This is a genomic window from uncultured Lacinutrix sp., assembly GCF_947500605.1.
Taxonomy (GTDB): domain Bacteria; phylum Bacteroidota; class Bacteroidia; order Flavobacteriales; family Flavobacteriaceae; genus Lacinutrix.
On the sequence record NZ_CANMSJ010000002.1, the window covers coordinates 1 to 57671 of the forward strand.

Annotated in this window: 42 protein-coding genes and 1 tRNA gene (1 of these 43 running past the window's edge); 5 read left to right on the forward strand and 38 right to left on the reverse strand. The window is 33.1% G+C overall.

The genetic code is table 11. The annotated features are described in order from the left end of the window. A partial coding sequence (locus Q0935_RS03265; protein ID WP_299382390.1) for a choice-of-anchor L domain-containing protein occupies positions 1-3929 on the reverse strand: 3929 nt, incomplete at its 3' end. A gap of 307 nt (positions 3930-4236) precedes the next feature. On the opposite strand from Q0935_RS03265, the gene Q0935_RS03270 reads away from it, so the two are divergent. Both Q0935_RS03270 and Q0935_RS03275 read left to right on the forward strand, forming a co-directional pair. Next, complete coding sequence (locus Q0935_RS03270) at positions 4237-4611, forward strand: DUF1304 domain-containing protein (RefSeq protein ID WP_299382392.1); 375 nt, start codon at positions 4237-4239, stop codon at positions 4609-4611. 121 nt (positions 4612-4732) lie between these two features. Beyond that, positions 4733-5545: a mechanosensitive ion channel domain-containing protein gene (locus Q0935_RS03275; protein WP_299249744.1), complete on the forward strand. Its 813-nt coding sequence runs from the start codon at positions 4733-4735 to the stop codon at positions 5543-5545. On the opposite strand, the gene tsaB is transcribed toward Q0935_RS03275, so the two are convergent. From tsaB to Q0935_RS03440, 33 genes are all read right to left on the reverse strand, one after another. After that, positions 5546-6223 carry a tRNA (adenosine(37)-N6)-threonylcarbamoyltransferase complex dimerization subunit type 1 TsaB gene (tsaB, locus tag Q0935_RS03280; protein WP_299382394.1) on the reverse strand — a complete coding sequence of 226 codons (678 nt, stop codon included), beginning with the start codon at positions 6221-6223 and terminating at the stop codon, positions 5546-5548. 109 nt (positions 6224-6332) lie between these two features. Beyond that, the gene (locus Q0935_RS03285) at positions 6333-7670 is read right to left on the reverse strand and encodes a TolC family protein (RefSeq protein ID WP_299249738.1); all 1338 of its coding nucleotides are present in this window, start codon (positions 7668-7670) and stop codon (positions 6333-6335) included. Next, a complete protein-coding gene (locus Q0935_RS03290; protein WP_299249735.1) occupies positions 7657-8772 on the reverse strand; it encodes an efflux RND transporter periplasmic adaptor subunit in 1116 nt (371 codons plus the stop codon). Before Q0935_RS03290 ends, Q0935_RS03285 begins: the two co-directional genes overlap by 14 nt. A gap of 69 nt (positions 8773-8841) precedes the next feature. Continuing rightward, on the reverse strand, positions 8842-10083 hold the full coding sequence (locus Q0935_RS03295; RefSeq protein ID WP_299249733.1) for an ABC transporter permease: 1242 nt from the start codon (positions 10081-10083) through the stop codon (positions 8842-8844). Between the two features lie 58 nt (positions 10084-10141). Further along, complete coding sequence (locus tag Q0935_RS03300) at positions 10142-11371, reverse strand: ABC transporter permease (protein WP_299249731.1); 1230 nt, start codon at positions 11369-11371, stop codon at positions 10142-10144. Beyond that, a complete protein-coding gene (locus Q0935_RS03305; protein WP_055435910.1) occupies positions 11364-12065 on the reverse strand; it encodes an ABC transporter ATP-binding protein in 702 nt (233 codons plus the stop codon). Before Q0935_RS03305 ends, Q0935_RS03300 begins: the two co-directional genes overlap by 8 nt. A gap of 145 nt (positions 12066-12210) precedes the next feature. Further along, positions 12211-12435, reverse strand: a complete 225-nt coding sequence (locus Q0935_RS03310) for a hypothetical protein (protein ID WP_299249725.1) — start codon at positions 12433-12435, stop codon at positions 12211-12213. A gap of 54 nt (positions 12436-12489) precedes the next feature. Then, positions 12490-13038: a DUF420 domain-containing protein gene (locus Q0935_RS03315; RefSeq protein WP_299249722.1), complete on the reverse strand. Its 549-nt coding sequence runs from the start codon at positions 13036-13038 to the stop codon at positions 12490-12492. 101 nt (positions 13039-13139) lie between these two features. Next, positions 13140-13883, reverse strand: coding sequence for an SCO family protein (locus tag Q0935_RS03320; protein WP_299382397.1), 744 nt, complete (start codon positions 13881-13883; stop codon positions 13140-13142). A gap of 41 nt (positions 13884-13924) precedes the next feature. Next, entirely contained in the window at positions 13925-14641 is a 717-nt protein-coding gene (locus tag Q0935_RS03325) for a hypothetical protein (RefSeq protein ID WP_299249717.1), read from the reverse strand. Positions 14642-14727: 86 nt separating this feature from the next. After that, positions 14728-15108, reverse strand: coding sequence for a cytochrome C oxidase subunit IV family protein (locus tag Q0935_RS03330; RefSeq protein ID WP_299249714.1), 381 nt, complete (start codon positions 15106-15108; stop codon positions 14728-14730). A 52-nt stretch (positions 15109-15160) separates the two neighbouring features. After that, the gene (locus tag Q0935_RS03335) at positions 15161-16159 is read right to left on the reverse strand and encodes a cytochrome c oxidase subunit 3 (RefSeq protein ID WP_299249711.1); all 999 of its coding nucleotides are present in this window, start codon (positions 16157-16159) and stop codon (positions 15161-15163) included. Positions 16160-16299: 140 nt separating this feature from the next. Continuing rightward, positions 16300-16881: a cytochrome c oxidase subunit 3 gene (locus Q0935_RS03340; protein ID WP_299382399.1), complete on the reverse strand. Its 582-nt coding sequence runs from the start codon at positions 16879-16881 to the stop codon at positions 16300-16302. A gap of 2 nt (positions 16882-16883) precedes the next feature. Next, complete coding sequence (gene cyoE / locus Q0935_RS03345) at positions 16884-17774, reverse strand: heme o synthase (protein WP_299382402.1); 891 nt, start codon at positions 17772-17774, stop codon at positions 16884-16886. A 72-nt stretch (positions 17775-17846) separates the two neighbouring features. Then, positions 17847-19961, reverse strand: a complete 2115-nt coding sequence (locus tag Q0935_RS03350; RefSeq protein WP_299382405.1) for a gliding motility protein RemB — start codon at positions 19959-19961, stop codon at positions 17847-17849. A 175-nt stretch (positions 19962-20136) separates the two neighbouring features. After that, positions 20137-20934, reverse strand: a complete 798-nt coding sequence (locus Q0935_RS03355; RefSeq protein ID WP_299382407.1) for an energy transducer TonB — start codon at positions 20932-20934, stop codon at positions 20137-20139. Positions 20935-21051: 117 nt separating this feature from the next. Further along, positions 21052-21777 (reverse strand): energy transducer TonB, encoded by a 726-nt coding sequence (locus tag Q0935_RS03360; RefSeq protein WP_299249699.1) that lies wholly within the window; start codon positions 21775-21777, stop codon positions 21052-21054. A gap of 42 nt (positions 21778-21819) precedes the next feature. Continuing rightward, positions 21820-22212, reverse strand: a complete 393-nt coding sequence (locus Q0935_RS03365; RefSeq protein WP_299382409.1) for a VanZ family protein — start codon at positions 22210-22212, stop codon at positions 21820-21822. Next, positions 22205-22585, reverse strand: coding sequence for a glycine cleavage system protein GcvH (gene gcvH, locus Q0935_RS03370; protein ID WP_299249693.1), 381 nt, complete (start codon positions 22583-22585; stop codon positions 22205-22207). Before gcvH ends, Q0935_RS03365 begins: the two co-directional genes overlap by 8 nt. Before the next feature lie 73 nt (positions 22586-22658). Continuing rightward, positions 22659-29957 carry a cell surface protein SprA gene (gene sprA / locus Q0935_RS03375; protein ID WP_299382412.1) on the reverse strand — a complete coding sequence of 2433 codons (7299 nt, stop codon included), beginning with the start codon at positions 29955-29957 and terminating at the stop codon, positions 22659-22661. Between the two features lie 6 nt (positions 29958-29963). Beyond that, positions 29964-30545, reverse strand: a complete 582-nt coding sequence (gene ruvA, locus Q0935_RS03380; RefSeq protein WP_299382414.1) for a Holliday junction branch migration protein RuvA — start codon at positions 30543-30545, stop codon at positions 29964-29966. 51 nt (positions 30546-30596) lie between these two features. After that, complete coding sequence (locus tag Q0935_RS03385) at positions 30597-32894, reverse strand: NADP-dependent malic enzyme (protein WP_299382416.1); 2298 nt, start codon at positions 32892-32894, stop codon at positions 30597-30599. A gap of 249 nt (positions 32895-33143) precedes the next feature. Beyond that, positions 33144-34046, reverse strand: coding sequence for a hypothetical protein (locus Q0935_RS03390; protein WP_299382418.1), 903 nt, complete (start codon positions 34044-34046; stop codon positions 33144-33146). Positions 34047-34116: 70 nt separating this feature from the next. Further along, positions 34117-35043, reverse strand: coding sequence for a tRNA epoxyqueuosine(34) reductase QueG (gene queG / locus Q0935_RS03395; protein WP_299382420.1), 927 nt, complete (start codon positions 35041-35043; stop codon positions 34117-34119). A 39-nt stretch (positions 35044-35082) separates the two neighbouring features. Next, positions 35083-36105 (reverse strand): Holliday junction branch migration DNA helicase RuvB, encoded by a 1023-nt coding sequence (gene ruvB, locus Q0935_RS03400; RefSeq protein WP_055435928.1) that lies wholly within the window; start codon positions 36103-36105, stop codon positions 35083-35085. A gap of 195 nt (positions 36106-36300) precedes the next feature. Further along, on the reverse strand, positions 36301-38088 hold the full coding sequence (locus Q0935_RS03405) for a cbb3-type cytochrome c oxidase subunit I (RefSeq protein ID WP_299382425.1): 1788 nt from the start codon (positions 38086-38088) through the stop codon (positions 36301-36303). Positions 38089-38114: 26 nt separating this feature from the next. Then, the gene (locus Q0935_RS03410; RefSeq protein ID WP_299382428.1) at positions 38115-39191 is read right to left on the reverse strand and encodes a cytochrome c oxidase subunit II; all 1077 of its coding nucleotides are present in this window, start codon (positions 39189-39191) and stop codon (positions 38115-38117) included. Positions 39192-39222: 31 nt separating this feature from the next. Next, on the reverse strand, positions 39223-40614 hold the full coding sequence (locus Q0935_RS03415; protein ID WP_299249666.1) for a quinol:cytochrome C oxidoreductase: 1392 nt from the start codon (positions 40612-40614) through the stop codon (positions 39223-39225). A 21-nt stretch (positions 40615-40635) separates the two neighbouring features. Further along, on the reverse strand, positions 40636-41103 hold the full coding sequence (locus Q0935_RS03420) for a cytochrome c (RefSeq protein WP_299249762.1): 468 nt from the start codon (positions 41101-41103) through the stop codon (positions 40636-40638). Positions 41104-41202: 99 nt separating this feature from the next. After that, positions 41203-41733, reverse strand: a complete 531-nt coding sequence (locus tag Q0935_RS03425; protein ID WP_299249663.1) for a DUF3341 domain-containing protein — start codon at positions 41731-41733, stop codon at positions 41203-41205. A 3-nt stretch (positions 41734-41736) separates the two neighbouring features. Beyond that, positions 41737-43206, reverse strand: coding sequence for an NrfD/PsrC family molybdoenzyme membrane anchor subunit (gene nrfD / locus Q0935_RS03430; RefSeq protein WP_299382430.1), 1470 nt, complete (start codon positions 43204-43206; stop codon positions 41737-41739). Positions 43207-43240: 34 nt separating this feature from the next. Continuing rightward, complete coding sequence (locus tag Q0935_RS03435; RefSeq protein WP_299382432.1) at positions 43241-46342, reverse strand: TAT-variant-translocated molybdopterin oxidoreductase; 3102 nt, start codon at positions 46340-46342, stop codon at positions 43241-43243. 88 nt (positions 46343-46430) lie between these two features. Beyond that, complete coding sequence (locus Q0935_RS03440; protein WP_299383024.1) at positions 46431-47726, reverse strand: c-type cytochrome; 1296 nt, start codon at positions 47724-47726, stop codon at positions 46431-46433. A gap of 212 nt (positions 47727-47938) precedes the next feature. On the opposite strand from Q0935_RS03440, the gene Q0935_RS03445 reads away from it, so the two are divergent. Beyond that, positions 47939-48331: an SPOR domain-containing protein gene (locus Q0935_RS03445; protein WP_299382435.1), complete on the forward strand. Its 393-nt coding sequence runs from the start codon at positions 47939-47941 to the stop codon at positions 48329-48331. Between the two features lie 314 nt (positions 48332-48645). Here Q0935_RS03445 and infB read toward each other — a convergent pair whose 3' ends face one another. The 3 genes from infB to rimP are packed head-to-tail and all read right to left on the reverse strand — an operon-like array spanning position 48646 to position 53213. Beyond that, on the reverse strand, positions 48646-51471 hold the full coding sequence (gene infB / locus Q0935_RS03450; protein WP_299382437.1) for a translation initiation factor IF-2: 2826 nt from the start codon (positions 51469-51471) through the stop codon (positions 48646-48648). Between the two features lie 35 nt (positions 51472-51506). Then, entirely contained in the window at positions 51507-52739 is a 1233-nt protein-coding gene (gene nusA, locus Q0935_RS03455; protein WP_055435938.1) for a transcription termination factor NusA, read from the reverse strand. Positions 52740-52751: 12 nt separating this feature from the next. Further along, a complete protein-coding gene (rimP, locus tag Q0935_RS03460; protein WP_299382440.1) occupies positions 52752-53213 on the reverse strand; it encodes a ribosome assembly cofactor RimP in 462 nt (153 codons plus the stop codon). A 302-nt stretch (positions 53214-53515) separates the two neighbouring features. On the opposite strand from rimP, the gene Q0935_RS03465 reads away from it, so the two are divergent. After that, the gene (locus tag Q0935_RS03465; RefSeq protein ID WP_299382442.1) at positions 53516-54337 is read left to right on the forward strand and encodes a universal stress protein; all 822 of its coding nucleotides are present in this window, start codon (positions 53516-53518) and stop codon (positions 54335-54337) included. 92 nt (positions 54338-54429) lie between these two features. Here Q0935_RS03465 and Q0935_RS03470 read toward each other — a convergent pair. Beyond that, positions 54430-54502, reverse strand: a tRNA-Gln gene (locus Q0935_RS03470). Positions 54503-54712: 210 nt separating this feature from the next. Here Q0935_RS03470 and Q0935_RS03475 point away from each other — a divergent pair. Next, positions 54713-57671, forward strand: the 5' portion of a protein-coding gene (locus Q0935_RS03475; protein WP_299382444.1) for a DUF2723 domain-containing protein. Its footprint extends 533 nt past the window's final position; the window shows 2959 of its 3492 coding nt (coding positions 1-2959); the start codon lies at positions 54713-54715; its stop codon lies beyond the right edge, outside the window.

The window sequence follows — 57671 nt, forward strand, 5'->3', positions numbered from 1 at the left end:
TCTGCATTGTCATCACAAACTTCTAGTGGTGTTAATACTGCCGCTGTTGTGATTTGTGGTGTTGGATTGACAATAAGCACTAAGTCTACAAATGTTGCACAGTCGGTTGCTATTGTAGAACTTTCTACACGGATGTAAATAGTTTGTGTGTTAACTACAATGTTGTTGTACGGACTTGTTAATGCATTGACATTGTTATCGGCATCAGACATCGTTTCATGGTAAGTTACCGTAAGTCCTGGTGCACCTCCTGTGATTTCTGCTTCGGTATCCGATAACATAAACTCTCCAAAGCCATCACTGTCTGGATCGCAATATTCTAAATCGGCTGGTGTGAAAGCTACTGGTGCTTGCTCAACTACTAAATCTAGTGAAGTTGTATCGTAACAACCTGTATTTGTGTCTTGCACGCCTACATAAATAGTTTGCATGTTTGGCACAACGTTAGTATACGGACTTACTAATGGGTTTGCTTGTGCATCTGCATCGGCTTGCGTAAAGTAATACGTTACAGCGTATGCTGGATTACCGCCTGAAATTTCGTTGTTTTTTATGGTTAAATCTATTTCTGTTATTCCATCTGGTGTACCATCATCACAAACTTCTAGTGGTGTTGGTACGACTATGGTTGGTAGTGGGTCTGCCGTAACAGTTACAGTACTTGATGCTGGACAAATTCCATTTGTAAGGTAATCTACTATATAATCCGCTCCAGGTGTTCCTCCTGAAATAGTACCTGTTGCAGAATCTAAAGTAGCTGCATCTATTGGTGCTGTATTAAAACTATAAGTTCCACCTGGTGTTTCAACTGTATTTATAATTGCACCATCACAAGTTGGCGTGTAAGTAAACAGAGGATTATCTGTTGTATTTACTGTTAAATCTACTGTTGTAGATGAAGGACAGTCTCCTCCAAATGAATATTCTACAACGTATAATGCTGAAGAATTACCACCTGTTACTGTTCCCGTTACCGGATCTATACTCGCTCCATCTGTTGGTAATGGATTAAAAGCATAAGTTCCACCTGGAGTTGTTTCTGTTGCAACAGTTCCACCATCACAAGTTGCTGCCATAGTAAAAGTCGCATCAAGAGTTTCATTAACAATTACTGTAAATGAGCTTGTTGATGGGCAAGTACCATTTGTTGTATAATCTACGGTATAACTTGCTAATGAAGTTCCTCCAGTAATTGTTCCTGTTGCAGCATCTATTGTTGCTCCATCTGTTGGAATTGGATTTAATACATAAGTTCCTCCTGGCAAAACTACTGTATCTATTATTGCTCCATCACAGGTTGGCTGCATCGTGAAAGTAGAGTTATCGAAAGCATTAACAGTGATAGTAAAACTAGTTTCTCCAAAACAAGTTGGGTTCAAATTATCGTCTACTCTAACAAATATAGTTTGCGTAGGAGTATCTATATTAGAATAAGTTGCTGGATTAGTTATTGGATTTGTAGATGTAGCTACATCAGTTTGTAGTTCATAGAAACTAACTGTATAATTAGTTGGGTCTTGACCATCTAGAATCTCTGCTTCTAACGCTGCTAAATCGAAAACCTCAACACCATCATTTGTAGGGTCATCACAAAGTTCAATATTCATAGGTTGAGTAGCAATTGCTAATGGGTTAACAACTAAGTTAAACACCGCTGTTGCTGAAGCAATATAACATGCTGGATCTTGTATACTTTCAATTCTTACAAAAATAGGTTCTGGACTTCCAGTATTTAAATATGGACTTGTTAAAGCATTTGTTCCAGCATCTGCATTTGCAAAATCTGCATAATAACTTACACTAAAATCTGCTGCTGCTTGAGTTCCAAGTATTGCTGCATCTTGACTTGTTAAGTCAAAAGATTCTGACCCATCGTTAGAAATATCATCACAAACTTCCATATCTGGTGCTGTATTTAAAACTATATCTAAATACAACAATTGAAACTCATCAATTGCAAAACATGTTCCAGACTGTACATCGTCTATTCTTATATAAACAGTTTCTCCATCTGTTCCCGTATAAGTAGATGGGTTTGTTATTGGGTTTATATCTGCATCTGCATCTGCCTGAGAATTATGAAAAGTAACAACAATAGTTGTAGGATCTTGTGCACCAATTGCAGTAGTTTCATTTTCGGTTAAATCGAAAATGACAGGCCCTCCACTATCACATTCGGTAATATCATTAACTGCTTCAACAGTAGGACCAGGAATAAATTCTATAAAAATAGAATCTGAAGTTTGACAAGTTGCAGAAAAAACAATATCTACAGAATAAGTTCCTTCTACTACTGCATCTAAAGTAGAACCTGTTTCTCCAGGAATTACGGCACCATCTAAATACCAAGTATGAGTTGCTGTTGGTAATCCTGTATCTAATGTAACTGATGTTCCTTGACACTCTGCAGTACCTGCAGTAATAGTTAAATCATCTCCTAAATCTCCACCTAAATTAAAAGAACCTGCTCCTAAAAATACAGCAGCATCATATGCTGTATCTCCAGCATCTGCAACAACTAATTTTATAGTATAAGGATTGTTTGGTATTACTGAAGAAACCGCAGTCATTGGTACTGTATAACCAAGAAAATTTGTTGGATTATTAGCTGGCGGTTCTCCTCCAGCTCCATAATAGGAATCAAAAAATTGAGGGTTTGCCGATGCACAACCAGTATTCCAAGTATTATCTCTAACTGTAAAAACTGTTACCACATCTGTTGTACCTGGTACTAAAGCTAAATTTGTAGTAATTCCTGTTGTTTGATCCGTTAATAAAAATGCAAAGGCATCTGTATAACTACACTGAAAACCACCATACTCTTCAGAAGCAAAAATAAAATCAAAACTAATTTCATTTACTGTAGGCACAAAATCGAACTGAAGATAAGATGCATTATTAGTATTTACTCCACCAATTTGTGCTTCTAAATCTGCATCTCCAGGCCATCCTCCTCCTCCTTCACTTTGGGTACCGTCTTCTGGACCTTCAGCCTCTAAAGCATCACCTGAAGATAATATTATTCCACCCTCAAACCCAAAAGCACCCGGTATAGCAGTAAAAGCTCCAATACCATTTACACTACTAAAATTATTCCCAGAACTAGAGACTATATTTGATACTGCAGCACATGGACTATCTATTAAAACATCTTCAACTAATTGTTGAGAATTATAAGTTGTAATATCTACGTCTATATAAGGTGATAAAACTTCAATCGTAATTGTTACAGATTCTGAACATCCCGTAGGATTTGCATCAGTAACTGTAAATGTAGTTGTAAACGTACCTATATTATTAAATTGATGACTAACAGATTCTCCTGTTGCTGTAGCAGATCCATCTCCATAATTCCATGTATACACTGCACCTGTTCCATCGTCTGAGAATGTAGCACTACCATTAAAATCTACAGAACCTCCAACTGGAATTTGCACAACGCCTGCTCCATTCGCAACTGGATTTGTAGTATCTATTGTAGGTGTAATAGTTTGACAGGACTGTAAACAAGTTATATCTGCTGCCCATCCAATTGTATTACCACCAGCATCACTAACAAACTCTAACGTAATACAGCCTGTTGCACTTGTTGTTGAGGCTGCAATAGTACCTGGATTATTAGCTGCGCCTGCTCCAGAAAACACTCCTATTACTGCGCCTGTAGTATCATCACCATCGTAAATTGTAAGAAAATCGGCACCAATTTGAGTTCCAAAAAAAGTAAATGCTAATTGTATAAACTGATCTGGTCCATCTGGACAAATTGTTAATACAAGATTCTCATTATCTCCATAATTAGAAGAACCGCCTCCTGAATCATATAATGTACCAGAACACTGGTTAATAGTTCCGTTTTGCATTAACACATCTTGTGCGAATAGTACAGAGGAAGAAAAGAGCAAAACTAAAATTAACGTAAAATACTTCATTATGGGTGGTTTTTATTTTATATTAAGGTTATCTACAATATTACTAATAAATACTGAATTTATATAGTATCTAAGTGGTCAAACAACCATGAAATTGTACTTTTATCTATTTGATGCATTAAATACAGTTTGATTGTTATATTCATATAACAATCATTATCATATTATTCCTACTCTTTTTAAAAACAAAATAATACTGCTAATAAAAAAGACTGTAATTTAGCATTATAGAAAACATATGTATTGTTTACCAAACAGTTATCAAATCATATTTATTTAAAGCATTAAACTCACCAATAAAAAACTAATGATTTCAACAATTATCACCACTTTTAGCATTATCGTTATAGTATTACATTTCTATTTTTTAATACTCGAAATGTTTTTATGGACACTCCCAAGAACAAGAAAAACCTTTGGCATTAAAGATGAAGCTTTTGCTGAAGAGACTAAAGTATTAGCTGCCAACCAAGGATTATATAATGGATTCCTTGCAGCAGGATTACTATTTTTCTCGTTTATAGAAAAAAATATATTTGTTGTACAATTTTTCTTGATATGTGTAATAATTGCTGGTATTTATGGCGCTTATTCTACAAAAAAAATAAAACTATTTATAGTACAAGCTGGTCCTGCAATTGTATGTTTAATCTTTATTAGAATATTACTAAGCACTATATAATTCGGTTTACCGATAAAATTAGACATTATATAGATTAAGCTAAAAATAACACAGGTTTAACGAGATCTCTTTAGAAAGTTTCTAATTTTGCATTAATAAACTTTAATAAATTAAATAGAGAATGGAATTACAAAAGTGGATTGACAAAGGTTACGAACTTACACTAGAATACGCTCCTAAGATAGTATTAGCAATAGTAATATGGATAGTTGGTGCTTTTATTATTAAACATCTAAGAAAAGGGATTAGTAAAACTATGGACAAGGCTAATTATGATCTTAGTCTTAAAAAATTCTTACTTAATTTAATTGGTTGGGTTTTAAAAATTGTTTTAATAATTGTTATCTTAGGAACATTAGGTATCCAAACGGCATCGTTTGCAGCAATAATTGCAGCCGCAGGTTTAGCTATTGGTTTAGCATTACAAGGTTCTTTAGGTAATTTTGCTGGAGGAGTTTTACTTATGATTTTTAAGCCTATTAAATTAGGTGATTTAATTGAAGCACAAGGAGAAGTAGGTGTGGTTAAAGAAATTGAGATTTTTACAACTAAACTTACTGGTTTATCTAACCGTGAGATTATTATACCAAATGGCTCTTTATCTAACGGAAATATTATTAATTATACTACTGAAGGTACACGAAGAGTAGACCTTGTTTTTGGTGTAGGTTACGATTCTGACATTAAGCAAGCAAAAGCGGTTTTACTTAACGTATTAACAAATCATCCAAAAGTATTAAAAGATCCAGCGCCTACAGTTAACGTTTTAGAATTAGCAGATAGTTCTATAAACTTTGCCGTAAGACCTTGGTGTAAAGCTGAAGATTACTGGACAGTTTATTTTGAGGTAACAGAACAAACTAAAGAAGCTTTAGATACAGCAGGAATAGAAATACCTTATCCACATCAAGTAGAAATACAAAAGCAAGGATAATTATTTTTTAGGTTTAGGCTTTAAAGCCACAAAATCTTTAAGATAATAAGGCTCAAAATAAGCGACATCTTCGGTGTCGCTTTTTTTATGCTTTAAAAAAGCCAAAGTACTCATTTGATCTGCAGAAGGCAATTTATCTTCAATAAACACTGCGTTTTCATGATTTAATAGCGCTTTAGTTTTCTCTACTCCGTTTCCTACAAAATACACTTTACCTCTAGATAATTCTTTTGCAAAAGATGTTTCGTCTAAAATTTGAGCTTCGATATCTCTAATTTGTTTTAATTCAGAAGAAAAAATAGCAGAGTACACTTCCATTCGTCTAGCATCTAACATTGGAATAACAACACCACTTTCTACTTTAACTTGGTGTGCTAAAGCTTCTAGAGTTGAGATAGAAATTAACGGGATATCTAAAGCATAGCACAAGCCTTTTGCTGCCGAAACACCAATACGCAATCCTGTATAAGACCCAGGTCCTTTACTAACCGCTATGGCATCTAATTGCGAGCGGTCGATTTTTGCTTCGCGAAGCGTTTCATCTATAAAAACATGTAACCGCTCTGCGTGAGAATAGTTATTGCTATAATCTTCTTTTAAAAGCAAAGTCTCACCATTCTTAGATAGTGAGACTGAACAATTTGTTGTTGACGTTTCTATACTTAATATGTACATCAATTTATTTTTTTAGAATTTATAAAACCTAAAGTAAAATTACCATTTTACTTTAGGTTTTAATTCACTCTTTATAATTTATATAAAACAGTTTGCTAATATATCTTATATTTTACTGTGTAATTGGTTTTCCAAGGTAGAAATCTAAAACTTTTGTTTTGAAAACAAAATCGTATTTAGCATTAATTAATGACGCTTCAGCATTTACAAGTCTTAATCTAGATTGCTCTAAATCGAACGCATTCATTACACCAATATTATAACGTTCTTCAGAGTTACTAAAGGCTAACTCTTGAGATTCTAAAGAAACTTTTGCTGCCTCATAAGCTCTTAACGCAGACTTAGCATCTGTAAAAGCACGTTGTACATTTGCCTCTAAAGTTAACTTCGCTTGCTCTAAACCTAACAATGCATTCTGCTCTTGAATTTGCGATTTTGCAACTGCTGTTTTATTCTGGTACCCAGAAAATATTGGAATATTAACACTCAACCTAAAACTATGCGCTTTTTGGTCGTTAAGTTGTTGAAAGAATCTATCTTCTGTATCTGTTAAATTAGTAAAGAAAACATTTGAACCAAAACTATATCCGGCAGAAACAGTTGGGTAAAATCCGCTTTTAGATATCTCAGTACTTAATTTTGAACTTTCAATATTTTTTTCGGCTACTTTAATTTCACTTCTGTTTTCTATTGCATAGTTTAAAATAGGATTAACATTATCGTACATTAATTCTGCTGAAGGATCGACCACGTCAATAACTTCTACATCGAAACCAGCAAAATCTACTTGTAACAATTGAGATAAAGACAATAATGATAGTTCATAGTTGTTCTCTGCAACTGTAACACTTTGCACATCTCTACTTAATGTTGCTTGTGCATCATAGATATTAGCTTTTGGCTGTACACCAGCGTCTACTAATTCTTGAACTTGATTAAGTTGTTTTTTTGAAAACTCGTATTGCGCTTTTGCAGACTCTAAATTCTCTTTATTAAATAAGATATTTAAATATGAATTTACCACATTAAGAGAAATATCATCTTTAATACGTTGCAACTCTAATTGATTAGTCTCTAGGTTTAATTGAGATTGCTTGTACACATTAGTTAACCTAAAACCATTAAAAATAGTTTGGTTTGCACCAACACTAAAACTAGTACTATTAGATGTTCTATCTGCAAATTGCCCAGGAAACAGTTCTGTATTACCTACAGAGAGGCTATGTCCAGCACTACCACTTACAGAAGGTAAAAAAGAACCTTTAGAAGCAATAATATCTTGTTCGTTTAATAATAGTGTATTTTGAGCCTGAACAATAGAAATATTATTTTCTAAAGCGTGTTTTACACTTTCTTCTAATGTCCAAACTTTATCTTGAGCATATGCCGAAAAGCCAACACATACAATACACGCACCTGTTAAAATACTTTTTATATTAATCTTCATCATCGTTATCTTCTTTAGAGGCTTTGTTCCACACCTTGATTTTATCACCTTCTTTAACACCATCTGTAATTTCTACATTAATACCATCAGAAAGACCTAACTCAACATTTACTTTTTCAAATTCACCTTCACCTTTTTCAATTTCAACAAAAGGCTTTTCAGTAATTCTATTAAATTGAAGTAAAGACTCTTTAATAACCATAATGCTATCTCTCGATTCCATTTCAATCTCTGCATTAGCACTATAACCAGCTCTAATTTTTGTTGAAGACTCTACTTCTACATCTGCTTTAATTGTAAACTGTACTGCTCCGTTTTCTTCGTTACCTTTAGGCGCAACAAAAGTTAACTTTGCAGGAAATTCTTTTTCTCCAATAGCACCTAATACAACTTTAATATCTTTTCCTTCTTCAAGTTTACCAACTTCTGCTTCGTCTACTTTACCTTCAAAAATCATTTTGCTCATATCTGCAATTGTAGCAATTGTAGTACCTGCATTAAAGTTATTGCTTTCTATTACTTGATCGCCTTCACGTACAGGGATTTCTAAAATAGTACCTGGAATTAATGCTACAATATTCGTGTTTGCAGAGCCTCCACCAGAAAGTGAACCTCTTTTAATAATTTGGTAATTATTTTGAGCTTGACGCAACGTTTCGTTAGACTGGTTTAAGGCCAACTCACTGTTTTCGAAATCTTGTCTTGAAATTACTCCTTTATCGAATAACGATTTGTTTCTATCGTAAATAGTTTTAGAGTTATTGTAAGCTAATTTTGCCGACGATATTTGTCCATTTGCACCAACTAAGCTTTGCTCGTTTGGTACTACTCTAATTTTAGCAATTACATCTCCTTTTTTAACAATATCACCCTCTTCAACAAGAATCTTATCTATAATTCCAGCAATTTGAGGTTTAAGTTCAATTTCTTCTTCAGGATTTAATTTACCAGTAGCTACAATTTTAGTGTTAATTGAATCGTAAAAAGGCTCTGCTGTTTTAAAATCTTCTACAGATTTAGAATTAGAGTCTTTAAAATACTTTAATACAAATACGAGTGCAATAAGCAATCCTAATCCTACTATAATTTTTAATACTTTTTTCATTATTTATTAATTTATTTTCTCGGTTGATTTTAAAGCTATAAGCTCTATTTTATTATTTTGATTGGTTTATTATTCTTCTCTTAAAGCATCAATTGGTTTTATACTTGTAGCTTTAAACGCAGGTATTAATCCAATTAATGTTCCTAAAACTATTAAAATTACAAGTGCTATAAACACAATACTAATGGAAACAGATGCATTAACCAACATTGCCTCATCGCCTTGACCATATAAAGCATCTAAAAGCATAAGCAAAGACCCTCCACTTATTATACCTAATAATCCTGCTATTAAAGTAATAAATACAGCTTCTAAAACCACTTGTCTTTTTATCTCGAATGGTGTTGCACCAAGTGCACGGCGCACTCCTATTTCTTTAGTTCTTTCTTTTACAGTAATAAGTAAAATATTACCAATAGCAAATACACCTGCAATAAGTGTAGCAATACCAACAAACCAAGTTAGAAACTGCATACCTGTTAAAAAGCCTGTGATTTTAGCAAACTCTTTTCCTAAGTTAAAGCTACCAAAGGCACGATTATCTTCAGGATGTACTTTATTTAAGTTTCTTAAAATAAGTTTAGCATCGGTTTCTATTTGCGAAATATCGTATTCTGGTTTTCCGGTAATCATCATCCAACCAATATTTTCACCCATATTATATATTTGCTGAAAGGTTGTAAATGGAATATGAATATCGCTTGACGGTCCCATGTTTGCATTTCCAGTTTCAAACATACCAACCACTTTAAAATTCATGCCGTTGAGCTGAATGTATTCACCTATCATTTCGGCATCTTTTTCGAAAAGTTGTTTATATATTTCTTCTGAAATAACAACTACTTTTCTATTCTCATCAATATCTGTCTGATTGATAAAACGTCCTTGAATCATTTTCTTTTTCTGAACCTGATCTAACAAAGGATAATCTCCATTTACACCAAAATTTCCAGACAAGAAATTATGCACAACCAAAGCCTGACTCTGGTTTCTTGGCACAACAAACTCGATACCTTCTACGTTTTCCTCTATCTTTTTAGCATCACTTATTTTAAGTTGCACTTGTCTACCTTCCTGAAAGCCTTTAAATGGCTTACTAGTACTCTGCGCCCATACAAATACACTATTGGTAGCAAAACTTCCAAATAATCTATTAAATGAATTTTCGATACCACGTGCCGAACCTAATAGACCGATAAGTAATAAAATTCCCCACCAAACACCAACCATAGTTAATGCAGTACGTAGTTTGTTTTTGGTTAAACTATCGTAGACTTCTTGCCACGTATCTCTTTCAAATAAAAATTTCATTCGTTAATTTTTATTAATTCAAATTGAAAACCTATTAATGTCGCTCTATTAATCATAATTAATCGTCTCTAAGTGCTACAATAGGTTTAATTCTTGAAGCCTTTTTTGCTGGTAAATATCCTGCTATCGCACCTGCCAAAATAAGTGTAATGGCTGCACCAACTACAATACTTAAACTTACCGATGGATCTTTAATAAAATATTTCTCTAAAAACGGACCTGCAAATTCTACAACGCCCATACCAATTACTAAACCTACAAAACCAGCAATAATAGTTACTAATATAGATTCTAATAAAATGATAGATACAATAGATTTTGGGGAAGCGCCTAAGGCTTTACGAATACCAATTTCCTTTGTGCGTTCTTTAACAATAAAAATCATCATATTACTAATACCAACAATTCCAGCTATTAAAGTTCCAAAACCAATAACCAACACTAGAAAGCCTAAAACAAATGTAAACTGATTAATTGCTTTAGATTCGTTTGCTAGATTTCGAACGCGAATAGCACGTTGGTCGTTTTGCGATACCATAAACCTGTCTTTCATCTTTTTTGTTAGCAGGTTACTAAAACCAATAGCTGCATCAAAATTCATTTCAGGATTATAGGTTAAATTTATTTGATCGACATAATCGTTATTCCCATAAATTTGTTGTGCCGTACTTATTGGCATGTAGATTAAACGCTCTTCATTATCTCCACCATCGTCACTAAACACACCTACTACCTTATATTGAATACCATTTAAGTTTATATACTTTCCAATAGCTGTTGTTTTTAAAAACAAATCTTCTTCTACCAAACGCCCAATAACAACTACTTTGGTTTTGTTTTTAATGTCAGATTCGTTTACATAACGGCCGTAAGTTACTTTTGTATTCTCTAAATATTGGTGATCTGGATTAACTGCGCGAATGCTATAATTACTTTTTTCGTTTCTAAAAGTAGCTACAACATTTAAGTACACTCTTGAAGTAATGTATTGTACTTTGTCTCCAAATTCTTCTTTAATCCAAGCTTGATCTTCATTTTTAAATTGAATACGTCGTCCTGCTTGCAAACCATTACTAGCTTTAGATGTCATACCTGATTGTACAAATATTGAATTTGAAGCATCGTCTGCAAATGCAGAATCAAATGTATTTACCAATCCATTTACAATACCAAATAATATTGCAAATAGCGAAATCGCAAATGCTACTGTAAAACCAGACAGTAAAGATCTGGTTCTATTCATATTTATACTTTGGAAAATTTCTCTCCAGAGATCTCTATCAAACATATTGCGATGCTCTTACTTGTTCTACAAACGTATCTTCTATAATCACACCATCTTTAAGTCTTACTATTCGCTTACACATGCTTGCAATGTCCTCTTCGTGTGTTACCATTAAAATGGTTTTACCTTCATCGTTAAGCGATTGGATAAAGTCCATAATTTCGTGAGAAGTCTTAGTATCTAATGCACCTGTTGGCTCATCGGCTAACAACAATTTTGGATCTGCTGCTAATGCTCTTGCAATGGCAACACGTTGTTTTTGTCCACCAGATAACTCATTTGGTAAATGGTGAGCCCAATCTTTAAGTCCTACTTTTTCTAAGTGAAACAGCCCTTTTTCTATACGTTCTTTACGTTTTAGACCTTGATAATATAAAGGTAAAGCTACATTATCTAATGCGTTTTTGTAATTTATTAAGTTGAAAGACTGAAAAATAAATCCTAAAAATTTATTTCTATAAATAGCTGCCTTTTTTTCGGTAAGATTTTTAATAGGAACATTATCTAGAATGTATTCGCCTTCATCTGCTTCATCAAGCATTCCTATTATATTAAGTAAAGTAGATTTTCCTGATCCCGAAGAACCCATAATGGCTACCATTTCTCCTGCTTCTACAGATAGGTCTATTCCTTTTAATACATGTAAACTAGAATCTCCAATTGGATAAGACTTGTGTAGCTTATTTATTTTGAGCATAATGGTTGGTTTTTTGATTGATGTTAACTACATCATATCCATTAGACTGCAAAGGACTTTATTTGTTACAGGAATTATCTAAAAAAAATGTTAAAACATGAAGATTTGTATTAAACAGACTAATATGTTTAATAAAAAGTAGATATTACTCCTCTTTTTTAACTCTAAAATACTTCCAATAAATAGCAAAGCCAACACCAAAAACTAAAATATATGGTATTGCCATTAAATAGATAATACCATCGTTAATACCTTTTGCTACACCTTGCCCTTCTTCGTTTTCTAAAACTGCTCGACACATAGCGCATTGTGCATTTGTTCTTATAAAAAAGAATAAAGAGAAGAGAACAAGTAAAACTTTAGTTTTCATAATTATAAGATTCTTCGCTGCGCTCTGAATGACAGCACATTTTTTAATAGTAATTTATACGTAATACGGAGCAATCATTAAATACACAATAACACCTGTTACTGCAACATACAACCATAATGGAAATGTGATGCGTGCTATTTTTTTATGTCTTTCGAAGTTATTAGAAATTGCTCTTACATAAGTAATCAATACAAAAGGAATCACTACAACAGATAATAAGATATGTGTTATTAAAATGAAGTAATACACATATGCAATAACTCCTTCTCCACCAAATTTGGTAGAATCGCTAGTCATATGATATCCAATATATAGTAATAAAAATATTACTGATAATGTGATTGCAAATTTCATTAATCGTTCATGAAGCACTTGATTACCTTTCTTTATTGCAGACACAGCTACTAATAACACAATAGCAGTTATTCCGTTTATGGTAGCATAAATTGGAGGTAAAAATGTTAATGGCTCTACATTAAAACCAAAATCTTTAAGTTTAACACGAAATAAGATAGCTACAGCTATAGGGATAATAACAGAAAGTGCAACAATCCATTTATTATATTTTTTTTCGTTATGTATGTTTTCTGGTGTATTCATTTCTTATAGTGTTTATCATTTAGAAAAAGAAAATCACAGAAGAAGCTTTTTTTTTAAACTAAAAGATTCTACGCTTCGTTCTGAATGAGAAATTGTGATTTTTACTCGTTTAGTAACTTCTTAATATCTTCTTTAAGCATTGTAATTTCCTGCTCATTACCATCTTCGTCCATTTTCTCTTGCTCGCTAATAATACCTTTATAAAATATTTTAGGATTACCAAAACCATCTAATCTAGAACGAATAAATCCATTCTTATCTATTAAAGCAAAATCACCAGAATGTTCGAAACCAACTTCATCGTCTTCTACTTTACCTACAAAAATATTAAAACCAACGTTCGCTAATTTATATATTTCGGTTTCATCTCCTGTCATTAAATTCCAATTAGGATTTGTAATACCATACTTAGCAGCATAAGCTTTCAAAATTTCTGGAGTATCTAATTCTGGAGTAATTGAAAAAGAAGCCACACCAAAATCCTTATCCATTTTATAAGTATCTTGAATCTCTACTAAGTTTCTATTCATTCTTGGACAAATAGTTGGGCATGTTGTAAAAAAGAACTCTACAACATATACTTTACCTTTATAATCCTCTTGTGTTATTGTTTTACCATCTTGATTTATAAAACTAAAAGCAGGTACTTTTTTAGGCTTCCCGTTTATTTCAATAAAAGCAAGTTCTCCTTTGTCTTCAAAGTTATTGTCTTGCCCAACACTTATTCTATCGTTTCTTGTGATGTCGTTATTTTTTATTCTATCAACAATTTTTGGAACGAATAATATTCCAAATAATAAAATAATAAAAGCGATGCCTATGTATGAGTAATTGTTCTTTTTCATTTTAATTGAATTAAAACTCTTCGACTAAACAAGAGTAACTATTATTTATCTGGGTTTAAATCTTTAGCTCTTCGGTTTGAAGAATCTATTTTATTTCTTCCAGATTTTCTATATTCTTCTAATAGCACGCGCATATCTTCGGCTGCTAATTTGTTTTTTATTATTGCAACCTTAGAACAGTCATAAGCCGTTAGAGGATAGACTTGAGTTTCTTTCTCAATCTCTATTTTTGTTCTATTGTCCAATCTTCCGCGTTGATTTAACTCCTTATCTATAACAAACACACTAGTTGTTGCCAAGTTTTCATCTAATTGTAAACTTGATCTTAAGCTATTAAACAACTTATTGATATCGCTATCACTTGCATAAACAAAGTGCCAATATTTATGTACACTATATTTCGTTAATTCTTGAGTTAGCCTAGCTGTTCTATCTTGAGAGTCTTTAGTTACAAGCATAACTATTTGAAAGTTCTTAAAGCCTTTAAACTTATTATAGACAAGTTCTTTAAGGTTTGAAGCTTCTACTATTCTCGATTCTGGATCGCTTCCTAAAAAGCCTAAAACTGTTATATGGTCTTTTAATAAAACATCTGAATTTGTGACTGAAGATAAATTCGAGATATCAAGCACATCTTCTTTTACAACATCTAGCACATTATAGTTGTTTGTAGCAGGATATAACATAAGTAAGAAAACAACTGGCAAGAAGAATAATATTACTAAAATCGAATATTTTTTAATAGCTTTTTTACTCATGATTGTTTTCTATATTTAGAATTACAAAAATAAAAAAGGTGGTTTAAAAAAACCACCTTTTACTATCTTTTAACTTATCAATTTTGTTAAAAATCTTTTTTAACAAATCCGTTTGAATAAACACCTTCAATATAGCCTCCTTCTTGTAAAAGTATGAAAACTAAATAGCATATTAAAAATACGCCTGTCCATATTACCATACGTCTTAATGCTTTTACTTCATCTCTCATGTGCATAAAATCCCAAGTAATATAATATGCTTTTACTATTGTAAGAATAATAAAAATCCAGTTAAGTATTTTCATACCTAACACATTTCCCATTAATACTTCTGGTTTGTAGATACCTAAAATTACTTCGATTGCTGTTACAAACGTTAAGAATGCTAATACACCCCAAATTTTTTGAGTGTTAGACTTAAATTTCCATAACCCTCTAAATATTTCTAATTTATGCTCGTGTGCCATTTTAATATGCTTTATATAAGTCCCTTTAGTAGGGAATGATACTATTTTTTAATTATACTAAGTAGAAGAATGTGAATACAAATACCCAAACTAAATCTACAAAGTGCCAATACAATCCTACTTTCTCTACCATTTCGTAGCTCTTGCGTCTTTCGTAAGTACCAAGAATAACATTAAAGAATACAATAATATTAAGTACAACTCCAGAGAATACGTGGAAACCGTGGAAACCTGTGATAAAGAAAAAGAAATCTGCAAATAATGGAGAACCATATTCGTTTACTTTTAAGTTAGCACCATGTACTACTGCTTTACCATCAGACTTTAATTGCTTTAAAGACTCTTCACGAGATAAAATTGTTTTATGACCGTGCTCGTTAATAATTTGATTTCTAATCAATATATTTTCGTTAGCAACTAAACCTTTATATACTTCGTCTATAGAATATTCTGGAAGAGAACCTTCACTAACAAACCATAGTCCTGACTTGCTTTCGTGTTGCGTTCTTTCACTATGTGACACTTTTGCAAAATCTGCAATAGCAACACGCTCAAATTTTTGTTCTCCATCTACAGTTTTATACTCACCAAACTGAAGAATGTTTCCTCCATTAGTTTGTATAGCACCATATTCTCCTTTAATAAAAGTATTCCATTCCCAAGCTTGAGAACCAACAAATATAATACCACCAATAACTGTTAAGAACATGTACCATGTTACTTTTTTCTTATTTAAGTGATGACCTGCATCTACGGCTAATACCATAGTTACAGAAGACATGATTAATACAAACGTCATAAACGCTACATAAATCATTGGATAATTACCATGAAAGAAAGGTATGTGAGTAAAAACCTCGTCTGCTATTGGCCAAGAATCAATAAATTTAAATCTTGAGAAACCGTAAGCAGCTAAAAATCCTGAAAATGTTAAAGCATCGGAAACGATAAAAAACCACATCATCATTTTACCATAACTGGCTTTTAGAGGATCATTTCCGCCTCCCCAAGTTTTACCTTCTGTTCCAGTAGTTGCAACTGTAGTATTCATATAGTTGAGTTCGTTAATTTTAAATATGGCACAAAAATAATCATTTTCTTCTACTAAAGAAATGTTAAACTATAATTTTTGAGCCTTGTTTTAATTGATTAGTAAATTCTGTTTGTTGTATACTCCTTTATTGTTTAATTCTAACCTACAAAATACATTAGTAAATACAAGAATACCCACAGTATATCAATAAAATGCCAGAATGTTCCTGCCAATTCCATACCTAACATATTATCTCCTGTATACTTTTGTTTAAAATGATTATAAATTACAACCAACAAGCAAATTAATCCAACTGCTACGTGTAGTAGGTGAAAAAACGCGATTAAAAAGATAAAAGATGCTTTAGGATCACTAGTTTCTCCAGTGAAATAATAACCTGAGTCTACAAGGGCTTTAAAGCCTTGAAACTGAAGAAATATAAATACTGTACCTAATACAAAAGTGGTCAATAATAAAACTGAAGTTAATTGTCTGTTGTTATTTTTTAAAGCACGTTGCGCAAAAACGTAAGCAATACTACTTGCTATTATTACAAAAACACTCACTAAAAATACTTGAGGTAAATCTAGCCCTTTAGACCAATCTGGACGTGTACGACTAATTATTACTGCACTTGTTAAACCTGCAAATGACATAAACAATGCAATAAGGCCGAACCAAAGCATCATTTTTTTTGCGCGTTCGTTCTTTTCTTTTGATGTTCCTTGGGTTAAATCCATAATTATCTAATAAATTTATCTACTACGTAAATAATTTGTATTAATGTGATATATAAAACACTAGCTAACATAAGTTGTTTCGCTGCTTTTTCTGTCATTTTTTTAAATAGCTGAATTGCATAATACAGCATAAACAATCCTAATGCGAAAACAATTGTTGCAGCAACATAGGATAATTGTAATTTTCCTGTTACTCCAAAAACCGGTACAATTGAAATTAGTATAGTCCAAATTGTATACATTATTGTTTGTACAGCTGTGCCTTTATCTTGTTTTCCAGTTGGCAACATAAAGAAGCCTCCTTTTTTATAATCATTAAATAAAAACCAACCAATAGCCCAAAAATGTGGGAACTGCCAGAAAAATTGTAGTGCAAATAAAGTACCTGGCTCAATACCAAACTCATTTGTAGCAGCCACCCAACCTAACATAAAAGGTATCGCTCCTGGAATAGCACCAACAAATACAGCTATAGGTGTTTTTGTTTTTAAAGGTGTGTAAGCACAGGTGTATAAAAAGATAGAAATAGCACCAAACATTGCTGTTTGTGGATTAATATAATATAGAATACCAATACCCAAAACGGTAAAAACTGTTGCAATAATAAATGCAGTTCGCACAGTCATACGGCCAGCAGGGATAGGACGATTTTTTGTTCTATCCATTAAAGCATCTAAATCTTTTTCTATAATTTGATTGTATGCGTTAGATGCACCAACCATAAAATAACCTCCTAAAGCCAATAGGAAAACTGTTGTATAATTAACTTCGTCGACGCCAAGCAAATAACCCGCAACCGAAGAAAATACCACACTTAATGCTAAACGCATTTTTGTGATTTCTTTAAAATCTGAAATTAAAGAATGTTTTACTGTTGTAGTTTTAGTACTCAATGTATTGCTTTGCTTATAAGGCTTTTGTTCGCCTCTAAAAATTTGATGCAAAGATACGTTGTAAAGTCTATTCTACAAATCAAAATACCAATTAAATAAGTCCGTTCTAATTCCAAAATTAAACCAAACCGTACTATTGTTTAGCACCGACATAGTTTCTGCTTCAGGATTAAAATTACGATAACTAATATTTGCAAAGACTTTTAAGTTAGAAGCTGGATTTATTAAGTAACCACCTTGAACGCTAGCATTTATTGTATTTGTTTTTATTCCTTGTCCAATTTCTACACCAGAATCGAAAGGTCTATCTATTTCATCTCTAAAAATATCGCCTCCATAATTAAAATCATCAACACCATTATTAAAATCGAATCCTCTAATACCAGCAATAAGTTTTGCTTCGCCAAACCAGCGCTTATATCTATAACGACCAATTAAAACCAATTCTCTAAAGTTTGCTCCCCAAAGGTGGGCCATTGGCTGGTTGTTATGCGCATAATTTAATACAACTGTGTTATGAGAATAGGTATAAGGACGCACTGCATTGTATTCTGCTTGCAGCACTAAATCTTTTACCTTAAAAGCATTATAATACTTTGCTCCTAACTGTAAACCAAATTTATTTTTCCAGCTTCCTTCACCTCCCTTAGCATCGGTTAAAGAAAATTCATCTAAAACGAATTGAGAATAAACATTAAAATTATCATTAAACTTATATTTCCCTGATGCTCCAACAATGGCATTTCCTGCATCTTGTCCGGTTTCAAATTCTATTGCACGATAAAAAATTATTGGATTTAAGTAATTTATATCAAAACCTCTATCATTTGTATTAGCCCAAATTACAGATTCGAACAAACCTAAATTTAAACGCTTATTAACATTCCAACTTAAATAATGGTTGGCAATGTACTTTGTTAAGAAGGCTCCATCTTCGGTAACCTCTGCTCTAACATCCTTTAACCATGTATAGGTATTGGTGTATTTTATTTTCCAAAACTTAGTATTCAATTTTAAATACGGATATGGACTAGCTGCATCACTTTGAAATAACGAACGGTAACCATCACCAATAAAGTTTTTACCATGTCCAAATTGTACATTAATAAATTTTGATGGCGTATAAGACAAATAAGCCTCGGCTACAGGATAATCGTAGGCATCGTCCTTAAACTGTTTTGCAATACCACGACCAGGAATAATTGCTGGATCACCACCTGAAGGTCTTATACTTTCTGCATACTGATTAAAATATTCAGCAAAACGTCCTTGATTTTCATATACCGACGCCGAAAAATTAAATTTCTTACCTAAACCGCCTTGTACAAATACACCTCTTGTATTATTGAAAGTAGAACCAAAACTAGCATCTGTATCTTTTCCTGCTTGTAAATCGAAAATAGGATCAACAGTAAACCAATACTCTTTTCCTTGTAATTGCACCAAATGCTCATTCCAAACTTTTTTACCTAACCAAGTTTTTTTTTCCTTTTTTAATGCTTCGTTTTCGCTATTAAAATCGTGATAAGCGGAAACATCTTCATATATAAATGGTTTAGATGCAGTATGGCTATTAGTCCCTATTAAATTAGTTGCTCGATCGAACTTAGAATAATTCTCATGTGAAAAAGGAATATTTAACTGACTAGCATATTCGCTATTATCGTATTTTTTGTAATCTGCTTTTACCTTATCCATTTCCTTTTTAGCGGCAATTTCTAAAGCATTTAATTCTTGACTTTTATTTTCGCTATCAACGCTTAAGGCTAAGTCTTCGGTAACTACTGTTTGATTTTCTAAAGGAATTTTTAAACTAATTGAATATTGTTTATAGGTTGCATTACCGTTATAAGTTGCAGGAGTTACTTTAGGAAATTCTTTAAAAACTCTAGAAGCTTCCGTTTTAAGTTCAGGATATAAAGCATCTACATACATTACTCTAAAACTTCCCTCTTTATCTACTTCAAATAAAATAACAACCTCTCCTCTATAATCTGCCTTTGTTACTTTTTCTGGTACTTTATAATTATTAAATAGTAAATTAAAAACTTTTGTATCAAAACATTTTTGCATGTTGTCAATCGATTCTTCATTACAAGAATCGAAAACAGGTGGTTTCTCATTATCATCTTGAGCCATTGCTATAGTCTGAAAGCATAGCATCAAAATAAAAGTATAAAACTTCATAGTCTATATCACATTTAATTTCGTCGAAAGATAATATTTTTTCAATTGAAGAGACACCATTTAGAATTTCGTTTTTATGAGAGTAATAATTTAAACCGAAGGCTTAACGCATTATTTTAAAACAAAAAACCGCTACTACCATAGGTAATAACGGTTTAAAATAACTTGTTTTACTTTACTGAATATTAAATTGAATTGGAAGCATATAAGATACATTCACCGGTTTGTTATTATTCATCCCTGGTTTCATAGTAGGAATCTTACCAACAACTCTATTAGCCTCTTTTTCTAAAGCTAGGTGATTAGCCTTCGTTTTAATAATTTCTACTTCTCCAAGCTTATTTATTTTAAAAGACACATAAATTTTTTGTTTACCTGTTATCCCTAAATCTGAAGCAATATCAACATCAAATTTTCTTTGTACCAATTTTGATAATTTTTCAGACAAACATTTTCTTCTTCCATTATTTGAAGTTTCACTCTCACAGCCTGGAAAGACAGGAACCTTTTGCACGGTCATTATATTAATTTCCGGCTCTATCTCATCAATGTTTAAACTAGGGTCATCTGTTGAAAGTACTGGTGTTTTACCTTCTGGAACAACAACCTTTATAATTTCTTTTAAAGTCTCTTTAAGCTTGGTCTCGTTGCTTACTATTTTAATCTCCGGATCTTTAGGCTTCACCTGTTCAATTTCTTGTTTCGGTTCAAGCTTAACTTCCTTCTCGATTTCGAAATTCTCGATATCAATTTCATAAATACTATAATCTTCTACGGGTGTAGAATACGCATATTGTTCTGTTTCTGCAAAAGACATCTCTAATGCTCCATAACTGGCTAATAAGCATAAAATTAATCCAACCTGAAAGTACAGCGTTGAGTTTTTTTGTAAATTTGCATCATGCTTTTGCGATTTTTGCACGTTTATTTCGTTTTGACGAACGAAATCGTGACTTTTCTTTGAATTGTTCATAATTATTAAAGTTTACATGTTAATATTATGAAGAAATAACAATAAGCATACCAAAACAAAAAAACCCGATACAAATTTGTATCGGGTTTTTAATTTATAGTATTTAAAACTAACTAATTAGTCTTGTACATTAAATGTAATAGGCAAATCGAAAGTTACTTTTACAGGCTTTCCTCTTTGCTTACCAGGTTTCATTTTTGGTATTAAACCAACAACTCTTCTAGCTTCTTTTTCTAATCCTGGATGAGGACCACGAGTTTTAACATTTACAATGTTTCCTGCTTTATCTATAGTAAAACGAGCATAAATACGTTGTTTACCACTTAAACCCAATTCTTGACCTAAATCTAAATCGAATTTTTTACGTACAATTTTATTAATTGCATCGGACATACACTTTCTCTTCTGGTCGTTATTTCCTTTCTCGCAACCAGGATATACTGGTACACTTTCAATAACTGCAAAAGACACTTCTACATCTTCTTCTATTTCTTCTACTTCAATTTCTTCAACTTCAACAATTTCTTCTTCTTGAGTTGTCTCTGTAGATTCGATAACCGTTTCCTCTATTTCCGCTTCATCTTCAACAACATCAATAACTTCTGGTGCTGGTGGTGGCGGTGGTGGTGGCGGTGGTGGTGGTGGCGGTGCTTGATTTGTAATTGGAATTTCTTCGTCCATTTCGTCATCAACATCAATAGACCTATCTTCTACAACACGATCGTCGTATGTTTTGTAATTGATAGCTGTATATGTTAAACCTAACATTAACAACATACCAACCGCAAAATAGAGAGAGCTATTCCTGCCTACGTTTGCTTTAGGATTTTTCTTTGTTTCCATTAATTTATTTATTTATGCTCTGCTAAAATAACTATTTATTTATCAAAAAAGCAAGGTATTATTATTTTTTAACACGTGTTTTTTAATACTTACTAAAAGTATTGAAGCAAATACCATACCTAATACATTTGCTAACACGTCTTTAAAGTCTGATTGGCGGCTTATTGTTAAACTACCTTGCAGTAACTCTATTGCGATTCCATATACCAAAGAAAACAATGCCGCAAGAACTATAGCTTTATAATATTTAAAGCTAAATCTATAATAGAACACTACAAACCATAATACAACTAGTATAAAATGAGTTAAAGCGTGCATTACTTTGTCATTTACTGATGGTAATTCCTCAACAACGTTATCCATCTTAAATAAACATAAAGCAGATAAAGTTATAGTATAGAGAATACTAACTAAAAGACTTAATTTTTTAAGCACTAATTAGTTCCTTATAAGCTTCAGCTGAAAGTAAAGACTCTAATTGAGAAGCATCAGAAACTTTTACTTTAACCATCCAACCTTCTCCATAAGGATCTGAGTTCACTTTTTCTGGCTCATCTTCAAGAGACTCATTAAATTCTATAATCTCTCCTGAAACTGGTAAAAATAAATCTGAAACCGTTTTTACTGCCTCAACAGTACCAAATACTTCTTCAGCATCTAAAGTTTCATCAACTGTTTCTACTTCTACATAAACAATATCACCTAATTCGCTCTGTGCAAAATCTGTAATACCTATAGTAATTACATCTCCTTCAACTTTAACCCACTCGTGGTCTTTTGTATACTTTAATTCTGATGGAATATTCATTATGTTATTTTTTAAAATTTTTACAAATATATTTAATTCTTTGGCTTTTCAAATAGAAAAACTTAACGATTATTTAGTTTCCAAAATTATATCTTAAAGTAAATCCAGAGCGTATTGTTGTTTGCGGAAATGCTGTAGATATTGCGTATTCTGAGAACGTATAATCGAAGTAGAAAATACCTGTTAGGTTTTGACTAAAGGCATAATTAGCATTGTACTTTAAACCATAAATAGTTTGCCCGTTGGTTATTTGATTGTTCTCCAAATCTAAGTACCTAATAATAGTTTTATTATCCCTAACCGAAAGATTAGCTTCCATTAACAAATCACTAACGATAGATTTTTTGGGTCCAGCTAATTTAGTTTTTATACGCACATCTTTAAATCTATAACCTAACTTAAGTGCATATTCTTTACCTTGAATCTCGGTCATTAAATTATTATCGAAACTTAGAGATAGTAATCTATCTTTTCTAATTTCTGCTCCAACAATTATAGAATTTTTCATTTCCATATCAACTTTTATTAAAGGACTAAATAATTCTGTTAAGTTGATATTACTGTAAAGTTCTGAGTTTTTATAGTTTCCTGCTTGATCCAAATCATCGGATGGTTGAAAATCGTAAGGCGCACTATAGTCGATACCATTAAAATCTAAATTTGTTCTAAATTGATTAATAGTATAACTAGATCGGTAACCATGAGAAAGTGATAAACGTTTAAAACGTTGTTTAAACCATTTAAACTTCATTAAACCTGTGTATTTTAAATCCCAATTTGGAATTGGCACATTTCTAAAAGCTCCTAATTTAGTTTTCTCTGCATTTTGACCAGTATATGCACTTAAAAATGCTGGTAATAATACTGCCTGACTTGTTTTACCAAAACCTTTTGGATACCCATTAAGATCTGTTCCTTCAAAGTTATCTTGATTACTTAAATCAACTCCTTTTTCGGCCGCTAACCTTCTTGCGATTGTTAGTCTGTTTTCTCTAAAAGTATCAAAAGCCTCAGAACTTATTTCGTCACTATTACCAAAGGCTGTTGGTAATGTAAATGTCGAAACATTAAAGTTTCCAAATACATTTGGTGTTAGAGAAATATACTCGTCATTTTCTATTCTATAATTTTCGGTATAGTTTTCAGCATATGTTCTTGTTGCTACTAAATCTATTTTCAAGTCGTTTAACGGTTCTAAGTTTGCTGAAAGATCTAATTGTTTAGTATGATTTTTTGTGTATTGTTGATTAAAATCTGGGAACACCGTTAACCATCCGTTTCTAGCTGCAACATCTCTAATATCTTTTTGACTACCCAATGTGTAACCAAAGGTTGGCTTAGATGTACTAATAAAACCAGGTGTATCTGTAAAACCAGGAAGATATGTTCCGTTGTTTTCAGAATAGTTAGCTTGGATACGCTTTACTGATGTTAAAATACCTATTCCAAAATTTGCTATTCCTGTTCCAACACCACTTTTCTTTTTAGCTTCAGCTTTCTTTTTTCCTTCTTCCTTATTAGGTATTCCAGGAGGTCCAGCTTTTGCATTTCTACTAACTTTACCATTACTTTTAGCAACACGTTTCTTCTTTAAACCTATATATTTATAGAATTTACGCATATCTAACGTAGAGTTAATATTATGAGTATTACCATTAGATATAGAATTTCCTAAATCGTATGTTATACCATCGTCTGCAACAAGATCTCCAAATAAATCTGATCCTTTTTGCCATTGGTATAAACCTTGGTAAGAATACGTTGCTTTTACAAAATCTAATGCTGGAAATTTACTAAAAGGTATCTCGTAGTTTATCCCTAAAGTTTGTGAACGTCTATTAGCATCACCAACATCAAAATAACCATCCCAAACATCTAAACTTGGATCTTGTTCTCCATTAACAATATTATCTTTAAAGTAGTTTCTTACAATATTATTATTAGCTACTGCAAAATTAAAAGACAACGATTTTGTTAAATTCCAGTTTACTGTAGATTGGAAATCGAAATTATAGTTTCTTCTATATAATTCTTCAAGCCCAATATTATTACCACCTAACTCTACTTCTCTAAAACGCTGACTATTAAATTGTCTTTTAATATCTGAATTAATAGCAATACTAGAAGGCAATAAATTAAGATTGAAATCTTTTAATAGTTTCCAGTACTTACCTGTAAAAAGAGAATCTTTCTTTTTAAAAGGTTCAAATACTTTAGGCTGAAAATTAAATGCATAACTCGCTCCAGTTCTTACTTGCTTATCGATAGAACGTTCTATTTCGAAATCGCGATGTTCTACCTTGTTATAAGAATGGTTAAACGTTAAATTTTCTACATCATAAAAACTTGGCTTAGATTCGCCTGTTCTTATTTTTTTAACACCAATAAAGTTGATACTTCTTCTTTTTGTATATTCTTCGGATTGCTCTCTAATATTATCTTTTTCTTCAGCAGTTTCTGCGGCATCAATTCTATTTTGAAGTTTTAAATCTTTATACTGCTCATCATACTCTGGTGTAATTAATTCTACACCTTGCCCATAATTAAATGGTAATTGAACTCCCCACTTTTTAGGTAATAATTGCCCAATATTTACATTAGTTACAACATCATACTGTTTTACATCTTCTCTACTACGTTCTTGTGGTCCTTGATCTACAGAACCAAAACCAGCAGTACTCATTCTACCCGTTGCACTTACATTTGCAAAATCTGCAAAATTAGTATCTATATTCATTATTGCTGCCCAACCACCTTGATTATCCATATCTGACAACCTAAGTTCGTTAAACCAAACCTCTCCACATTGCGTGTTGTTCGATCCGTTTTTTACACCAACCATTAAAGTTCTTACTGCTCCAAAGTTTGGATTACCTTTAATTGCTAGTCTTGTTTGTCCAAGCACATAATTTTCGTATTGAGATGTTGAAGCTATTTCAATTGGCTGTCCATTTACTACATCGTAAAAAGTTGCATCTGCATTTGCTAAAGTACCGTTAGAAATCCCTAAAGATTTTATTTGTTCTAAAAGCTCTAGAGGTAGATCTATTTCATTTACTGTAGGCCATAATGCAGCACTACTTGTTCCTGTAGAAACTTGTAATGGCACTTCAATCTGGTAGTAGTTTTCGGTTAAATCGTTACCCATTCTAATAAAACCAACTAAATCTTTATCAGCTAAGCCTGGTAAATCTCCATCTTCGGCATGCATAAACATTCTAAGACGCTTATACTGTCTCATATCTACGCTAATATTTTTATAAACAGCTCTAGAATCTTTTGGTTCTAAATCGCAAACATTAACAACAAGAGATTGTTCGTTCTGATCTATTATAGAGTTATTATTATTTAATCGCTCTGGCTCAATACCTGGAGGAGACTCGTAACTACCATCATTTTCTTGAGAACTTATTACTCCAACGGTAAATTCTGTATCATCAAAATTTGGTGATGTTGGACCTCCATTTAATGCTAATTGGTAACGTCTCCAATCGCTTCGTACTAAATCTAATGTTCCAAAACGGAACGTTGTTTGTTCTGTAAAACCACTTAAGTACATACGTGCAAAACGAATAGAACGTAAATCTGTAATTCCATTTTTAGCCACTACATGATCCCCTTGAACGGGTACTCTAAATTGGTACCAACGTACTTGTTCTGTATCTCCATTTGGTAACTCTCTTGATCGTAATTTTACATCTTTTATAAACTCACCAATTGGATTTCCTGGAACAACTTCGTCTGGACTATTTAATGGTAAATTTTGACGTGTTAGCTCTAATTCATATTCAAAATAACTATCGATAGTATTCATCGTGTTATCTCTATTTATATCTTCAACATCTGGCTGTGTTGTAGAACCTCTATTTGTATCGCTAAAAGTATCTGGAGAATTTCCTTGTACATTATTATAACGCTTATAACGCTCTAATACATCTCCTTCTGCACTTAAGTAATATTGATAATTATCTGCAGATGGATCTTCTAAACCACTAAACGTTGGGAAATTAACACCTTCTTCTGCATCGTTATAACCATCGAAACCAACATCTTGATTTGTACGCTCTTCTCCTGTAGAATCGAACGCATATATTAACGCTTGATTTAATGGCACTACAGTATTGTATGTTGTTGTTGGTAATAAACTTATGTTTCCATCTGCCGGTAATCCGTTTTCGTATTGCTTTCTACCATCACGAAGAACATCTTCAGAAATACTTCCTAAATTAAATACCAGTTTTCCACCTGGATTAGTTGCATTCTCTTGAAATGGATCTTGCATCCAAAACTCAATATACTCTACATTTGATTGTTCGAAGTCTGTAGATGTTAATTGTCTTGTAATTCCCGCCCAACCGTTACTTGGTGTTATTAATGTATTACCATCGGAAGATAAGTTAGTATCACTAAAATTATACGGCCCTCTTTCTGTTGGATAATAGGTTAAATCTAGAGTATTTAAAACCGAAGTTTGTCCTTGCGCTATATCTTGTTCTGGAAATAATTCTTGTACAAATACACGAGAGGTGTAAATATCTGAGACATCGTCATCGTCAATTCCTGTTGGTCTTTGACCTCCATAAAATATAGGATCGATAGTATACCAGTTTAACAATGCTCTATCGTAACCATTTTCAAAACCATCTACATCGTTAGCAGTAGTTCCATTTAGTCCTAAAGGTCTACTTGATAGTCTCCATGATTGTGCAGATTTTAAATCTATACCATTCTGGCTACCTTCAAAATCATCAATATATGCAGTTGCTTCTCCATTTAAATCTGTTCCTTTTGGTGCTCCAGGCATTAAATAAGCAAACTCACCACTAACAGATAAATTAGATGGTGCATCTGTATCTATATTTGGTAACTTGTTCGCTAACCTTGTAAAGAAAGGAACTTCTGTAGAGTAATTACCATTAAAACCTAGTATTGTATTATTAATTGGCTCACTATTATAGTTAGCTTTTTGAGTAATTGGTCTTTCGTTTAAATTAACATAAGTAGCACCAATTAAAAATTTATCGTTAAACTGATGTTCTACATTTATACCCGTGTAACGTTTTGTTTGCTGACCAAATATTGAGTTATTTTCGGTTGTTACTTGTATTGGTGTATTCGATGCTTTTAAAGCTTCGTCTAAAATCTGTACACGACCTAATTGGTAATTTACGGTATAATCGACACCTTCTACAAGCACACGTCCGCCTGCGGTTACTTTTACAGAACCTCTAGGCACATTAAAACCTCCAATTGCAATACCGTCTCCACCTTGAGATTTATATCGTCCTTTTATTTGAAACTTGTTTTTTTCAACTTCGTCTAAAGCAGCAGTTTTTGTTGCTTTATAAAGTATATCGTAAACATATTTTTCTTGATTTGGGTTCGTTGTATAAACATCAGACTCATAATCAAAAGCATTGTTTCCTGGGTTACCATCATTATCTAAAACATCGAATAAATAACGACCAAAAGGTTCGACCTTTGTAAATACTATTTTTCCGTTTTCCGGAATTACAGTAATACCACTAACAAAATCGAAAAAACCATCACCATTGGTTTGCGGATCGTTGTTATAATTTAACCTATCTAAATTGAATAAACGTAGTAATGTAGTCTTTTCAATATAATCGTCTAGAGGAGTATTACTTGTAATAGGATTACCATTAATATCTACACCAAAAGTTCCACCTTCTGGACTAATAAAGTTTAAAGGCGTCGATTCGTTATAAAAGATATTTAATTTAAAATCTTCTTGACTTAATTGATAAGCTCCCGTATCGTAAATATTCTTCATCATTAAATCCCAAATTGGTTGAGATACAGATGTAATACTACTTTTAAGTAATTTAAGAATTAAATTATTGTTTGTTACGTTTGTTACTTCATTATCACCATTTGTTTCTACGGTAGTTGCGCCAATACCATCGTTAGCAAATTCACCAACTTGAAACACCTGACCTCCCACTGTATATTGGAAAGCTACGGCTAAAACTTCATCATTGTTTAAACGTTGATTTAACGAAATATAACCCAATTGGGTGTTAATAATATATTCTTGACCTTCTTGTAATTTTCTTGTATTCTCTAGTTTTGCATAATCGAAACCTTCGTTAAAACCAGAAACTAATATCCCAGATTGCACTGTTGCAATATCTCTAATTGCATCTGTAATTTGCGAACCTGGTCCACCAATATTTGTAGGATCTAAACGGTTATTAGCATTGTCTGGAAAAGCACCTGGACCAGCAGTAACTACTACACCAGAATTTCCAATAACTGCAGATTCTCCAAGATCTTGAAGTGCTACTATATTTCTTACATTCTCTGTTCTATTACTTCTATTTGTCACCCATACTTCTGCTCTTGTAATTTGAACATTTGTATTAATAAAAGGATAGTTTTCTAAAGACTTATCATAATTCTCACGGAAATACTGTGCTAAGAAAAAGTGACGATTCTCATCGTAATCACGAATAAAGAAATCGAATTCGTCTAATGTTCCACCACCTTGTGCGACTACAGAACGTGTATCAGATTTTTGTTCAGAAAACACAGCAGTAACTGTTGTTTTACCAAACTGTAATTTTGTTTTTACACCAAATAAACTTTGCGCTCCTGAAATAAGAGAACTGTTTAATGGCATACTTACATTACCTACTTCTAACTTTTGAAGTATAGAATCTTCACCTCCACCAAACGTAGGATCGTATTCTAACTTTACTAATTGTTGAAAATCGAAACTTGCTTCAGTATCATAATTTGCAGTAACTTGAAGTCTTTCTCCAACTTTACCTAGTAAACTCAAACTAATTCTCTGGTCGAAATCGAAAGTAAAATTACTTCTATTTCTAGGTGAAAATGATGGATTATCCTGCTTTGTAAACAAAACTCCTAAATCCATTTCTAAAGATCCTTGAGGTACAACTTCTATGGTATTTCCGCCAAATATAGATTCGAAAAAACCAGAGTTTACATAAAACTCTGGCAATAAATTCTTTTTAGCTTCTTCAGAATTTTCTTTTTTTCCATCGAAAGCATCTATTTTATCTTGGTAGTAACCTTTTAAGTTCTCTTTAAACACCAGGTCTTGATACTCTTTTGGTGTTAATATAATTGGATAATTAATATTAAAATTACCAATAGATTCTGTGTAAACATAGCGATCTGTTTGGGGATCATAAGTATACTTAGAAGTAATACTATTAGGATTCGCCATTTCAATATTTCCAAAACTAAACCCTGTTTTTGTAGAATCGCTTTCTACTGTTGGATCTGGATCTTGAGCGAAAGCACTAAGTGACAACAAGAACGTTAGAACTGTTAATACACTTTGTTTAATCGATTTATAAAAGTATAGGTTAGTTGTATTCAAAATCTACTATAATTTTTTTAAAGCTTGTTTAATTATGGCTTCTACGCTAGCCTCTGGTTCGGATACAACAATTTTATCCACCACACGCTCTGCTTGTTTTTTGGCAAAACCAAGCACTTCTAATGCAGATAACGCTTCATCTTTGTTGGTATTGCTTCTATTAACAGAAACTTCGTCAATATCGTAAATTTTAATGATTTTATCTTTTAAATCAATAATTACACGTTGCGCTGTTTTTACACCAATTCCTTTTATAGATTGAATAAGCGCAACATCCTCTGTAGCAATTCCTTCACGAATTTGCTTTGGAGTTAGAGACGAGAGCATAGTTCGTGCTGTATTAGTGCCAATTCCGCTAACAGAAATAAGTAGCCTAAACACTTCTCGCTCTCCTTTAGTTACAAAACCGTAAAGACTGTGAGAATCTTCTTTTACTTGAAGATGCGTATACAATTGTATGCTTTCTCCCTCAGGAATTTGAGAAAATGTGTTCAAAGAAATATTTAACAAATAACCAACACCGTTACAATCTATAACAACATCAGTTGGATTTTTCTCCACCAATTTTCCCTTAATATGTGTAATCATCTACGGTTTCTTCTTAAGATTTCAAATGTAATAAAATTCTCGGACTAAAAATTATTCGCTTTTTTGGCGTGTTAATGCCTCTTTATCTTTCTGTTGTGCATCTATTACTGCTATTGCAGTCATATTTACAATTTCGTCCACACTTGCATCTAATTGAAGAATATGAACAGGTTTACGTAATCCCATCATAATTGGACCAATAGACTCTGCTTTATTCAACTCTTTTAACAATTTATATGTAATGTTTGCAGACTCTAAATTTGGAAAAATAAGTGTATTTACTTTATGTCCGCATAATTTTGAAAATGGAAAAATAGACTGAAGCATTTTACTGTTTAAAGCAAAGTCTGTTTGTAACTCTCCATCTACTAATAAATCTGGATGTCTATTATGTAAATAAGAAACTGCTTCGCGAACTTTAGTAGCTGTTTGGTCTTTTGATGATCCAAAGTTTGAATAACTAGTCATTGCCATTACTGGTTTTAGACCGAACATTTTCACTACTCCAGATGTCATTTGAGCAATTTTTATTAAATCTTTAGCTGAAGGATTAATGTTTATAGAAGTATCACTTAAAAACATTGGTCCACGCTCCGTCATCATTACATTGGTAGTCGCAATTCTAGTAGAACCAGGTGCTAAACCAATTAGCTCTAACATTGGTTTTACAACTTGTGGGTAACTACGAGAATACCCTGAAATTAAAGCATCGGCATCACCTTCGTTCACCATCATGGCTGCAAAATAGTTACGCTCTCTCATTAATTTTTGAGCTTCTAATAAAGTTACTCCTCTACGCTTACGTTGCTTCCAGTATACTGTTGCATATTTGTTTTTTTGCTCTACTTGCTCATCAGACTTTGGATCTATAATTTGAACATCGGCATCAAACTCTAATTCTTCTTTTAATCTTTCAATTTCATCTTTTCTTCCTAATAAAATAGGAATTGCGATACCTTCGTCATGCACTATTTGTGCTGCTTTAAGTACATCTATGTGGTCTGCTTCTGCATAAACAACACGTCTTGGGCTTATTTTAGCTCTATTTAATAAAAGTCTAACAATTTTATTATCATTCCCTAAACGCTCAAGCAAGCTATCTCTATACTTTTCCCAATCTTCAATGGGCTCTAAAGCAACGCCACTTTCCATAGCTGCTTTTGCAACTGCAGGAGGTACTTCGGCAATTAGCCTTGGATCGAAAGGTTTTGGTATAATATATTCTTTACCAAAAGTTAACCTTGTTTCGTCGTATGCAATATTTACCTGTTCTGGCACTGGTTCTTTTGCTAATTTAGCTAAAGCCATAACTGCTGCCATTTTCATAGCTTCGTTAATTTTAGTTGCGCGAACATCTAATGCACCACGGAAAATAAAAGGAAAACCAAGTACGTTATTTACTTGATTAGGATGATCGCTACGACCTGTAGCCATAATAATATCATCTCTAGTATCTACTGCTAATTGGTATTGAATTTCTGGGTCTGGATTCGCCATTGCAAAAACAATAGGGTTCTTAGCCATTACCAATAACATAGCTGGAGTTACAATATCTGAAGTCGATAAACCTACAAAAACGTCGGCATCTTTCATGGCTTCATCTAATGTGTCTATTTTTCTATGTGTTGCAAATTCTGCTTTTTGAGATGTAAGATTATCTCTGTCGTCTCTAATAACACCTTTACTATCTAGCATAACAACGTTTTCACGTTTTGCGCCAAATGCCAAATATAATCGTGTACAAGAAATAGCAGCTGCTCCTGCTCCACTTACTACTATTTTTGCATCTTCAATCTTTTTTTCTGAAAGCTCTAATGCATTTAATAAAGCAGCGGCCGAAATAATTGCAGTACCATGTTGGTCGTCATGCATTACAGGAATATCTAATTCCTCTTTTAAACGTCTTTCGATTTCAAAAGCTTCAGGTGCTTTTATATCTTCAAGGTTAATACCACCAAAAGTTGGTGCTATCATCTTTACTGTTTGTATAAATTCTTCAATATCTTCTGTACCGACTTCAATATCGAAAACATCGATGTCTGCAAATATTTTAAAAAGTAAACCTTTACCTTCCATTACTGGCTTTGAGGCTTCAGGTCCTATATTACCTAAACCTAAAACAGCAGTTCCGTTAGAAATAACAGCAACTAAGTTTCCTTTTGCTGTGTATTTATAAACATTATTAACATCTTTTGCTATCTCTAAACATGGCTCTGCTACACCTGGAGAATAGGCTAATGCCAGATCTCTTTGACTTGCGTATTTTTTTGTTGGTACAACTTTTATCTTTCCTGGAGTAGGCTTAGCGTGATATACTAAGGCTTCTCTTCTTTTGCTTTGTTTGCTCATATTTTAGCTTTTACTCTGACATACAAATGTAATCTTTTTGAAAGAAACGTAATGATGAAAAAATAATATCTTCATGGTGTAAATATTAAATTATTTTCTAACGTTTTTCTTCTTCATTTAGACATAACTAAGTTATTAAAAAGAAGTCACTAGACATATTACACTTTTTTTGATTCTTAAAAAACCTAAAAGGGCTTAACAATAATTATTGTTAAGCCCTTTTTATATTTAAATACTTCTGTTTAAATATTATTCTAATATTATAGCTCCTTCTGGTTTTGAAAAGAATCCTTCTTCTACTGTTGGTGAAAAACTAATATCACTCACGTCTATTTTGGTGATATATTCACCTAAACCATCCTTATCATTAGTAGACCAATAAGTTTTAAAACCTGTTGCAAAAACAATACCGTTTACTGTTGTAGTTCCTTGAGTAACCGTTATTTTTTCTGGAGCATGACCACCATTTGGAAAATACTTTGGGTAAGAAACAATATACTTAAAAGCCGTTACTAAATTAGTTTTTGCGTTTACATATAAAATATAATAATCGTCTGGAGCAGAACCAACACCAGCACTATATGTTGCTTTAATTACTTTTTGATTTCCTCCTTGAAATTCAGTCTCTGGTAATAACTCTAAATTTACACCTTCTCCATCTAAAACAAAAGGATGACCAGAAAAGTATAATGGTGTTAAAGCCCAAAATTTAGTATCGTATTCAAAAGAAGTACTATCCTTAGCTTTTACCCAAGCCTCTTCTCCATCCCATCCAAAAATAGAGCTTGGATCTGTAATACTATTATGTCTTGCTTTATTACTCCAAGTATCTATAGTTTGGTAAGAGTTTCTAATACCTTTACCATTTACAGGTTGGTAATTAAACTGTAAAGAGAAATATCCATTTCCATACCATTTATCTAAACCTCCATGAGCTTCCATTGCACTCCATAAAACTTTACCAGCATCTGTTGCATTAAGCTTTTTATTAGCAGCCTCTACTCTTTCTTGAATCCAAGAATCTGGAATATTATATTGATTTTCTGCTATTTCTATATCCTCTATAATATTTGTTTCTTCTTTAGTTGATTGCTTACATGCAACAATACTTAAAACTAAAAATAGACTTAGAAATTTAATTGATGTTTTCATTTTATTATTATCTTTTTAATTAATATTTAAAGGTCGAGATAAATTACCTTTCCTTTCAATATGGAAAGAATTATTTCAAGAAATTTATATTTCGTTGCAATCCTGAATATTTGGTTCGTTTTACAGCTGATTTTTGAAACACTTTTTTAAAGACATCCTCTGTAATTTCTTCCCAATCCTTCTTTGTCATATCTAATAACTCAGGATGTGGATTAAAAAGTGGTTCGTTGTGTGGTTTTGAGAATTTATTCCATGGGCAAATATCTTGGCACACGTCGCAACCAAACATCCAGTCATCAAACTTACCCTTCATTGTGTTAGGTAATTGATCTTTTAGTTCTATTGTAAAGTAACTAATACATTTACTACCGTCTACTACATAAGGCTCTGTAATCGCTTGTGTTGGGCAAGCATCTATACAAGCGGTGCATGTTCCACAATGATCTGTTGTTACATGATCGTACTCTAAATCTAAATCTATTATTAGTTCTGCTATAAAATAAAAAGAACCTACGCGTTGCGTTAATAAATTACTGTGTTTGCCTATCCAACCTAATCCAGATTTTGCTGCCCATGCTTTATCTAAAACTGGTGCAGAATCTACAAATGCTCTTCCACTTACTTCTCCTATTTCATCTTGAATGAAATGTGTCAGTTCTTTTAATTTAGACTTAATAATATGGTGGTAGTCGTGACCATAAGCATATTTAGACAACTTTGGTGCTTCGGTATCTTTTTGTGTTTCTGAAGGATAATAATTAAGCAATAGAGAGATAACACTTTTAGAGTCCTCAACTAGTTTTGTTGGGTCTAAGCGTTTATCGAAATGGTTTGCCATGTAACTCATTTCGCCATTCATGTTCTTATTAAGCCAATTTTCTAAACGTGGTGCTTCGACTTCTAAAAATTCAGCTTTACTAATACCACAAGACAAAAAACCGAGGCGTTTAGCTTCGGTTTTAATAAGACTTGTGTATTTAGCTTTATTATTTATCATTTATTATGGATTCCTACCTTCTCGAGAATTACAATAATATTAAAATAATCCTCCTTGCGTTGGACCTTTTACTCTTCCTAGATGCTTATAGGCTAATTCTGTGACTTCTCTACCTCTTGGAGTACGCATAATAAAACCTTGTTGAATTAAAAAAGGTTCGTAAACTTCTTCAATAGTTTCTGGACTTTCGCTTACTGCTGTAGCAATAGTCGATACACCTACTGGCCCTCCTTTAAACTTATCGATTATAGTCGACAATATTTTATTATCCATCTCATCTAACCCGTAAGCATCAACATTTAGTGCCTCTAGAGAAAACTTTGCGATTTTAATATCTATACTTCCGTTACCCTTTATTTGTGCAAAATCACGAACGCGACGTAACAAAGCATTTGCTATTCTAGGTGTTCCTCTACTTCTACCTGCAATTTCTATTGCCGCTTCCATAGCTATTGGAACATTTAGTATTTGTGCACTACGTTGTATAATTGTACTCAATAATTCAGTATCGTAATATTGTAATCTACTCTGAATTCCAAAACGGGCACGCATAGGTGCTGTTAGCAAACCAGATCTCGTAGTTGCACCAACCAAAGTAAACGGATTTAAATTCAATTGAACCGTTCTTGCATTAGGTCCAGACTCAATCATGATGTCGATTTTAAAGTCTTCCATTGCAGAATAAAGATATTCCTCTACAATTGGACTTAATCGATGTATTTCATCAATAAAAAGCACATCTCTATCATCTAGGTTCGTTAATAAACCTGCTAAGTCACCCGGCTTATCTAATACAGGTCCAGAAGTTACTTTAATACCAACATCTAACTCGTTAGCTAGTATGTTTGCCAAAGTAGTTTTACCTAAACCTGGAGGTCCATGAAACAAAGTATGGTCTAAAGCCTCATTTCTTTGGTTAGCAGCTTCAACGAATATTTTTAAATTCTCCAACACTTGGTCTTGACCCGAAAAATCTTCAAAAGATAATGGTCTTAATGTTTTTTCGATGTCGAATTCTTCAGAAGAAAAATTATCGCTGGAAGGATCTAGGTTTTCGTTCATGTGGTACTTTCCGCGAAAGCGGTATTCTTGTTTAATTATATACAAAACCCATTATTATATGAGTTCAATGCAAACCGAATAACTTCAGCTTAAACAAATATAAAGAAAAAGCCTTTCAGTTTTTATTAGACTGAAAGGCTTTTTAATATGTTTTGATTTCTCGTTATTGAGAGATCTTATTTACAAAGTCATTTATTAATGTTGTAATTCTTCTTCTCCTTCTTTTAAAGGAACGTTCTGCATTACGAAATCAACGTCATGTCCTGGTTTACTATAATCGTAAGACCATCTGTATACATGAGGTATTTCTCCTGGCCAGTTACCGTGAATATGCTTCACTGGTGTTGTCCACTCAAGAGTCGTAGCTCTCCATGGGTTTTGAACTGCTTTCTTACCGTAGAATATGCTACTAAAGAAATTCCATAAGTATATTAACTGTGCTACACCACCTACTAATGCAAATATTGTAATGATTTGGTTTGTATCTGCTAAATCATCGAATAATGGAAAATTAGAGTTTGTGTAATAACGTCTTGGTAATCCAGCCATACCTATAAAGTGCATTGGGAAGAATACTCCATAAGCACAAATAGCTGTAATCCAGAAGTGGATATAACCTAATTTCTTATTTAACATTCTACCAAACATTTTAGGATACCAGTGATAAATACCAGCAAACATACCGTAAAGTGCAGATATACCCATTACTAAGTGGAAATGCGCGATTACGAAATACGTATCATGAACGTTAATATCTAAAGCAGAATCTCCAAGAATAATTCCTGTTAAACCACCTGTTATAAATGTAGATACGAAACCTATTGAGAATAACATGGCAGGATTCATTTGAATGTTACCTTTCCATATTGTCGTTATCCAGTTAAATGCTTTTACTGCTGATGGTATTGCAATTAATAACGTTGTGAATGTGAACACTGAACCTAAGAATGGATTCATTCCTGAAATAAACATATGGTGTCCCCAAACTATTGTTGATAAAAATGCAATAGCTAAAATTGAAGTAATCATCGCACGGTAACCAAAAATTGGTTTACGTGAATTAGTAGCCATAATTTCTGACACTAATCCCATTGCTGGTAAGATTACAATATATACTTCTGGATGTCCTAAGAACCAGAATAAGTGTTCAAATAATACAGGCGAACCTCCTTGATAGTGTAAAACTTCTCCTTGAATAAAAATATCTGACAAGAAGAACGATGTACCGAAACTTCTATCCATTATTAATAATAATGCTGCAGATAGTAATACTGGGAAAGAAACTATACCAATTATTGCTGTTACAAAGAAAGCCCAAATTGTTAATGGAAGTCTAGTCATAGACATTCCTTTTGTACGTAAGTTTATAACTGTAACTACATAATTTAAAGATCCTAATAATGAAGATGCAATAAATATAGCCATAGCTACTAACCATAAAGTCATTCCCATTCCAGAACCACCTTGTGCCATAGGTAAAGCACTTAATGGAGGATAAATAGTCCATCCTGCTGCAGCTGGTCCAGCTTCAACAAAGAAAGAAGATACCATGATAACACTAGAGATAAAAAATAACCAGTAAGAAACCATGTTTAAGAATCCAGAGGCCATATCTCGTGCTCCAATTTGCAACGGAATAAGTAAGTTACTAAAAGTACCACTTAAACCTGCAGTAAGTACAAAGAATACCATTATGGTACCATGTATTGTTACTAATGCTAAATATATATCAGCATCCATAACACCATCTGGTGCCCATTTACCTAATAATGCTTCAAAAATTACATTTGGCTCTTCTGGCCATGCAATTTGCATACGCATCATTAAAGACATTATTACACCTATAACACCCATTATAGTACCAGTAATAAGGTACTGCTTGGCTATCATTTTGTGATCAATACTAAATATGTATTTAGTTATGAAAGTTTCTTTATGGTGGTGATCGTCGTGAGCGTCGTGAGTATCTGCGTGTGCTGACATAATCTATATATCTTTATAATCTTTTATTAATTATTTACTAGAGAATTTTTGAATACTTTTTGGGTTTTAATCCAAGCATCATATTCTTCTTGAGTTTCAACTATTATTTTCATTTGCATGTTGTAGTGAGATTTACCACAAATTTTATTACATAATAATAAATAGTCAAATGTGTAAGGCTCTAAACCTTCCTCTCCTTTAGCGACTAACTCTTTAGATTTTTGTACTCTAATATCATTAATATTAGAAACTTTATCCTTCATCTCTGGAGTATCACGCATATCAGCTGTAGTAACTGTAGGAGTAAAACCAAATTGAGTTATCATACCAGGAACACAGTTCATTTGAGCTCTAAAGTGAGGCATATAAGCTGAGTGTAAAACATCTTGAGAACGCATTTTGAATAATACTGGACGTCCAACTGGTAAGTGTAACTCTGCAGTAATAATGTCATCTTGAGCGTTAGGATCCGCTTCATCAACACCTAATGTATTTGCACGATCAATATCGATTAATCTAACATTAGCTTTTCCTAAAGTATTATCTTCTCCTCCGTAACGTGCTTTCCAGCTAAACTGTTGAGCGTATAATTCTATTATTAAAGGATCGTTATCTTCATTAACATTCATTATTGTAGTCCAAGTAAATAAACCTTGAATAATCAATACTGCTAATACAATTACTGGGATAATAGTCCAAATAGCTTCTAACTTGTTATTATCTGCATAAAACAATGCTTTTTTACCTTTCTCACCTCTATATTTAAAAGCAAAATAATGTAATAAAAACTGAGTTATTGTTTGCACGATGAAAATAACTATCATTGAGATAATCATTAAACTATCTACACCAGGTCCATGTTCGGAAGCTGAGTTAGACATTAATGGTAAGTCACCAAGTTCAACAAAACTCCAAATGGTAATGATGTAAATGAAGGCTAAAAAACCTATCATTAAATAACCATTTAATTTATTGTCTTTGTCATTTGCTACTTGATTGTTTCCATCCACTGAATCGCTTTGGGTTAAATCGAATATCTTGACCATCTGCCAGATGGCAACTAAAATAAATACTAAAACTAAAATTGATAATAAAGCCGTCATTGTTGTCGTTCTTCTTTATTTAATTGTGTTATTAATAATGAAAATGCTCACTTTCTTTAATAAATGGATTTCTTGTTTGTACTAATGGTGCTTTTGTAAGCGCAGTAAATACAATAAAGATAAATAATCCAGCAAAGAATAGTAAAGATGCAATTTCTGGAATTCCAATGTACCATTGATCACCTACTGTTGCAGGCATAATCATATTGAAAATATCAATATAATGACCTCCTAATATTACAACACCAGCCATTACAACAAACCAAGGAACTCGCTTGTAATCGCTGTTCATTAGTAATAATAATGGGAAGATAAAGTTCATAGCTAACATACCAAAGAATGGTAATTTATAATCTTCTATTCTAGTTACAAAGTATGTTACTTCTTCTGGAATGTTTGAATACCAAATTAACATGAATTGAGAGAACCATAAATATGTCCAGAAAATACTGAAAGCAAACATAAATTTTGCTAAATCATGAATATGACTATCGTTTACGTTTGGTAATAAACCTTTACTCTTTAAATATAAAGTTATAAAAGCAATTACAGTAATACCACAAACCATCATTCCTGCTAATACATACCAACCAAATAATGTTGAGAACCAGTGAGGATCTACACTCATTATCCAATCCCAAGACATCATAGATTCAGTGTATAAAAAGAATACTAAGAATCCTGCTGATATACGGAAAATCTTTTTGAAATTTTTATTGTCGTTTGCTTTGTCTTGAGCAATAGAGAATTTTCTTGAAAAGTGTCTATATAAAGACCATCCAGCAATAAAGATTAGACCTCTAATTGCAAATCCCCAAGTATTTAGCCAACCTTTTTTTCCAGCAACTAATTTATCGAAATCTGCACTAGCAGGATCAACCATATCAGGATTCATCCAAACAAATATATTATAGTGCCCAATTGTACCAGAAGCAACAGCAATAGCTAAAACTATTAGAGCACCTGGTAATAGATAAGCAGTTATACCTTCCATTACTCTTAATACTAATGGAGACCAACCAGATTGAGACACATATTGAAGTGCATAAAAAGCTAATGCTCCTAATGCTATCATCATAAAAAAGAATGCTGCAACATAGAATGCAGACCACGGTCTGTTATGCATTGCGTGCATTACATGATTGACATGCTTTGTATGCTCATCCACTACTTCATGGCCTTCACCATGAGCAGACTCTGATGCATGTGCATCATGACTTACAGCTTCTACTTGATGTGTTTCTTCTCCATGAGCTGCAGCTTCACCATGTCCACTTCCATGATGTGATTCATTTGCCAACATAGTCTCTACTTCAGCAAATGATTTATTTGAAGTTATAAAGCCATAGCCAACACCTAATAGTCCTACGACCATTAAAATGATTGCAGTTAATCTTAGTCTATTTGAAATTTTGTATTCCATTATATAATCTTTAACTAAATCTTATTTTTCTAAATCTGCCTTCAATTTCATAACATATGAAACTACTTGCCAGCGCTCTTCGTAATTTAATTGATTTGCGTAAGAACCCATAGTATTTTTACCATAGTAAATAGTATGATAAATACTACCTTCTGTAATAGCTCGTCCAGCATCATCGTATCTTGGTATACCAAGAATTTTTTCTCTTTGTACTAATTTACCTTTACCGTCACCTTTGGTTCCGTGGCAAATTCCACAATAAATATCAAATAATTCTTTACCTCTTACGTAATCTACTTGAGTAGAATCTAAAACGTTTTTTAAATTTGCTTTAGCTTCATTGTAACCTTCAGTAGTATTATCAATATCAAAAGGCGTATAACCTCTAGCTATTGTTCCTTCTGCAGGTAACTGAGCTTCTACTCCATTTGCGAAAGCATCAGACTCTTGATATGTTTCGTATGCAACTGATTCGTACATATTAGGCATGTATTCATAATTCGGTCTCGAATCTTTCTTACAAGCTACTATCGACACTAGAACCAGCGCTAATATTGTTATGTTAAATATGCTCTTCATTGTCTATAATTAATGCGTATTATCTACTACGTTTATTTCAACTGCACCAGTTTCTGAAAGTAAATCGTGCAATTCTTTTTCGTTACCATGAACAGCTATTTCCATTAAAAAGTGGTCATCTGTTGTTCTTGGATCTGGATTTTCTGCTTTTTTAAATGGCCACATTCTACTACGTAAGTAAAACGTTATTACCATTAAGTGAGCCGCAAAGAAAACCGTTAATTCGAACATAATAGGTACGAATGCAGGCATATTTTCTAAGTAGCTAAAACTTGGTTTACCACCAATGTTTTGAGGCCAATCTTCAATCATAATGAAATTCATCATTAAAGTGGCTACTGCTAGACCTACACAACCGTACATAAAAGCTGCGATTGCTATTCTTGTTGGCGCTAATCCCATTGCCTTGTCTAGTCCATGGACAGGAAATGGAGTATATATTTCTTCAATGTGATGTCTTTTAGCTTTAACTGATTTAACAGCTGCCATTAAAACATCATCATCGTTATAAATAGCGTGAATTACTTTTGAAGTTTCCATATGCTACTCGTTATTGTTTTTTTGTTCTTTATTATCGAAGTTTGTCACTATTGATGTTCTAGCATCAGCACCAGTTCCCATTAAAGTTTTTCCAGATTCTCTTAAGTTCTTGTACTTATCTCCTGAAGACTTTAAAATAGTTTTAACTTCTGCTTGCGCTATTACTGGGAATGTTCTTGAATATAATAAGAATAATACAAAGAAGAATCCTATAGTTCCAATAAATATTCCAATATCTACAAACGTTGGTGAGAACATTGTCCATGAAGATGGTAAGTAATCCCTGTGTAATGAAGTTACAATAATTACAAAACGCTCAAACCACATTCCTATGTTTACAACAATTGATATTCCAAACGAGAACATAATACTTGTTCTAAGTTTCTTGAACCACATAAACTGTGGAGAAAATACATTACAAGTCATCATCGACCAATAAGCCCATGCATATGGTCCAGTTGCTCTGTTTAAGAAAGCATACTGCTCATACTCAACACCAGAATACCATGCTACAAATAACTCAGTTATATATGCAACACCTACAATAGAACCCGTAATCATAATTACAATGTTCATTAATTCGATATGTTGTACTGTAATATAGTCTTCTAAACTACACACTTTTCTCATGATAATAAGTAAAGTGTTTACCATTGCGAAACCTGAAAATACTGCTCCTGCAACAAAATAAGGAGGGAATATAGTTGTATGCCAACCTGGAATAACAGATGTTGCGAAATCAAAAGATACAATCGTGTGTACAGAAAGTACTAATGGTGTTGCTAAACCAGCAAGCACTAATGATACTTCTTCAAAACGTTGCCAATCTTTAGCTCTACCCGTCCAGCCAAAACTTAATAAACTATATATTTTCTTTTGAAAAGGCTTAATAGCTCTATCACGTAACATTGCGAAATCTGGTAATAAACCTGTCCACCAGAATACTAATGATACAGATAAATACGTTGATATTGCAAATACATCCCAAAGTAGTGGTGAGTTAAAGTTTACCCATAGCGAACCAAATTGGTTTGGTATTGGTAATACCCAATACGCTAACCATGGTCGACCCATGTGAATTACTGGAAACAATCCAGCCTGTACTACAGAGAAAATTGTCATTGCTTCTGCAGAACGGTTAATTGCCATTCTCCATTTTTGACGGAATAATAATAGTACTGCAGAAATTAATGTTCCTGCGTGACCAATACCAACCCACCAAACGAAGTTAGTAATATCCCAAGCCCATCCTACGGTCTTGTTTAATCCCCAAGTTCCAATTCCGGTAGATATTGTGTAAACCATACATCCAACTCCCCATAGGAAAGCTACTAATGCGATAGAGAATACAATCCACCATTGTTTGTTGGCTTTACCTTCTACAGGAGCTGCGATATCTACGGTTACATCGTGATACGACTTATTGCCTGTAACTAAAGGTCTTCTAATAGGTGCTTCGTAATGAGACGCCATAATCCTTTTATAATTGTTCGTTAATTAATCCTTTCTATGCTTTCGTGTTTCTCACTTTAGTATGATACTGAACATTAGGTTTAGTACCAACACTTTCTAATAAGTGATACATACGATCGTCTTCTAAAAGTTTTGCAACTTTACTATCTTTATCGTTAATATCTCCAAATACCATCGCTCCACTGCTACAAGCAGATGAACAAGCTGTTTGGAATTCACCATCCCTAATAACACGACCATCGCGTTTAGCATCAAGAATTGTTTTCTGTGTTTTTTGAATACACATAGAACATTTTTCCATGACACCACGAGAACGTACTGTTACGTCTGGGTTAATAACCATTCTTCCTAAATCGTCATTCATAAAGTAATCGAACTCATCGTTTCCATTATAAAGGAACCAGTTAAAACGACGTACTTTATATGGACAGTTGTTAGCACAGTATCTCGTACCTACACAACGGTTATAAGCCATATGGTTTTGACCTTGACGACCATGTGATGTTGCAGCTACTGGACAAACAGTCTCACAAGGAGCATGATTACAGTGTTGACACATTACAGGTTGGAAAGCTACTTGTGGATTATCTGCAGGATGTTCTAATTCTCCAAATCCTCCTAAAGATCCATTATCTCCAAATAAGCCATCGAAGCCTTCTTTTTTAGCATCATCAGCTTCAAAAGAATCTTCAGATGAATAGTATCTATCAATACGTAACCAGTGCATATCGCGACTTCTACGTATTTCCTCTTTTCCTACAACCGGCACATTATTTTCTGCGTGACAAGCTATTACACAAGCACCACAACCTGTACAGGCATTAAGGTCTATAGATAAGTTGAAATGATGTCCAATTGAACGATCAAATTCATCCCATAAATCAACATCTGGAGAAGTTACTTCAACTTCTTCATGATTTAAAGACACCACAGGAACTGCATTCCAATGCTTTTTATCTTTAGTATTAAAAATCTCTAAAGTAGTTTCTTTAATAATGTCACCACGACCCATTAAAGTATTTTGTAATTGAACACAAGCAAACTCGTGCATACCAGCTGCCTTTGTTACAGTTACATTTTGTATTGTATTAAAACCTTGGTATAATGCATAAGCATTAACTCCAGTTTGCATTTCTTCTTTTAAACCTGCTACTTTACCATAACCAAATGCTAAACCAACAGAACCTTTAGCTTGACCTGGCTGAATAATTACTGGAACAGTTAATTTATTACCATTAACTGTAACATCTGCATAACTACCATTTAATGCACCTGTTGCTTCGTGTTCGTTAACTAATTCTAAAGCTTTTGCATCTGCTGCAGAAACTGTTAAATAGTTATCCCAAGTTGTTCTTGTAATTGGATCTGGAAATTCTTGCAACCAAGGATTGTTTGCTTGCTGTCCGTCTCCCATTCCTACTTTAGTATATAAAGTAAGTTCCATTCCATTTGAAGTTACACTAGAAGCTAAAGCTCTTGCTGCATTTCCAGATGGAGTTTCTACATTTTCTTCTGAAGTTTCAGTTGTATCTTCAACTAAATCTCCTGAAAATTTAGAGATATAAGACCCATCATGTAACGCTTGGTTGAATGATGCACCACCTAAAATTTCAGAATTCCAAAGTGACTTAATGTAATCGCTATACTTCTCATCGCTACCATTCCAAAGTAATAATGTGTCTTGAAATTGTTTTGTATCGAATAAAGGGCGAATAGTTGGTTGAATTAATCCAAAATGACCTTTCTTCAACTCTACATCTCCCCAACTTTCTAAGTAGTGAGGTGCAGCAGCTATATATTGCGATGCAGAAGCTGTCTCATCTGCTTTCATTGAGAAAGCAACAGATAATTCAGTGTTTTTTAATCCTTCAGCAAAATCTGAAGCATTTGGTAATGTATATAGTGGATTTACACCACTCATAATAACAGCTCCAACTTTACCTGCTTTCATATCAGCAACTAAAGACATAACTGCCTTATCATTTCCTTGTCTAGTTTTAATAGGCTTTTTAGGATTGAAAGCTTTACTGTTAAGCTTTTCATTAATCTCTAAAACTACCGTTTGTGCATTAACATCTTGAAGACCTGTTACAACGACACCTGTACTTCCAGCTTTTCTAAGCTCTGAAGCAGCATCTTGTACAGCTTTCTCAATGTTTGCAGGTAAGCTTCCTGAAAAAGCACCACCTACTAATAAGCTATGTAATTTTGCTAAAGCTAATTTTTGCTGACTTGGTGTTAAAGGCACACGCTTATCGGCATTTGCTCCAGCTAAAGACATATTAGATTCAAACTGAATATGACGAGACATTTTTCCTTTTGTTGGAACACGTCCTTGAGAATATCCAGTATCAAACCCTCCTCCTTGCCAATCTCCTAAGAAATCAGCACCAAATGCAACTATTGTTGCAGCTAGTGAAAAATTATAATCGGCTAAGCCTCTTTCGTTATATTTTGCTTGAAATGCATCTAATGCAGTAGACTCCGAAACAGCGTCATATACTACATGATTTACATTCCCATATTTTTCTTTAAACTCCGCAATTAATTTAGACGTCGTTGGACTAGCATATGTTTGTGTTAATAACACAATTTGCTTCCCACTGTCTTTTAATGCGTTTAATTTTTGAGTAGTTTCTGAAGTAAAAGTAGACCATGAAATTGCAGATTCGCCTTTCATTGGACTTTGTACTCTTAAACTATCATATAATCCTAAAACTGATGCATTAACTCTTGCATTTGCTCCAGCATCTGTAGCACCAAGGTTATTATTCTCAATTTTTATTGGACGACCTTCGCGAGTTTTTACTAAAATACTTGCAAAATCAAAACCATCAGCAATAGTTGTAGCATAATAGTTTGCAACACCAGGAATAATAGAATCTGGTTGTACTACGTAAGGTATTGATTTAATTACTGGTCCTTCACAAGCAGCTAAAGATGCAGCAGCTGTACTAAAACCTACGTACTTTAAGAAATCGCGACGTGTTGTAGAAGAAGACTCTAATGTTTCCTTGTCTCCAAGAAACTCATCAGTAGGGATTTCGTTTACAAACTCGTTTTGTTTTAGCGTCTCAACAATAGAGCTATCTTTTAGCTCCTCAACACTTTTCCAGTATTTCTTGTTTGATGACATATTATATAATTGAATTACTTCTTAATTTATTATTTAAAATTTCTCTTAAAGAGATTCCATTTTAATGGAAGTTACTAAAAATTTATTTTTAGTAATGACACTTACCACATTCTAATCCACCCATTTGTGCAGCTGTTAACTCTTCTACACCATATTTTTTAGATAGTTGTTCGTGAATTTTAGTATAGTACTCGTTATCTTTTACATTAACATTTGTCTCTCTGTGACAATTAATACACCAACCCATTGTTAATGGAGCGTATTGATACATAACTTCCATTTCTTCTACAGGACCATGACATGTTTGACATTCTACTCCTGCTACAGATACGTGTTGCGAGTGATTAAAGTATGCAAAATCTGGTAGGTTATGAATTCTTGTCCATTTCACTGGGCTAGTTTCACCTGTGTAATTTTGCTCTGCATCATCCCAACCAACAGCTTTGTATAGTTTTTTGATTTCAGAATTATAATCAACACCATATTCTGCCATACCTTCTGACTGAGTTTCTGGAGCAACTTCTGCTATTGTTTTATGACAATTCATACAAACATTTAAAGAAGGGATACCGGATGTTTTACTAACTCTAGCTGAAGAGTGACAGTATTTACAATCTATCTCATTATCTCCTGCGTGAATTCTATGTGAATAATGAATTTCTTGAACTGGTTCGTAACCTTGATTAACACCAACTTGCATAAAGAAACCATACACAAAATATCCTGAGGCTAATAAAAACAATATTGCAGTAACTAAAACCAAGAATTGATTTTCAACAAACGCTTTCCAGATAGGAGTGTTTTTCTGTTTATCAGCTAAAACAACACCTTTCTCATCTGCAAAACGACGCAATGTCTTATTTACTAAAAATAATGCCCCCGCTAATAAAGCAAACAATAATGCTAAGGCTCCAAGAATTAATCCATTTGAAGAAGTATCTCCAGAAGGATTAGCCGCTACAGCTTGACCAGGAGTTACGACCGGTGCCGGAGCTTCAGCTGCAGTATAAGCTAATATATTATCTATATCAGCATCTGCTAATTGAGGAAAAGCAGTCATGGCAGTGCCATTATACTCCTTATAAATCTTGTTTGCATACGCATCACCAGATTTAACCATTCCTGCACTATTTTTAATCCATGCGTATATCCATGCTTTATCAAGACCTTCGTCATCTGCTAAACGACTCTCAACATTACGTAATGCTGGGCCTGTCATTTTTTTGTCTAATTTGTGACATGATGCACAGTTTGCATTAAATAATGCTTTACCTGCTGCAACGTCTCCTTCTTGAGCAGAAAGAGTAGTAGAGAACGCTATTAAAAAAATTAAGCAAAAATGAAAAACATTAAGACCTAATCTGCGGTGAATCACCTGTTTCATATTGTTGATTGAATTTACTTCTAAACTTTGGTACGATTTTTTCATCTATGTATAAAAATACAGTTATAAAAAACTTAGGCAAAAGTAATACTTAAAGTCCATTTTTTAAATCTTAAGGAAGTCTTAATTTATAATTTAGAAAAATTCTAAATAAGAAAAAGACATTTTCTTTCGTTTATTACTTTTACATTTGCATTAAATATATATTGATTATGAACATTAAACCTCTAAAAATCCTTTGTTTATCCATAGGCTTAACACTTACTAGTAGTTACGTTATTGCTCAAGAAGGTACTGTTACAGTAAATCAAGACCCAGAGATTTCGGCTATATTAAAGTTAAAAAAACAGATAAATAATGAAGATGAAGATAGCGATCGCTATAAAATACAGATCTATTCTGGCTCAAGACAACGTGCTGAAAGTATAGAAAATAGTTTTGACAGCTCTTTCAATTCTTGGTCTTCTAAATTGGTATACGAAACACCAAATTATAAGGTATGGGTTGGTAATTTTAGAACACGATTAGAAGCAGATAAAGCTTTATTAAAAGTAAAGAAAAACTTCCCTAGTGCTTTTATCTTTAAACCAAAAAAGAAAAGTTAAAACAGCAAGAACTACAATAAATTAAACAAGCTGTCCATCAAGAAGAACTTGTTTAAAATAAAAAAAGCGTTATCAAATATTTGATAACGCTTTTTTTATTTCCTCACTTAAAGTTAGAAACCGTTTGCATTAAGTAATGCTATTTAACAACAAATAGTAAACATTAAAAAGCCTAACGTAATACATGAATCGTTTGAATAATTGTTAAGTGAAGAGCATAAAAAAAACCGCTTTCAAATAATTGAAAGCGGTTTTAGTTTTATTCATTATAGAGAGTAATGATTAAACTCCATAGATACTGTTTAAGCATCTATTTACTTAAGTTTTTTCTTAACCTCTACTTCATGGAAAGCTTCAATTACATCGCCTTCTTTAATATCGTTGTAATTTTTAATCTGCATACCACAATCGTATCCTTTACCAACTTCTTTAACATCATCTTTAAATCGCTTTAAAGAGGCTAATTCACCCGTGTAAACTACAACTCCATCACGTACTAAACGTATTTGAGAGTTTCTATATATTTTACCATTCATTACCATACAACCAGCAATACTTCCAATTTTAGTAACCTTAAAGATTTCTCTAATTTCTGCTGTACCAGTAATCTCTTCTTTAAGCTCTGGAGATAACATACCTTCCATTGCGTCTTTAAGATCATTAATTGCATCGTAGATAATTGAGTATGTTCTAATATCAACTTCTTCTCTATCTGCTATAACTCTTGCATTTCCTACAGGACGTACATTAAATCCGATAATAATAGCATCAGATGCTGTTGCTAATAATACATCACTTTCTGTAATGGCTCCAACTCCTTTATGTAAGATATTTACTTGAATTTCTTCAGTAGATAATTTCTGGAAAGAATCTGTTAACGCTTCAACCGAACCATCAACATCACCTTTAAGAATAATATTTAATTCCTTAAATGTACCTAATGCAATACGACGACCAATTTCTGCTAATGTTAATGTTTTAGTAGTACGAACATCCTGCTCACGTTGTAACTGCATACGTTTTGTTGCAATTTGTTTCGCTTCACGCTCATCTGCAAATACATTAAACTTATCACCTGCTTGAGGCGCTCCATCTAATCCTAATATTGATACTGGTGTAGAAGGTCCTGCAGATTGAACATCATGTCCACGTTCGTCTTGCATTGCTTTTATCTTACCACTATTTTTACCGGCCAATACATAATCACCTACTTTAAGTGTTCCTGCTTGTACTAATATTGTTGATACATAACCACGACCTTTGTCTAAGAATGCTTCTACAACTGTACCAACTGCTGCTTTATTTGGGTTTGCTTTAAGCTCTAATAATTCTGCTTCAAGTAATACTTTTTCTAATAGTTCTTTAACACCAGTTCCAACTTTTGCTGAAATATCATGAGATTGAATTTTCCCACCCCAATCTTCAACTAAAAGATTCATTTGTGCTAAACCTTCTTTAATCTTTTCAGGATTAGCGTCTGGCTTATCTATTTTGTTTATTGCAAATACTATTGGTACTCCTGCTGCTTGAGCGTGAGAAATAGCTTCTTTTGTTTGCGGCATGATATCATCATCTGCTGCTGCAACAATAATTGCAATATCTGTTACTTGAGCACCACGTGCACGCATGGCAGTAAAGGCCTCGTGACCTGGTGTATCTAAGAAAGCAATCTTTTGACCATTTTCTAATTCTACTCCGTAAGCTCCAATGTGCTGTGTTATTCCACCAGACTCTCCTGCAATTACATTCTCTTGACGAATGTAATCTAGAAGTGATGTTTTACCGTGATCTACGTGTCCCATTACTGTAACAATAGGTGCACGTTCTATTAAATCTTCTGGTTTATCTTCTACTTCAACAATTGATTCCTCAATGTCTGTAGTTACAAATTCTACTTTATATCCAAATTCTTCGGCTACAATAGTTAATGTTTCAGCATCTAAACGCTGGTTCATTGTTACCATCATACCTAGAGACATACATGCTGAAATAATTTGAGTGACTTGTACATCCATCATAGTAGCAACTTCACTTGAAGTAACAAACTCTGTTACTTTAAGGATTTTACTTTCAGCTGCTTCGATTTGCTCATCGATTTCAGTCTGCTCTCTATGCTTATCTCTTTTATCTCTTCTGTTTTTGGCTCCTCTACCTTTGTTAGATTTTCCTTGTAATTTCTCAAGTGTTTCTCTTACTTGTTTCTTTACATCTTCCTCACTAGGTTCTGCTTTTACTATAGGAGCACGACGTCCTTGTCCAGGTTTCCCTTTAAATCTATCGTTACCACCACGAGTATTACCACCTCTGTTGTTTCCTCCAGTACTTGGTCTATTATCTCCTGGCTTAGAAATACGACGACGCTTTTTCTTGTTAGCATCATCACCTTTTTTAGCAACTTCTTTCTTTTTCTTAGGCTTATTAAATTGAGATAAATCAATTTTTTCACCTGCGATTTTAGGACCAGTAAGTTTTTGATATTTTGTTTCTACTGTTTCTGGAGCGTTACTTTCTTCAGCAGGAGCAACCTCTTCTTTAGAAGGAACTTCCTTAACAGGAGTTTCTTTCTTAACAGCAGTTTCTTTCTCTACTTTTTCAGCGTCCGCTTTAGGAGTTTCAACTTTTGGAGTTTCAACTTTTTTAGGTGTAGATTCTTTTTTTACTTCAGTTTTAACTGGAGCTATAATCTCTACCTTCTCCTCCTTTTTAGGAGTTTCAGCTTTAACTTCTTTAATTTCTTTTTCTGCTGCTTTTGGCGCTTTCTTTTTTGGATCTAAGTCTATTTTACCAACTTTTTTAGGTCCAGCAAGAGTTTTAGCTGCTTTAACAACTTCTTCTGCTTTGGCTTTGGCTATAGCTGCTTTTGCATCCTCCTCTTTTCGCTTTGCTTCTAATTCTTGCTCACGTTTAATACGTAAATCTTCCTTTTCTTTAAGCTTAGCTTCACTAACAGCTTGAGACTTCATCTTCTTACCTGCATCTGTTTCGAATTCATCTGAAAGAATCTTATAAGTTGTTTCAGAAATTTTCGTAGTCGGACGCTTCTCTACCTCGACACCTTTGGAATCTAAAAATTCCACAGCACGATCCAGAGAGATGTTAAGCTCACGTAGTACTTTGTTTAATCTAATCGTTTCAGCCATAAATTGCCTTTACCTTAATTTTACTCAAATATATGTTAATCTTCGAATTCTTCCTTAAGAATTCTAATAACATCTAATATTGTTTCTTCTTCTAAGTCTGTTCTCTTTACCAAATCTGCAACATCTTGTTCTAGAATACTTTTTGCTGTATCTAAACCTGCTTTGCTAAATTCTTTAATTACCCAGCCTTCTATTTCATCAGAGAATTCTCTCAATTCAACATCTTCTTCTGCGCCTTCTCTAAACACATCGATCTCGTAACCAGTAAGTTGTCCAGCTAAACGAATATTGTGACCTCCACGCCCAATAGCTTTACTTACTTCTTCTGGCTTTAAGATAGCCTCTGCTCGTTTGTTTTCTTCATCAATTTTAATTGATGTAACACGTGCTGGACTTAATGCTCTTGTTATATATAATTGTAGGTTGGTAGTGTAATTAATTACATCAATGTTCTCGTTTCCTAGCTCTCTTACGATACCATGGATTCTAGAACCTTTCATACCAACACAAGCTCCAACAGGATCAATTCTATCATCATAAGAATCTACTGCTACTTTTGCCTTTTCACCAGGAATTCTTACTACATTTTTAATAGTAATTAAACCATCAAACACTTCAGGGATTTCAGATTCAAATAATTTCTCTAAAAACTTAGGTGATGTACGCGACATAATAATCGCTGGTTTATTACCCTTAAGCTCAACACTATCAATAATACCTCTTACATTATCTCCTTTACGGAAAAAATCTGAAGGTATTTGTTTGTCTTTAGGTAATATAATTTCATTTCCTTCATCGTCAAGCAAAATAACAGCTCTATGACGGATATGGTGTACTTCAGCAGTATACAATGTACCTTCAAGCTCTTTAAACTGCTTGAATATATTAGTATTATCGTGTTCGTGTATTTTAGAAATTAAATTTTGGCGTAATGCTAAAATAGCACGACGACCAAGGTCTATTAATTTTACTTCTTGAGATACATCTTCACCAACTTCAAAATCTGGTTCAATTTTTCTAGCTGCAGATAAAGAAATTTCTTGGTTTGGTTCTTCTACTTCTCCATCAGCAACAACGATTCTATTTCTCCAAATCTCTAAATCTCCTTTATCTGGATTTATAATAATATCGAAGTTATCATCATCTCCAAACTTCTTCTTTAATGCATTTCTAAATACATCTTCTAATATCGCCATTAGCGTAACACGATCGATAAACTTATCGTCTTTAAACTCTGAAAATGACTCAATTAACGCTATATTCTCCATTATTCTACTGAATTAAAATTTTATCACAACTTTTGCTTCTACAATATTGTTGAAAGCTATTTTTGCATTCTTCACAACCGTAACCTTACCTTTTCCAACAGGTTTTGGCTCTCTAGCTTTCCATGTCAACTCTATACCTTCATCTGAAACATCTATTAACTCTGCCTCAATATTTTCGGTTTGTGTTCTAACTTCTAATGTTCTACCAATGTTTCTTTTAAATTGCCTTGGTAGTGTTAAAGGTGCAGCTGCTCCCGCCGAAGCTACTTCTAAAGAAAAATCATGCTCTTCTCTATCAATATTGTGCTCAATTGCTCTACTAATAAAGATACAATCGTCAACTTTTACACCATTATCGCCATCGATAATTATGTTTACTGCTTGTTCACTAGAAATAGTGAAATCGATTAAAAATAAATCGGTTCTCTCTTCTAGAGCTTCGTTCAATAAATCTTTTACTGTGGTGTTAAACATTTTTAAGTATAAAAAGAGCGGACTTTTCGTCCGCTCACATTCATTATTTCTTACAACGCTGCAAATATACATAGTTTTTATTAATTTTCATAGAAAACTAAAGCAGACTTTTGTTTTTACTAAAAAAAAGAGCTTTTTAATGACAAATTTATTAGCATAATATTATTCTGCTTCATTTAATGAAAACACCACGCACAGCTCTATAAACAGTCTTTTTTGAATGTAACGAAAAAGTAAAGCATCCTTGATTTTTAGAAGTCCATTTTTTTTCCTAACTTTAAGTACCTCTAAACATAGTTATTATGAAAAAAATTCTTGTTCCAACCGATTTTTCCAACGAAGCAGAGCATGCGATAAAAGTAGCCGCACAACTCTCTAAAAAACACAATTGCGAGCTTATCTTGCTACACATGCTTGATTTACCACTGTCTCACATTTCAGAAGGTGTTCCATCAGACTTACCAGAAGCCGTTTATTTTATAAAACTTGCCCATAAACAATTTGCTGAAGTTATGAGTAAGGATTACTTAAACGACATTACAGTTACAGAAATGGTAGATTTTCATGATATTTCTACAGGAATTTTAGAAACGTGCAAGTCGCATGATATCGATTTAATTGTAATGGGATCTCATGGTTCTACCGGACTCAAGGAGATGTTTATTGGCTCTAATGCCGAAAAAATTGTTCGTACATCTGAAAAACCTGTTTTAGTTATAAAAAACGAACATCAAGATTTTAATATTGAAGAATTTGTTTTTGCTTCAGACTTTGAGAATGACAATAAAGAAACCTACAAACAAGCAGTAAAATTAGCTGAAGCTTTTAATGCAAAAATCCACTTGTTAATGGTAAATACTGTTGCAAATTTTAAAACAACTGCTCGTGCAAAAGTAAAAATTAGCGATTTTATCGAAGGTACAAATTTTACAAACTACACTACCAACATATATAACGATGAAACTGTAGAAAAAGGTATTTTAAATTTTTCTCACATCATTAATGCAGATCTTATTGGCATTAGCACACATGGAAGACAAGGTATTGCCCATTTTTTAAATGGAAGCTTAAGTGAAGACTTAGTGAATCATGCCAAAAGACCAGTAATTACCTTTAAAATTTAACGCCGATACTACTACAAATAATATAAAAATTCTAATAGAAAAACGTATAAAACCAAAAAATCCTAACACATAAATGTGTTAGGATTACTTTGTTGGCCCACTAGGTCTCGAACCTAGACTCTTCAGTACCAAAAACTGACGTGTTACCAGTTACACCATAGGCCATTGTTTTGTAACAGGCTGCAAATTTAAAACAAATTTGTAGTTGCGCAAACATTTTTCAATAAAAAAATAAAAAAAATTCATCTTTTTTTTCTAAAAGCTCGTAATGTGTGTGAAAATGAGCTCTTTTCAATTTTATCTGTTATGAAAATTTTATCATTCTCGTTTGATAATAATTAGTAAATTCGCCATAAAATTAAACAAACCACGTGTATGACGTCTTCAATCTTTAAAAAATGGAACAATATCTTAGGATGGTTCGCTTTTTTAATTGCTTTAATAACCTACAGCTTAACAGTAGAACCAACCGTTAGTTATTGGGATGCTGGTGAATATATTCTAACCTCTGCAAAACTGCAAGTTGGTCACCCACCAGGAGCTCCTTTATTTCAAATGCTAGGTGCTTTTTTCTCTACTTTTGCTATGTCGCCAGAAAATATTGGACTTATGCTTAATATGTTAAGTGCAGTTTCTAGTGCGTTCACTATTTTGTTTATGTTTTGGAGTATTTCATTATTACTTCAAAAAATGATTAAAACTGAAGAGTTTACAACCTCTAAAGCCTACGCTATTTTAGGAAGTGCTTTAGTTGGAAGTTTATCGTTTGCATTCACAGATTCGTTTTGGTTTAATGCTGTGGAGACAGAAGTTTATGCCATGGCCACACTATTAATGGCTATTTTATTTTATTGTGCTTTACGTTGGGATTTCGATATGCACAATCCTAGAGGTAACCGTTGGTTAATACTTATTGCTTTTATTATTGGTTTATCGTTTGGTGTACACTTTATGGGATTATTAACTATTCCAGCCATAGGATTAATCTATTACTTTAAAAACTACAAAACAGTAACAGTTAAAAATTTTATAATAGCCAACATTGCTTCAGTAGCTGTTCTATTATTTGTATTCAAATTGTTGGCTCCAAACATTCTAAGATTCTTTAGTGTATTAGAGATTTTCTTTGTCAACACTATTGGCCTGCCTTTTAATTCTGGATCTATAATCGCTGGTATTTTATTGATAGCTGCAATCTATTTTAGTTTAAAATACACAAGAGAGAAAGGACACAGACACATAAATACCGGAATTCTATGTGTAACTTTTGTAATTATTGGTTTTTCTTCTTGGCTAATGCTACCTATTCGTGCTAATGCCGATGTAGTAATTAATGAAAACAATCCATCGAGTGCGAGAGAACTTTTAGCGTATTACAACTTAGAGCAATATCCAAAAACACATTTGTTTTATGGTCCATTGTTTACAGACCAATATGCTACATTAAATGACAATAAAGAAGACGCTTACACAGATGATAAACCTAAATATGAAAAGGATTTAGAACAAGGTAAATATGTTATTGTTAACGATTATAAAGACGCAGCACAAAACTATAACTATGATCATGCTGCAATTTTACCAAGAATGTGGAGTGGTGAAAATGCTGAAAATTATATGCTATTTTCTGGCTTTTTAGATTTTACTATTAAAGAAAAATTTAATGTTGATGTTTTTACACAGAAAAAAATTGAAGCTTTTGTAGAAAAATATCAAAAAAACGAACTAACAGAACGCGAATACGACGAGTTCATGTCTATTTATGGCGAAAAACTAAATATTGCTTTAAGTCCAAGAATACAAAAAGATGTTGCCTTTATCAATCAGTTTAGAGCTGAAGTTGATAAAAACAATGTTGACTACGAAGGTTACCACAGGTTTTTAAAACAATATGGCCAAGAGTATTTAAACATTGAAAAACCTTCTTTTATAGACAATACAATTTACCTGTTTCAATACCAATTAGGTTATATGTACTGGCGTTATTTTATGTGGAATTTCACAGGAAGACAAGACGATATTCAAGGAGAATACAATAATCATGGAAATTGGATAAGTGGTATCGACGCATTCGATGCTTGGCACTTAGGACAGTCTCAGGATAATTTACCAAGCGATGTAAAAAACAACAAAGCAAGAAACACCTATTTTTTCCTCCCTTTAATATTAGGGATTATTGGTCTGTTTTTCTTATTTAATAAAGACAAAAAAACCTTTTGGGTACTCTTAGTATTCTTCTTATTTACCGGAATTGCAATTCAAGTATATACCAACGTAAGGCCTTTTGAGCCACGTGAACGTGACTACTCTGTAGTTGGTTCCTTTTACGTATTTGCTATTTGGATAGGCTTTAGTGTGTATGGTATTTTTGAATTCTTTAAAAACAAAGTAAAAAGCTCCGCATTACCTCTAGCTATTACTGGAATTTGCTTATTAATTGCACCTTTAATTTTAGCTGTAAACAATTGGGACGACCATGATAGGTCTGGAAAATACACCGCTTTATCTATGGCTAAAAAATACTTAGATTCTTGTGGTGAAAACGCCATACTATTCTCTATTGGAGATAATGATACATTCGCTCTTTGGTATGCTCAAGAAATCGAAAACTATAGAACTGATGTTCGTGTAGTTAACACCAGCTTATTCCAAACCGATTGGTATATAGACCAAATGAAGCGTAAAGCTTACGAAAGTGACCCGATTCCTTCTCAGTTAACTCATGATCAATACAAATATGGCACACGGGATTATATAATGAAACGCACCTATTATGTAGACCCTAAAACGGAAGAAGTAAAGCCAACATTTAGTCGTGATACGCTTTCTATTAAGGAGTTTTTAGATTTTGTATCAAGTGACAACCCTAAAACAAAGTTTAAGCGAATAATCCAACTACAAGGAGAGGATACAGAACAATATCCTTCACAATTATTAAATACTAACTATTTTCCAGTTGAAAATATTCGTATTCCAGTTAATAAAGAGAATGCAATTAAATACGGTATTGTAAAAGAAAAAGACGCCGCTTCTATTGTTGACCATATTGACATTAAAATTGAAGAAAATGCGATTTACAAACAACGTTTACTAATGCTAGACATTGTTGGTAATAACGACTGGAAACGCCCTATATACTTTACAGGTGGTGCTTTTGGTGAAGACGATTACATCTGGATGAAAGACTACTTACAACTTGATGGAATGGTTTACAAGCTAGTACCAATAAAAACACCTACAGACCGTGCTAATCCTTTTGATATGGGACGAGTGGACAGTGAGTTTATGTACAACAAAGTAAAAGCTTGGGATTGGGGAAACAGTGGTAGTGACG

Coding starts and splice junctions, on each gene's coding strand:
- Q0935_RS03465 (WP_299382442.1), top strand. CDS start 53,516: ATGAAAAAAATTCTTGTTCCAACCGATTTTTCCAACGAAGCAGAGCAT.
- Q0935_RS03330 (WP_299249714.1), bottom strand. CDS start 15,108: ATGGCACACGAGCATAAATTAGAAATATTTAGAGGGTTATGGAAATTT.
- infB (WP_299382437.1), bottom strand. CDS start 51,471: ATGGCTGAAACGATTAGATTAAACAAAGTACTACGTGAGCTTAACATC.
- Q0935_RS03285 (WP_299249738.1), bottom strand. CDS start 7,670: ATGATGAAGATTAATATAAAAAGTATTTTAACAGGTGCGTGTATTGTA.
- Q0935_RS03355 (WP_299382407.1), bottom strand. CDS start 20,934: ATGAACAATTCAAAGAAAAGTCACGATTTCGTTCGTCAAAACGAAATA.
- Q0935_RS03440 (WP_299383024.1), bottom strand. CDS start 47,726: ATGAAACAGGTGATTCACCGCAGATTAGGTCTTAATGTTTTTCATTTT.
- Q0935_RS03290 (WP_299249735.1), bottom strand. CDS start 8,772: ATGAAAAAAGTATTAAAAATTATAGTAGGATTAGGATTGCTTATTGCA.
- Q0935_RS03275 (WP_299249744.1), top strand. CDS start 4,733: ATGGAATTACAAAAGTGGATTGACAAAGGTTACGAACTTACACTAGAA.
- Q0935_RS03415 (WP_299249666.1), bottom strand. CDS start 40,614: ATGGAATACAAAATTTCAAATAGACTAAGATTAACTGCAATCATTTTA.
- Q0935_RS03420 (WP_299249762.1), bottom strand. CDS start 41,103: ATGCCTAATATGTACGAATCAGTTGCATACGAAACATATCAAGAGTCT.
- Q0935_RS03445 (WP_299382435.1), top strand. CDS start 47,939: ATGAACATTAAACCTCTAAAAATCCTTTGTTTATCCATAGGCTTAACA.
- Q0935_RS03385 (WP_299382416.1), bottom strand. CDS start 32,894: ATGAGCAAACAAAGCAAAAGAAGAGAAGCCTTAGTATATCACGCTAAG.
- nrfD (WP_299382430.1), bottom strand. CDS start 43,206: ATGGCGTCTCATTACGAAGCACCTATTAGAAGACCTTTAGTTACAGGC.
- Q0935_RS03300 (WP_299249731.1), bottom strand. CDS start 11,371: ATGTTTGATAGAGATCTCTGGAGAGAAATTTTCCAAAGTATAAATATG.
- ruvA (WP_299382414.1), bottom strand. CDS start 30,545: ATGATTACACATATTAAGGGAAAATTGGTGGAGAAAAATCCAACTGAT.
- Q0935_RS03305 (WP_055435910.1), bottom strand. CDS start 12,065: ATGCTCAAAATAAATAAGCTACACAAGTCTTATCCAATTGGAGATTCT.
- Q0935_RS03390 (WP_299382418.1), bottom strand. CDS start 34,046: ATGAAAACATCAATTAAATTTCTAAGTCTATTTTTAGTTTTAAGTATT.
- Q0935_RS03295 (WP_299249733.1), bottom strand. CDS start 10,083: ATGAAATTTTTATTTGAAAGAGATACGTGGCAAGAAGTCTACGATAGT.
- Q0935_RS03320 (WP_299382397.1), bottom strand. CDS start 13,883: ATGAAAAAGAACAATTACTCATACATAGGCATCGCTTTTATTATTTTA.
- Q0935_RS03410 (WP_299382428.1), bottom strand. CDS start 39,191: ATGACGGCTTTATTATCAATTTTAGTTTTAGTATTTATTTTAGTTGCC.
- rimP (WP_299382440.1), bottom strand. CDS start 53,213: ATGTTTAACACCACAGTAAAAGATTTATTGAACGAAGCTCTAGAAGAG.
- Q0935_RS03340 (WP_299382399.1), bottom strand. CDS start 16,881: ATGGATTTAACCCAAGGAACATCAAAAGAAAAGAACGAACGCGCAAAA.
- nusA (WP_055435938.1), bottom strand. CDS start 52,739: ATGGAGAATATAGCGTTAATTGAGTCATTTTCAGAGTTTAAAGACGAT.
- Q0935_RS03435 (WP_299382432.1), bottom strand. CDS start 46,342: ATGTCATCAAACAAGAAATACTGGAAAAGTGTTGAGGAGCTAAAAGAT.
- Q0935_RS03335 (WP_299249711.1), bottom strand. CDS start 16,159: ATGAATACTACAGTTGCAACTACTGGAACAGAAGGTAAAACTTGGGGA.
- gcvH (WP_299249693.1), bottom strand. CDS start 22,585: ATGAATATTCCATCAGAATTAAAGTATACAAAAGACCACGAGTGGGTT.
- Q0935_RS03325 (WP_299249717.1), bottom strand. CDS start 14,641: ATGAGTAAAAAAGCTATTAAAAAATATTCGATTTTAGTAATATTATTC.
- Q0935_RS03270 (WP_299382392.1), top strand. CDS start 4,237: ATGATTTCAACAATTATCACCACTTTTAGCATTATCGTTATAGTATTA.
- queG (WP_299382420.1), bottom strand. CDS start 35,043: ATGATAAATAATAAAGCTAAATACACAAGTCTTATTAAAACCGAAGCT.
- Q0935_RS03425 (WP_299249663.1), bottom strand. CDS start 41,733: ATGGAAACTTCAAAAGTAATTCACGCTATTTATAACGATGATGATGTT.
- ruvB (WP_055435928.1), bottom strand. CDS start 36,105: ATGAACGAAAACCTAGATCCTTCCAGCGATAATTTTTCTTCTGAAGAA.
- Q0935_RS03350 (WP_299382405.1), bottom strand. CDS start 19,961: ATGAAGTTTTATACTTTTATTTTGATGCTATGCTTTCAGACTATAGCA.
- Q0935_RS03315 (WP_299249722.1), bottom strand. CDS start 13,038: ATGAATACACCAGAAAACATACATAACGAAAAAAAATATAATAAATGG.
- Q0935_RS03310 (WP_299249725.1), bottom strand. CDS start 12,435: ATGAAAACTAAAGTTTTACTTGTTCTCTTCTCTTTATTCTTTTTTATA.
- Q0935_RS03405 (WP_299382425.1), bottom strand. CDS start 38,088: ATGTCAGCACACGCAGATACTCACGACGCTCACGACGATCACCACCAT.
- Q0935_RS03360 (WP_299249699.1), bottom strand. CDS start 21,777: ATGGAAACAAAGAAAAATCCTAAAGCAAACGTAGGCAGGAATAGCTCT.